Below are 55,554 nucleotides of genomic sequence, written 5' to 3' on the forward strand. Positions count from 1 at the left end.
GGGGGACGGATTCGAAGGTGGGGGGCGGCGCGGGCTCGGTGGGCCAGAGCAGGGTGGCGGCCACGCCGGCATGCAGCAGCACGGCCAGCACCGCGGCCGCCGGGCGCAGCCAGGCCTCCGGCCCGCGCGGCGCCGGCGGCGTCACAGCACCAGCACGCCCTGGTGCTTGGCCTTCACCTCGGGCTCCACATGGATGGTGATGATGGCGCTGCCGAGTTCGGCCTTCAGCGCGGCCTCGATCCGGTCGCAGATCTCGTGCGCCTCGCTCACCGTCATGCCGCCGGGCACGACCAGGTGGAACTCGACGAAGGTGGTGCGGCCGGAATGGCGGGTGCGGAGGTCGTGCATCTCCAGCGCGCCCTCCCCTTCCTGCGACATCAGACTGCGGATGCGGGCGAGGAGGGAGGGTTCCACCGCCTCGTCCATCAGTCCGCCGACGCTTTCGCGCAGCAGCTGCCAGCCGGAGAACAGGATGTTCACCGCGGTCAGCGCCGCCAGCAGCGGGTCGAACCACAGCAGGCCGGTGAGGGCGACGATGGAGACGCCGGCGACGACGCCGATGGAGGTGACGACATCGGCCATCAGGTGGCGGGAATCGGCCAGCAGGGCCGGGGAGCGCAGGCGTCGGCCTTCCCGCCGCAGCATCACCGCCCAGGCGGCGTTGACGGTGGTGGCGCCGACGGAGATGGCGAGGCCGACCCAGGGCAGGTCCGGCACGTGGGGGTTGGCGAAGGCGCCCCAGGCCTCGCTGAGGATCAGCAGCGCGGCGACGATGATCAGCGCGCCTTCCAGCACCGCCGAGAAATACTCGGCCTTGGCGTGGCCGTAGGGGTGGTTGGCATCCGGCGGCGCGGCGGAGAGCGAGATGGCCACCAGCGCGGCCAGGGCGGCGGCGACGTTGACCACGGATTCCAGCGCATCGGCCATCAGGGCGACGCTGCCGGTGAGCCACCAGGCAGCCGCCTTCAGGCCCAGCACCGTCACCGCGATGCCGACGCTGCCCGCTGCCAATCGTGTCGCCCGGTCCGTCACCCAGAAGCTGCCCTGTGTTGTGCCGGGGCCTTCCTAGAGCGTGATCCACGCCGATAGAAGCGGGGATCGCGCTGCCCTGCCCCGTTTGAGGGTGACGGGGTTGGGGTGAAGGCCGGGGAAAGAATTCCCCGGACCCCTTCTTTTTTCTGTGAGTTGGGTGGCTGGTGGAGCGGGTGGTCTCTTGGGGGCGCGCCGGGGGCCTGCGACTGACGCCCCAGCCCGTGCGGCCAATTTGATTCAAACAGGCTTCGCCATCTGGCGCATGCCTCCGGCCCCGAGCCCGATCTTGAACAGAACAAAAAGAAGATGGGGGCCTGGGGGAATTCCTTCCCCCAGCCTTCCCCTCCCCCCGCCTCAGACCGAGAAGTACTTGGCGCGCGGGTGGTGCAGGACGATGGCGCTGGTGGATTGTTCCGGGTGCAGCTGCCATTCGTCGCTGATGGAGACGCCGATGCGGTCCGAGTTCAGCAGCTTCAGCAGCGGTTCCTGGTCTTCCAGCCGCGGGCAGGCGGGGTAGCCGAAGGAGTAGCGGCCGCCGCGGTAGCTCTGGGCCAGCATCTTCTCCATGTCCCGGTCGTCGTCGCCGGCGTAGCCCAGCTCGGCGCGGATGCGCTTGTGGACGTATTCGGCCATGGCTTCGGCCATCTCGACCGAGAGGCCGTGCAGGTAGAGGTAGTCCTGGTAGCGGTTGGCTTCGAACCACTCGCGCGCCAGGTCGCTGGCCTTCTGGCCGACGGTGACAACCTGCAGGCCGATGACGTCGCGCTTCTCCGGCCCGTCATCGATGTCGCGGATGAAGTCGGCGATGCAGTCGCCGTCTTCCTTGGGCTGGCGCGGCAGGGTGAAGCGGCAGGCTTCGGTGATGCCGTCTTCCTCGAACAGGATGACGTCGTTGCCCTGGCCGGCGCATTTCCAGTAGCCGTAGATGGCCTGCGGGCTGAGGATCTTTTGCTCCTCCGACAGCGTCAGCATGCGGCGGAGGACGGGGCGGAGTTCCTGCTTGGCCCAGCCGATGAAGTCTTCCAGGCTGCGGCCTTGTTTCCGGAAGCCCCACTGGAACTGGTAGAGCGAGCGCTCGTTGACGAAGGGCACCACGGCCTTCGGGTCGCTGTGCAGGACGCGGCTGCCCCAGAAGGGCGGGGTCGGCACGGGCTCGTCGGCGGTCAGGCGGCGGCGGCGTTCCTGCGCGTAGTTCAGGTCCACGGGCGCGAAGCCGCGCGGGTCGGCGGTGCCGAGGACGCGGGTGGTGTTGCGGGACTTGCCGGCGCGCTTCTGCTGCAGCGTGCCGAGATAGCCGTCGAAATCGCTGCCCATGACGCGGTCCATCAGGTGCAGGCCGTCGAAGGCATCGCGCGCATAGGCGACGCGGCCGGAGGCGTATGCGTTGACGCAATCGTCCTCGACGAAGTTACGGGTCAGCGCGGCGCCGCCGAGCAGGACCGGGACCTCCAGCCCCTGGCGGGACATTTCCTCGAGGTTTTCCTTCATCACCACGGTGGATTTCACCAGCAGGCCGGACATGCCGATGGCGTGCGCCTTGTGCTCGCGCACCGCGACCATCATGTCGGCCAGCGGCACCTTGATGCCGAGGTTGATGACCTTGTAGCCGTTGTTGGTGAGGATGATGTCGACGAGGTTCTTGCCGATGTCGTGCACGTCCCCGCGCACGGTGGCGAGGACGATGGTGCCCTTCTCCTGCCCCTCGATCTTCTCCATGTGCGGTTCGAGATAGGCGACGGCGGCCTTCATCGTCTCGGCGGACTGGAGCACGAAGGGGAGCTGCATCTTGCCGGCGCCGAACAGCTCGCCCACGACCTTCATGCCTTCGAGCAGGATGCCATTGATGATGTCCAGCGGCTTGATGCCCTTGGCCATGGCGTCGGCCAGCTCGTCGTCCAGGCCCTTGCGGTCACCGTCGACGATGCGGTCCTTCAGGCGGCCCTCGACCGTCTCGGCCTTCACCTTCTTGGCGGAATCGGCGGCTTTGCGGCCGGCGAACATTTCCAGCAGCTTCTGCAGCGGGTCGTAGCCCTCGCTGCGGCGGTCGAAAATCAGGTCTTCGGCGACCTTCACTTCCTCGGCCGGGATGGAGTGCAGCGGCTTGATTTTGGAGACGTGGACGATGGCGCCGGTCATGCCTGCCTTCACCGCGTGGTCCAGGAACACGCTGTTCAGCACGTGGCGGGAGGCCGGGTTGAGGCCGAAGGAGATGTTGGACAGGCCGAGGATGATCTGGATGTCCGGGAACTTGTCCCGGATCATGCGGATGCCTTCCAGCGTCCACTGGCCGAGCTTGCGGTCGTCCTCGTTGCCCGTGGCGATGGTGAAGGTCAGCGGGTCGATCATCAAATCGCTCTGCGGCAAGCCGTGCTTGTTGCAGGCGAAATCGACCAGCCGCTCGGCGATGCGGAGCTTGTCCTCCGGCGTCTTCGCCATGCCGACCTCGTCGATGGTCAGGGCGATGACGGCGGTGCCGAACTTCTTGGCGAGCTTCATGCGTTCGGTCGCATGGCCCTCGCCGTCCTCGAAGTTGATCGAGTTGATGATGGGCTTGCCGCCATGCAGCTTCAGGGCGGATTCGAGGACGGGGGTCTCGGTGCTGTCGATCACCAGGGGCGCGTTGACGCTGCCGGTGAAGCGGCGGACGACCTCGTTCATCTCCAGCGTCTCGTCGCGGCCGACGAAGGCGGTGCAGATGTCGAGCGAGTTGGAGCCCTCCCCCACCTGCTCGCGGCCGATGGAGACGCAGGCATCCCAGTCATGCTCGGCCTGGCGTTCGCGCCACAGCTTGGAGCCGTTGGCGTTGCAGCGCTCGCCGATGGAGAAGTAGCTGTTCTCCTGCCGCAGGGAGACCTGGCCATAGAGGCTGGCGACGGAAGGGACCCAGTGGAACTGCCGCTGCGCCGGCGCCGGGCGGTACTTGTTGCCGGCGATCTTGCGCAGCATGGCATCCAGGCCCTGGATGTGCGGGATGGATGTGCCGCAGCAGCCGCCGATGAGGTTCAGCCCGTCTTCCTCGACGAAGCGCTGCATCCAGCTGGCCATTTCCTCGGCGCCGAGCGGGTAGTGGGTCTTGCCGTCCACCAGCTCCGGCAGGCCGGCATTGGGCTGGCAGGAGAGCAGGCCGGGCCAGTTCTTGGAGAGCCAGCGGACATGCTCGGCCATCTCCTGCGGGCCGGTGGCGCAGTTCAGGCCGATCAGCGGCACGTCCAGCGCGTGGATGGCGGTGGCGGCGGCGGCGATGTCGCTGCCCACCAGCAGCGTGCCGGTGGTCTCCACCGTCACCTGCACGAAGATCGGGATATCGCTGTTGGCGCGCGCCTTGGCGATCTTGGCGGCGTTGACGGCCGCCTTGATGAACAGCGTGTCCTGGTTGGTCTCGGTCAGCAGCGCATCGGCGCCGCCGGCGATCAGCCCCTCGCACTGCAGGACGAGCGCGGCTTCCAGCGTGTCGTAGTCGATATGGCCGAGCGTCGGCAGCTTGGTGCCGGGGCCGATATCGCCGATGACCCAGCGGTCGCGGCCATCGGCGAAGCTCTCCGCCGCCTCGCGGGCCAGTTCGACGGAGAGCTTGTTGATTTCAAAAGCGCGGCTGCCCAGCTCGAACTCTTCCAGCGTGATGGGCGAGCCGCCGAAGGAGTTGGTCAGCACCATGTCCGACCCGGCTTCGTAGTAGCCGCGGTGGATTTCCCGCACGAGCTCGGGGCGGGAGAGGTTGAGGACCTCGGTGCAGTTCTCCTTACCCCAGAAATCCTTCTCGATTTCCAGGGTCAGCGCCTGAACGCGGCTGCCCATGCCGCCATCGCACAGCAGAACGCGGTCGCGCAGGGCATCGAGCAGGTGGGGACGGGCCATGCGGCAGGGCCTTCCTTCAGAAATTCAGGGAGTGTTCGGGGAGGGCGGCAACCGGCGTGACCAGCCGGCGGGCCGGCCAGAGCCGCACGGCCAGCGGCCCCGCGATCTCCACCGGCGGCAGCGGCGCGCAGCCGGCGGCACCGAGCCAGCCGGCGAGCGCCGCGTCGTCGAAGCCCGGCCAGCGATGCGCCAGGCCGGTCAGCAATTCGCCGCGCTCATGCGGGGCGAGGTCGATGACCACCAGCAGGCCCTCGGGCTTCAGCACGCGGGCGGCTTCCGCCAGCGCGGCCTGGGGGTCCTCGGCGTAGTGCAGCACCATCTGCAGGGTGGCGAGGTCGAAGGCGCCATCCGGCAGCGGCAGGCGGTACATGTCGGCCAGGCGGACGCTGGCATTGGCCATGCCGCGCTCGGCCAGGCGGGCGCGGGCCAGGGCCAGCATCTCCCGGCTGGCATCGAGGCCCAGCGCGGCCTCGGCCCGGGGGGCCAGCACGTCCAGCAGCTTGCCGGTGCCGGTGCCGATATCGACGGCGCGGCCGAGGCGCTTCGGCAGGAATTTCACCAACGCGGCCTCGATGGCGGGGGCCGGCAGGCCGAGGGCGCGCATCTCGTCCCAATCGGCGCCGTCCCGGCGGAAGCTCTCGCTGGCGACGCGGGCGCGTTCGGCGGCGATGCGGGCGCTGGCGCGGCGGTCGGCGGCGATGGTGGCATCGTCCTCCGGCAGGCGGGCCAGGATCTGCCGCGTCATCTCCGCATCATGGGCCAGCTGGAAGTAGACGTTGGCGCCTTCCGGCAGTCGTTCCAGCAGCCCGGCTTCCACCAGCAGCTTCAGGTGGCGGGACAAGCGCGGCTGGGACTGGCCGAGGATGGCGCAGAGCTCGCTCACGCAGAAGGCGCCCCGCCCGCACAAAGCGAGCAGGCGCAGGCGGGTGGGCTCGGCCGCGGCGCGCAATTGGTTGAGCAGGGGCTCCATGGGCTTGCGGATGACATAAAGAGTTCTTTATGTCTAGCATCATGACGTGGTCCCTGGATGCCCGCACCCCTGTCCGCCTGCTGGACGACGCCGCCGAAGCCCCGCCGGGCGCGGTGGTGCTGGCCGAGGATGGCGCCCCCCTGCCCGCCGGACATGCCAGGGTGGAACGCTACGCGACGCCCGTGGCGACGGCGCACCCGATCGGCTGCGCCTGTTGCCAGCCGCGCAACCCGGTGGCCATCGCGCTCGACCGGCTGTTCCTGGCGCGGATGCGCGGCGACGCGCCGTGGTTCAAGGAAGTGGTGGCGCTGACCCGGAGCGAGGCCGGGCGCGCCGCGATCGGCGTGGCGCTGGAAGAGGACAGCGTGACGGTGGCGCGGTTTCGGGTGGGGTGACGGGGGGGGGCGGGAGAGAAGGAAGGCTGGGGAAAGAATTCCCCAGGCCCCATCTTTTTTTCTGCGAGTCTGGCGTGACGCTTCAGGGCTGAAAGTGGACGCTTCTGATGATTTTAATAATGGCCACGCGGGCTGAACCGTCAGTCGCCGGAGGTCCTAGACCTCCGGCGCGAACCGGCCGGGTCTCAGATCAGACCAACCGTTCCACAAGCCCCCCGAAAACTCGAAAAAAGAAGATGGGGATCCGGGGGAATTCTTTCCCCCGGCCTTCCTCGCCTTCAGGCACCGAAGCCGCTACCCGGCATGCCACGCACGAAGGCGCGCCAGTCGTGCTTGCGGGCGGCGGCGCGTTCGGTACCGTCCGGCAGCTTGGCGTAGAGGGTCAGGGCATCCTTGGCCCAGAGCGCGTCGAAGTTCAGCTCGCTCTCCAGCGCCAGGGCGGCGCTGCGTTCGAAGACGCCGGCCTTGATGCGGGGCTGCACCTTGATCATCCAGGCGATGGTGCCTGCCATCAGGATGGCCGCGCCGACATAGAAATGGATCAGCCAGATGCCCAGCAGGCTGGCGATCAGCAGGCCGGTCAGCGGCAGCACGTTCTCCATCTGCCGGTAGACCGGGGAGCCGGGGCTGTTCATCTTGCGGATGTGCACGCCGAGCTGCACCTCCCCCCGGTCGATCATGCCACGCAGCGCTTCCAGCTCCGTCATGCGTCGAACGCCGCGCGCATCAGCGCCTGGGTATAAGCCTCGCGCGGGGCGCGCAGCACCGTTTCGGCATCGCCACTTTCAACCACTTTTCCACCCTTCAGCACCATGATCCGGTGCGCCATGGCGCGCACCACCCGCAGGTCATGGCTGATGAACAGATAGGCCAGCCGGTGCCGCGCCTGCAAACCGCGCAGCAGCTCCACCACCTGGGCCTGGACCGAGACATCCAGCGCGCTGGTCGGCTCATCCAGCACCAGCAGGCGGGGGTTCAGCACCAGGGCGCGGGCGATGGCGACGCGCTGGCGCTGGCCGCCGCTGAATTCGTGCGGGTAGCGCTCGGCCGTCGCGGGGTCGAGGCCTACTTCCTCCAGCGCCGCGCGCACCTTGGCGTCGCGCTGCGCCCGGGTCAGTTCCGCCGCATGGACGGCGAGGCCCTCCCCCACGATCTCCGCCACACTCATGCGCGGGGAGAGCGAGCCGTAGGGGTCCTGGAACACCACCTGCATGCGGGAGCGCAGCGGGCGCAGGGCGGTGCGGGAGAGGCCCTGGATCGGCTGCCCTTCGAAGCGCACGAGGCCTTCGCAGCGTTCGAGTTGCAGCAGGGAGAGGCCGAGGGTGGTCTTGCCGGAGCCGCTCTCCCCCACCAGGCCCAGCGTCTCGCCTTCCCGCAGATCCAGGGAGACGCCATCGACGGCGCGGACCTCGCCCACCTGGCGGCGGAACAAGCCGCGGCGGATGGGGAAGTGGACTTTGATCTGCTCGGCTTCCAGCACCACCGGAGCGTCCGGTGGCACCGGCTCCGGCCGCCCGCGCGGCTCGGTCGCCAGCAGCATCTTCGTGTATTCGTGCTGGGGGTTGCCCAGGATTTCCGCAGCCGGACCTTGTTCCACCACGGTGCCGTGGCGCATGACCACGACATGGTCGGCATGGCGGCGCACGATCGACAGATCGTGGGTGATCAACAGCATCGCCATGTTCAACTGGCGCTTCAGCTGGTCCAGCAACTCCAGGATCTGCGCCTGGATGGTGACGTCCAGCGCCGTGGTCGGCTCATCGGCGATCAGCAGCTTCGGATCGTTGGCCAGGGCGGCGGCGATCATCACCCGCTGCCGCTGGCCACCGGAGAGCTGGTGCGGGAAGGCATCCAGCCGCTTTGCCGGGTCCGGCAGCCCGGCGCGTTCCAGCAGCGCGATCACCCGCGCGCGCAGGGCGGTGCCGCGCAGCTTCTGGTGCAGTTGCACCGCCTCCCCCACCTGGCGCCCGATGCTGTGCAGGGGGTTGAGCGAGGTCATCGGCTCCTGGAACACCATGCCGGCGGTGCCGCCGCGCAGGCGCTGCAATTCGGCCGGTGTGGCCTGCAGCACCTCCACCCCATCCAGGGTGATGCTGCCGGCCGGGTTGGCGCCGCCGGGGCCGAGCAGCCGCAGGCAGGACAGGGCGGTGACGGATTTGCCGGAGCCGGATTCCCCCACCAGCGCCACGGTCTGGCCGGGCTGCACGGCGAAGGAGACATCCCGCACCACGGACTGGCCACGGAAGGCGACGGTGAGGTTCTGGACGTCGAGGAGGGCACTCATGGGATGGCGAGCCCTGGGGTAGGAAGGAGAAGGCCGGGGGGAATGAATTCCCCCCAGACCCCCCATCTTTCTTTTGCGAGCTTGGGGATGGCCCCGAGGTGGTGCGGGGCGGTGCCGGGTGGTGGAGCTGATTGAATCAATAAGGCCACGCGGGCTGCACCGTCAGTCGCCGAGGGACTAAGTCCCTCGGCGCACCCAGGCGTCGGAACTGGGGCGAGGTGTTCCCGGGAAGCACCCACGGAAAACTCGCAGAAAAAAGAAGGGGGCTTGGGGGAATTCATTCCCCCAACCTTGCCTGGATTCTTCACCGGCTCCCCCCCGGAAGTTTGCGCGGGTCGAAGGCGTCGCGGACGGCTTCGCCGACGAAGATCAGCAGGGTGAGGACGCCGCCGAGGACGACGAAGGCGGTGAGGCCGAGCCAGGGGGCCTGGAGGTTGTTCTTGCCCTGGTTCACCAGTTCGCCGAGCGAGGGCGAGCCGGGGGGCAGGCCGAAGCCAAGGAAATCCAGCGAGGCGAGGATGGTGACGGAGCCGGAGAGCAGGAAGGGCAGGAAGGTGAGCGTGGCCACCATGGCGTTGGGCAGGATGTGGCGCAGCATCAGGCGGGAATCGGCGACGCCGAGGGCCTTGGCGGCGCGCACGTAATCCAGGTTGCGGCCGCGCAGGAATTCGGCGCGGACGACGCCGGTGAGCGACATCCAGGAGAAGAGGAGGAGGAAGACGAGGAGCGTCCAGAAGCCGGGCTCGATGATGGAGGAGAGGATGATGAGCAGGAAGAGCTGCGGCATCCCCGACCAGATCTCGATGAAGCGCTGGAAGCCGAGATCGACCCAGCCGCCGTAATAGCCCTGCACCGCACCGGCGAGGATGCCGATGACGGAGCTGACGAGGGTGAGCGCGAAGCCGAACAGGACGGAGATGCGGAAGCCCCAGATGATGCGGGCCAGGACATCCCGCGACTGGTCATCGGTGCCGAGCGGGTTGCGCCAGGAGGGGGGCGAGGGCGCGGGCTGGCCGAGGTCGCGGATGATGGTATCGAACCGGTAGGGGACGGCGGGCCAGATGGCCCAGCCACGTTCCTCGACCTCCTTGCGCAGTTCGGCATCGCGCCAGACGGCTTCGGTGGGGAAGCCGTCGGGGATGATGTCGCTTTCGGCGTAGTCGGTGAGGACGGGGAAGAACCAGCGGCCATCGACCTTGGCGACGATCGGGCGGTCATTGGCGACGAGCTCGGCGCCGAGGGTGAGCACGAACAGCAGCGCGAAGACCCAGAGGGAGATCCAGCCCCGGCGGTTGGCGCGGAAGTTCTGCAGGCGGCGGCGCAGGATGGGCGACATCAGCGGCGCGCCTCGAAATCGATGCGCGGGTCGATGAGAGTGTAGGTGACGTCGCCGACGATCTGCATGACGAGGCCGAGGAGGGTGAAGATGTAGAGGGTGCCGAACATCACCGGGTAGTCCCGCCGGATGGCGCTTTCGAAGCCGAGCAGGCCGAGCCCGTCCAGCGAGAAGACGATCTCCACCAGCAGCGCGCCGGTGAAGAGGATGCCGATGAAGGCGGCGGGGAAGCCGGCGATGATGAGCAGCATGGCGTTGCGGAAGACATGGCCGTAGAGCACGCGGCTTTCGCTGGCGCCCTTGGCGCGGGCGGAGAGCACGTATTGCTTGCCGATCTCGTCCATGAAGCTGTTCTTCGTCAGCATGGTCAGGCTGGCGAAGCCGCCGATGACCAGTGCCGTGGTCGGCAGCACCATGTGCCAGGCGTAGTCCAGCGCCCGTTGCCAGAAGGGCCAGTCGGCGGCGCCGGAACTGGCGAGGCCGCGCAGCGGGAAGATTTGCAGGAAGGAGCCGCCGGCGAACAGCACCACCAGCAAGATGGCGAAGAGGAAGCCCGGCACCGCGTAGCCGACCAGCACGACGGCGGAGGACCAGAAGTCGAAGCGCGAGCCGTCCCGAACCGCCTTGGCGATGCCGAGGGGGATGGAGATGAAGTAGATCAGCAGCGTCGACCACAGGCCGAGGCTGATAGAGACAGGCATCTTCTCCAGCAGCAGGTCCAGCACCGGGCGGCCCTGGAACAGGCTGCGGCCGAAATCGAAGGTCAGGTAGCCCTTCAGCATCTCGAAGAAGCGGACATGGGCGGGTTTGTCGAAGCCGAAGGTGCGCTCGATCTCCGCCACCACCGCCGGGTCCAGGCCACGGGCGCCGCGGTAGTTGCCGGCGGGGCCGCTGGAATCGCCGCCGGAAGGGGTGCGGACTTCGCCGCCGCCATCATTGGCGATGCGGCCGATGGCGCTGCCGCCCTGGCCGCGCAGTTCCGCCAGCATCTGTTCCACCGGGCCACCGGGGGCGAATTGCACGATGGCGAAGTTGATCAGGATGATGCCGAACAGGGTCGGCACCAGCAGGGCCAGGCGACGGAGAAGATAGGCTCCCACGCGGGTGCTACGGCGCCACGCTACGGTCGGCCGGCAGGGCGCGGGCCCGGTCCGGCTCCACCCACCAGCTGGCGAGGTCCAGCCCGTAGCGCGGGTTGCGCTCCGGCTTGCCGAACTTGTCCCACCAGGCGACGCGGAAGGTGCGGCTGTGCCAGTGCGGCACCATGTAGAAGCCCCACAGCAGCACACGGTCCAGCGCCCGGCAGCGGTCGATCAGCGCCTGGCGGTCCGGCGCCGCGACCACCAGCTCCACCAGCGCGTCCACCACGGGGTCGGAGACGCCGATCAGGTTGCGGCTGCCGGGTTCCTTGGCCTTCTCGCTGCTGAAGAAATCCCGCTGCTCGTTGCCGGGGGAGAGGCTCTGCGGGATCAGGTCCACCGTCATGTCGAAATCGTATTCGTCGGTGCGCTTCTGGTACTGGGCGGCATCGACGGTGCGGGTGCGGGCCTCGATGCCCAGGCGTTGCAGGGCCTGGGCGTAGGGCAGCGCCACACGCTCGAAGGTCGGGCTGTTCAGCAGGATCTCGAAGCTGAAGGGCTGGTTCTGGGCGTTGACCAGCTTGCGCTCCTTCACTGTCCAGCCCGCCGCCTGCAGCAGCGCCAGCGCCTTGCGCGCATTCTCCCGCCCCGCATTCGTGCCGTCCGAGACGGGGACGCGGTATTCGGTGGTGAACAGCTCGTCCGGCACGCGGCCACGGAAGGCGGAGAGGATCAGCAGTTCTCCCTCCGACGGCAGGCCGGAGGAGGCGAGCTCGGAATTGGAGAAGTAGGACGTTGTGCGGGTGTAGCTGCCGTAGAAGAGGTTGGCGTTCATCCACTCGAAGTCGAACATCAGGCCCAGGGCCTCGCGCACCCGGCGGTCCTGGAACAGCGGGCGGCGGGCGTTCATGGCGAAGCCCTGCATGCCGGTCGGCAGCTCGTGCGGGATTTCCTCCCGCTTCACCAGGCCGCGGCGGAAGGCGGGGAAGTCGTAGGCGGTGGCCCAGTCCTTCGCCACGTTCTCCTGCCGGAAATCCACCTGGCCGGCCTTGAAGGCTTCCAGCGCCACGGTACCGTCGCGGAAATACTCGTAGCGCAGCGTATCGACGTTGTTGGTGCCCTTCATGGTGGGCAGGTCCCGCCCCCAGTAATCGGCCACGCGGCGGTAGGTGATGCTGCGCCCCGGCTCGAACCGCTCCACCTTGTAGGGGCCGGAGCCGAGCGGCACGTCCAGGCTGGGCTGGGCGAAGTCCTTGCCCTCCCAGAAATGCTTCGGCAGCACCGGCATCTGGCCGAGGATCAGCCCCAGCTCCCGGTTGCCGTCGGTGGAGAAGCGGAACACCAGGCGGTGCGGGCCCTCGGCCACCACCTCCGCCACATCGCCCCAATAGGCGCGGAAGAACGGCCGGCCCTTTTCCCGCAGGGTGTTGAAGGTCCAGACCGCGTCCTCGGCCGTGACGGGCTTGCCGTCGTGCCAGCGGGCCTTCTCATTCAGCTCGAACACGATGCCTTTGCGGTCGGCGGGGATCTCCATCGCCTTGGCCAGGTGGGCATATTCGGTGCTGGCCTCGTCCGGGCTGGGGGCGAGCAGCGTGTCGTAGATGCGCGCCGTGCCCACTGCCGGCGAACCGCGCAGAATGAAGGCGTTCAGGCTGTCGAAGCTGCCGATGGCGGCCTGGGCCATCTCTCCCCCCTTCGGCGCGGCCGGGTTCACCCAGGGCCAGTTGGGGAAGTCCGCCGGCAAAGACGGCTCGCCCAGCAGGGACAGCGCATGCGTGCGCCGCGGCGGCACCACGGCCGGCGCAGCATCGGCCACCGGCGGGGCGGCGGCAGGCGGTGGCGCGGCCGGCACCTGTGCCCGGGCCAGGCCCGTGGCACCGCTGGCGAGAAGGAAACCGGAGGTGATCAAATGGCGACGACGCATGGCCCTAGGATGTGGTTTTGGTCGGCGCAGGACAACCGCTCATCTTGGTGAAAGGTGTCCCAAGGGCGTGCGGAGACATTTTGTTGCCGGGGGCGGCGCTGGAGGGGGGTGGCAGGGAGAAGGCCGGGGAAGGAATTCCCCGGGCCCCTTCTTTTCTTTTTTCGAGTTTCTTGGGTGCGGCTGTTGGGGGCGTTGGGCGTGGGAGACGGCTGGGTGCGCCGGAGGTCTAGGACCTCCGGCGACTGACGGTTCAGCCCTTGTGGCCCATAGTTAAAATCATCAAGAAGCGTCCGCTTTCACTTTGAGGCGCTCGACCAAACTCGCAGAAAAAAAGAAGGGGTCCGGGAAATTCTTTCCCCGGCCTTGCCTTGCCTAACCTCCAGAGAACGGCTTGCCACCCCTGCCCCCGTCCCGCATCGTTATGTCTTCCGGCAGCCACCACTCTGTTTTTATTCGCGATTGGCTGCCAGCTTCGAGGGGCCGGGCGTGCGTCCCGGTGGGGGACCAGCATGACATTGCGGATCGCGGCCGGTGGCTTCCAGCATGAGACTCATTCCTTCGCGCCACGGCCCACCGTCTACGGCGACTTCCTGAAGCCTGGCGGTTTTCCGCCGCTGTCACGCGGGGCGGCGTTGTTTCCGGCGATCGAGGGGTCTTCGACCGCATTGGCGGGGGCTTTGCCGCCGTTGCGGCAGGCGGGGGCCACGCTGGTGCCGTTGCTGTGGTGCCTGGGCATGCCGGCCGGGCCGATCCAGGACGAGGCGTTCGAGCGGATTGCCGCCATGCTGTGTGCCGACCTGTCCGTGGCGCTGGAGGATGGGGCGCTGGATGGCGTGTATCTGGACCTTCACGGTGCGGCGCTGACCGACACTTTCCCGGATGCGGAGGGGGAGTTGCTGCGGCGGGTGCGCGCCATTCTGGGCCCGGATGTGCCGGTGGTGATCAGCCTGGACCCGCATGCCAATTTGACCGCCGCCATGGTGGATCTGACGGATGGCGTGGTGCCGTACCTGACCTACCCGCATATCGACAAAAGAGAGACCGGGGCGCGGGCGGCGGCGCTGCTGCTGCAAAGGGTGGCGCGCGGCGCGCCCTTCGCCACCGCGTTCCGGCAGTTGGACTATTGGTTCACCCTGAGCGCCCAGTGCACCATGGCCGGGCCGATGCAGGCGGCCATGGCGGCGCGGGAGGCGATGGCCGCCCGGCACGGCGTGGCCGAGTTGGGCTTCTGTTTCGGCTTTCCCTATGCAGATTTCGCCGATTGCGGGGCCGCCGTGTCGTGCCACGCGGACAGCGCCGCGCAGGCGGAGGCGGCGGTGGACGCGTTCATCACCTGGCTGCAGGCGCATGAGGACGATTTCCGCCCCGATGCCATCCCGGCCGCCGAGGCGGTGGCGGCGGCGCTGCGGGCGGCCGAGGGTGCCAGCCGCCCCGTGATCCTGGCCGATACGCAGGACAACCCGGGCGGCGGCGGCCATGCTGACACCACCGGCCTGCTGGCCGAGCTGGTGGCGCAGGGGGCCAGCGGCGCCGTGCTCTGCCTGATCAACGATGCCGAATCCGCCGCCGCCTGCCACGCGGCGGGGCTGGGTGGCAGCCTGGCGCTTTCGCTTGGCGGCAAGTCCGACGGCGTGCCGTTCGACGCCACGGCCCGGGTGGTGGCGCTGGGCGATGGCCACTTCCCGCTGACCGGGCCGATGGGCCAGGGCAACACCGCCAATCTGGGCTCCTGCGCGCTGGTGGAGTTCGAGCCTGGCATCCGCGTCATGGTCGCCAGCCGCAAGACCCAGGCCTACGACCAGGCCATCCTGCGCCACCTGGGAGTGGAGCCGGCCGATTGCCGCATCGTGGCGTTGAAATCCTCGGTCCATTTCCGGGCGGATTACGCGCCGATCGCGGAGTGCATCATCATCGCGGCGGCACCGGGGCCGGTGATCGCGGACCCGTCGGTGTTACCGTTCCGGCATGTGCGGGGGACGGTGCGGAAGCGGGCGGGGGTGGGGTAAGGCGCCCTGCCCTCTTCCGGGTTCTGGCAGTCCGGATGTCGGGGGTAGTGGTGGGCTACGGGGGAGAAAGGGGTTCTCGCCAGAGTCCAGGTTTGAAGGCCGGGGAAAGAATTCCCCGGACGCCTTCTTTTCTTTTTTCGAGTTTTCGCCGGGTGGCTGTTGAGGGGATAGGCTGGTTTGGGACCAAGGCCGGAGTGCGCCAGAGGTCTATGACCTCCGGCGACTGTGGGTTCAGCTCGCGTGGCCCATTTTAGATATCAATGTGGCATCCGCTCCCAGTCCTGAGGCGTGCCGCCAAACTCGAAAAAAGAAGTTAGGGGTCCGGGAAATTCTTTCCCGGCCTTGCTTCCGCCGCCGCCGCCCTGGCCCTGCCCCCGCCCGCATGGGGCCTGACAGCATCCCCCGCTTCGCGCATAAGGCAGAACGATTATTCTTTCTGCGGGGTGTCCATGTCTCACAACAGCTTCGGCCATCTGTTCCGCGTCACCAGCTGGGGCGAGAGCCATGGGCCGGCGATTGGCGGTGTGGTCGATGGCTGCCCGGCCGGGTTGTCGCTCGGCGAGGCCGATATCCAGCCGTTCCTGGACCGCCGCCGGCCGGGCCAGTCCAAGTACGTGACGCAGCGGCAGGAGCCGGACCAGGTCCGCATCCTCTCCGGCGTGTTCGAGGGGCTGACGACCGGCACGCCGATCGCCTTCATGATCGAGAACCAGGACCAGCGCAGCAAGGATTACGGCGACATCGCCAACACCTTCCGCCCCGGCCATGCGGACCTGGCGTACCACCTGAAATATGGCGTGCGGGATTATCGCGGCGGCGGGCGTTCCAGCGCGCGGGAGACGGCGATCCGCGTGGCCGCCGGGGCCATTGCCCGCAAGGTGCTGGGGGATGGCGTGCGGGTGCGCGGCGCCATGGTGCAGATGGGGGCCGACCGGATCGACCGTGCGCGGTTCGACTTTGCCCAGTTGGAGCAGAATCCGTTCTTCTGCCCCGACCCGAGCTCGGTCGACCGGTGGGAGGAGTTGCTGGCCGCCACCCGCAAATCCGGCAGCAGCCTGGGCGCCATCATCGAGGTGGTGGCGGAGGGCGTGCCGGTGGGGCTGGGTGCGCCGCTCTATGCCAAGCTGGATGCCGATATCGCCGGCGCGCTGATGAGCATCAACGCGGTGAAGGCGGTCGAGATCGGCGAGGGTTTCGCCAGCGCCGCGCTGACCGGCGAACAGAATGCCGACGAGATGCGGATGGGGCCGGATGGGGAGGTCGAGTTCCTCTCCAACCACGCCGGCGGCATCCTGGGCGGGATTTCCACCGGGCAGCCGGTGGTGGCGCGGTTCGTGGTGAAGCCGACCTCCTCCATCCTGACGCCGCGCCAGTCGGTGGACCGGTTCGGGCATGAGGTGGACGTGCTGACCAAGGGCCGCCACGACCCCTGCGTCGGCCTGCGGGCGGTGCCGGTGGGCGAGGCGATGCTGGCCTGCGTGCTGGCGGACCACCTGCTGCGCCACCGGGCGCAGAACCCGGATGCACCGACGCGGCCCCGGCTGCCGCGGAACTGAGGCGGGGGCGGAAGCTCCGCCTTGGCGTGCGATGGAGTGACGGGGCGCGTTCCGAGCGCCAACCGGCATTCGGGACAACGAAGGCCAGGGGAAAGAATTCCCCTGTACCCCCTTCTTTTTTTCTGCGGTTTGAGGTTCTTGCTGAACTGGCACTCTGCCTGATGTGCCCGACATCGTCCAAGGCCATGGACCTTCGGAACACTCCGGCTGGGCTGGAGAAACCGAGGGGTGCCCGTTATCCGCGAACATCGCGAGAGGGCCTGGAATGCATGCCTCAGCCTTCTGCCGCCGTTCAAGTCGGTGCCGATGAGGCCTAGAGCATGCCGCGTTCACATCCGTTCACACAGCATGCTCTATGCCTTTGTTTGGTCGCGTGATTCAGGCTTTCGGTGGTTCTACCTCACGCTATCACGTTCTAGTCGATCGCCTGAGCGTTCAGGAACAGCGCCTGCTCCAGCGCCTCGAAGAAATGGCGGAAGGGTTCGGCATCCGCCATTTCCTCCATATTATACTGGCCGCTGACGCGTACGACGGTCTGCCGCGCGCCGCGCGGACGGACCGTCACGGTCAGGCGCAGGACATAGCCTTGCAGCTTGGTGGCACTGATGGTGCCCAGCGTGTCATCCGCCCGGTCGATGACGAAGCCCAGATCCTGTAAGGCGGCGAGGGAAGCGCGGAGGACGCGCAGCCTGTCCGGCGTATCGAACGCACGGGTGGAGATCGACCGCATCTCCACCTGGCTGCGGCTGGTGGCCAGGATCTGCTGGCGCGAATCCGTCTGGCAGCCGGCCAGGGCCAGGAGGACCAGCAGGGCGCAGGGTCGCGGGCTCATATTTCGTTGGCTTCCAGGAAGACCGATTGGGAAAGAGCGTCGAAGAAGGCGCGGTAGATCTGCGGGTCCTCGATGGTCTCCACGCGGGAGACCTGGTTGTTGGTGTTCGTCACCACCCGCTGGAAGGTAATCCGGGCCAGGGTACTGGCCGCGTCCCCGCCCGCGGTGACGACGATGGCGGCGCGGATGCGCTGGTCCCGCTCCCACACCGCCTGGTGCTGCGTGCGGGCCAGGGCCGCCAGCAGGACCAGCAGCATCTGGCCGGCCACTTGCTGTGCCTCCACCGCATCGCGCTCCTTCGACGCAACGATCAGGCCAGCGCCGGCGCGGGCGTCATCGATGGTGAAGCCCAGATCCTGCATGACGCCGGCGGCCGCCTGGAGGACCAGCGGTTCGTCCCGCGTCTCGAAGCGGCGCGACTGCAGCTTGCGCAGGGCGAGTGCGCCGCTGGATGCCGCCATGGCGCCCCCGTGCAGGGCAGCACGATCCTGCTGGCAGGCGCCCAGCAGGATCAGCGGAAAGGCCAGCAGGGCGCGGCGGGGCGCCTGATGCCGCATCAGAAGCTGCTGGAGCGGTAGGCGAAATCCCGCACCCTGCCTTGGGCGTCATAGCGGATGATGACGGTCAGGGTCCGCTGGCTGGTGCTGGCCGCGCTGGCACCGCCGCTGACACCGGCGAGGAACAGGGCGTTCACGCCGCCCGAGCTGCCGCTGCGCACGGTCTGGGTCGCGATCCGGTCGTAGACCCAGTTCTCGCGCCGCTGCTCGTCCGTCGTGACGACGTTGGGGGAGCCGAGGACTTCCACCACTTCGGCGTTGGTCATGCCGATGCGGATCTCGCGCTGGACGGTGCCGACGGTCAGGCGGCTGCCGGCCTCCTGGCCGCGTGCCACGTCGGCAGCGTGGTCCGCCGCCGAGGAGCAACCGGCCAGCAGGGCGCCGCCCAGCAGCAGAGCGAGGAAGCGGGAGGACATGATGGTCATGGCGCGGCAGGCTCCTGGCGTGCGGTCAGGGATTCGGCAGGGGGCACCACGGGCATCGGTGCCTCCTCCTCCCGCGCGGGCGCAGCCATGGCGTCCAGTGCGAGGGTGCGGGAGAGCGGCTCGAAGAACAGGCTGCGGTAAAAGAGGGCGTCATCCACCTGGGCGTCGCCCTTGGGGACCGGCACCAGCGCGTTGGCGCGCACCACGGTTTGGCTGTTGCCGCGCGGGTAGGCCGAGGCGGTCATGCGCAGGCGGCCCGCCTTCACCGCCGTGACGGTACCGGCTTCGGGCGAGACCCGGGTGATGGCGTAGCCGTGGTCCTGCAGGGTAGCGATCGAAGCGCGCAGGACCCGATTCTGGTCCGGTGTGTCAAAGGTCCGGGACTGGATGTCCCGCAATTCGACCGCGCTGCGGGTGCTGGCGATGACGGGCCTGTCGGCTTGCCCGACAGCGCAGGCGCCCAGCAGGGCGATCAGGGAGAGGGCAGGCAGGCGGAGGGCCCGCGCGATACGCGAGCTCATACCGCGCTCCCCTGCGCTGCGAGGCTTTGGCCCAGCTTCTCGAAGAATTCGCGCTGCAGTTCGGGCGCGTTGAGGGCCTCGTGGCGCACCATGCCGCGGTTGTCGCCGATCAGGCGCTCGAACGAGACGCGCATGGCCACGGTCCGTGGGGCGGCGCCTGGGGGCAACGGCACAGCGCTGCCTTCGGGCCAGGTCGTCACCGTCAGGCGGATCATCTGATCGGTGTCCCACCGGGCGTTGGCCGCGCCGAACAGCACCGCCATCACGATGGCACCGGCCACCTGGCCGGCCTCAGTCGCATCGCGGGACTTGGTGCCGGCGAGGACACCAGCGCCGGCGGAGGATTCGCTGACGGTGTAGCCCAGGTCCTGCATCACCTGTGTGGCCTCGGCGAGCAGAGTGGCTTCGTCACCCTGCAGGCGCCGCGTCTCGGCCTCGCGGATTTGTGCGGCCTGCTCTGGCGGCTTGCCGATCTGCATGGCGAGTTCATTGGGATTGACGCAGGCGGTGAGCATGGTAGCCGACAGGAGTGCGGCGGTGGCTCGGCGGAATGTTCGGGTCACGGGACGCTCGATGTAACGGTTTGTTACTAATATTCGCCTAACGAAATCGTGAGCGCAAGCAACCCTGACGAGAAATTCTCCAGGCTCAGTTTTTGAATCCGCAACCACTGGGTGGCCACTCGCGCTAGCTTTCGCGAGTGAAACGAAGCTCACCGCTTTGCAGAGAAACGCCATGTCCCAGTTTCAGCCTGTTTCCGACGAAGTGCGATCCGATGCCACGCTGGCCTTCCTGGCCCTGGCGGGTGAGACCGTGTGGTCGGAACGGATGGCGGATCTGGCCCGGCGGGCGCGGCCGACCTCCTGGCGCGGGCGGGCCGCGCAGCAGCGGCACGCGCTGGAGCTGATCCTCTCCCGCCTGGCGAAGCCCGAGGCGCATGGCAAGCCGCCAGGGGTGGCCGAGCGGGTGTTGCTGGGCCTGGCGCGGGATGCCGTGGCGCTTTCCGACACCCTGCCCGCCGAGCCGCGGGAGCGGTTGCGGGCCCAATTGCTGCAAGGCCTGACCGGCGAGGCCACGCTGATCCCGCTGTTCCACTTGTTGCGGGAAGCCGCGCGCCAGCGTGCCCGCGGCTTCGAGGTGCGCTTCACCGGCCTGACCGACGGCACCCCGCACGACCTGCTGCTGCTGCGCGACGGCGTGGAGGCCGAACTGGCCTGCGAGACCGTCTCGGCCGAGGAAGGCCGCCCGGTGCTGCGGGGCGACTGGTGCGCGCTGATGGACGGCATCAACCCCGGCCTGCAAACCTGGCTGGCGGCGCATCCTGGCCGCTACCTGCTGAAGATGACCCTGCCGGAAGGCATTCAGGGGCCGGAGCAGCTGGCGGAGCTGCAGCGCCGCGTCTCCGCCCTGCTGGAGGCCGAGAAGCGGCAGGATGCCTCGGCCGCCGCCGTGCTGAAGCTGGACCCGCTGGTGCTGGCCGGCGCCCAGATGGCCGCGCGCGGCGACCTGCCGGGGCGGCTGCGCGCGCAGTTCGGCCCGGATGCGCACCTGGCGGTGACCGGCGATGCCTCGGCCGGCAGCCTGTTCGTGATGGCGGCCCAGGCCGGGCAGAGCAACGCCGTGCCCGACGCCGTGGTGCGGCGGCTGGCCATCGCCGCCGGGCAACGGCTGACCGGCAGCCGGCCCGGCATCCTCTCGGTATTCCTGGAGGATGTGGAGCGGCAGGAATGGCAGCGCCTGCGGGAATCGCTGCACATGGAAGGCGCCATCCGCCGCTTCTTCACCACCGGGGCCGGGCGGCCGCTGGCCGCCGTTTCCTGCGTCACCCGGCTGGAGATGTTCGGCGCCCAGCCGCCTGGCGCGGTGGAAGGCGGCGAGCTGCGCTTCCGCAACCCGGTGCACCCCGCCGCCGGGTGCGTGGTGCTGGCACCGGCCATCGCCTCCTGCAGCTGAAGCTTCATGTTACGGCTTGGTTGCACGAAGTCGTGATCGGGAATCGGCGGAATCGTCTCATCGTTCTGACACTTTCCAGGGTCTTATTGCGTTGCATCACAACCGCAATGCGACCCGAGGCCTTGGCACCATGTCCGAACGTGAAATGGAAGCGAAGCTGATCGAGCTGGATCGGCTGTTGAATGATCCGGAGGTCCAGATGGACCCGCACCGGGTGTGGAAGCTGCTCTCCGAAATCTCCGGTGCCGCCAAGCCCGTGATGCAGACGGCCGTGGCCGCCTGAACGACTGACCTCCTCCACCCTGGCCGCCCCCTCAGCGGCCAGGGTGTTCCCGCCTCGCGGCCTGCGTGGAACGCAGGCCTGCGGTTGAGGCAAAAACCTTCCATCCCTATCCGATACGCAACGTGAGACTGCCTTGAGCGGTGTCGCGCTTTTTGCGCTTTTTTGATGGGCGAAGCGGATCGTGGAAGCGGAAGGCCGGGGAAAGAATTCCCCGGACCCCTTCTTTTTTCTGCGAGTTTGGCGTGGCGCCTCAGGACTGAGAGCGGGCGCTGCTTGGTGATTTCAATAATGGGCCACGAGGGCTGAACCCGCAGTCGCCGGAGGTCCAACCCAGCAGTCTCTCAAGCGCACCGCTTCAACAGCCACGCCGGCAAACTCGAAAAAAGGAAAGAAGGGGTCCGGGGAATTCTTTCCCCGGCCTTCCCGCTTCCCTTCAGCCCGGCGCCCCGGCCTTCCGCGCTGCGATGAGGAATTCGCGGTTGCCTTCCGGCCCCAGGATGGGGCTGGCCTCGATGCCGAGCACGGTCCAGTCCGGCAGGGTTTTCCACCACGCTTCGATGGTGTCGCAGACGGCCTGGTGGACGGCCGGGTCACGGACGACGCCGCCTTTGCCGACCTTGTCCGGGCCGGCCTCGAATTGTGGCTTGATCAGTGCCACGGCCCAGGCACCGGGGGCGGCCAGGGCCAGGGCGGCGGGCAGCACGGTGGCCAGGCCGATGAAGCTGGCGTCGCAGACGACGATGCCCGGGGCTTCGGGGATGTGGGTGGCGTCCAGGCGGCGGGCATTGGTTTTTTCCAGCACCACCACGCGGTCGTCGCTGCGCAGTTTCCAGGCGAGTTGGCCGTGGCCGACATCCACCGCGTAGACCTTGGTGGCGCCATGGTGCAGCAGCACGTCGGTGAAGCCGCCGGTGGAGGCCCCGACATCGACGGCGATGCGGCCTGCGGGGGAGAGGGCGAAGTGCTCCAGCGCGTGGGAGAGCTTCATACCGCCGCGGGAGACCCAGGGGTGTTCCTGGCCCTTCACTTCCAGCGGCATGTCCTCGGCCACCGGCTGGCCGGGCTTGTCCACCCGCCTGGTGTTGGAGAAGACCTTGCCGGCCATGATGAGGGCCTGGGCGCGGGTGCGGGTTTCCACCAGCCCGCGCTCCACCAGCGCCTGGTCGGCGCGCAGCTTGGCCATGTCAGTGCAGCTTCGGGCGGGTGGCGGGGTCGGGGGTGCCTTCCCAGCCGGGGAAGCCGTCCTCGAAGCCGGCTTCGTCCAGCTCGCAATCCCAGATGCGCCAGCCATCCGGCCAGTCGATGAAGCCTTCCTTGTCCCGCCGGGCATCGAGCGCGGCCTGAGCCAGCTCCTGGGTAGAGAACAGGCCGATGCGCAGGCCGTTCACCTCGTCCCAGTCGATCTCGTCATCATCGACGCCGGGGCCGAGCTGGTAGTGCCACAGCTCGAAGACGATCATGCTCATGCGCGCCTCCCCTTCACGCCCGGGCCGGGGCGATGGCGGCGCCGCGGCCATCGCCCAGCGCGGCCAGGGCATTGGCGACGATGGAGCGGGCGGAGAGGCCTGCGGCGTCGTACTGCGCCTTGGGCGTCTCGTGGTCGATGAAGGTGTCGGGCAGGCACATCGGGCGGAACTTGAGCCCGGAATCGAACGCGCCCTTCCAGGCGAGGTGCTGCATGACCAGGCCGCCGAAGCCGCAGACGGAGCCTTCCTCCAGCGTGATTAGCACCTCGTGCTCCCGCGCCAGGCGCTCGACCAGCGCGGTATCCAGCGGCTTGGCGAAGCGGGCATCGGCGACGGTGCAGGAGAGGCCGCGCGCCGCCAGTTCCTCCGCCGCGCGCAGGCATTCCTCAAGCCGGGTGCCGTAGGAGAGCAGGGCGACGGTGGTGCCTTCGCGCAGCACGCGGCCGCGGCCGATCTCGATGGGCGTGCCGCGGGCGGGCACCTCGGCATGGCCGAAGCCCTCCCCGCGCGGGAAGCGGAAGGCGATGGGGCCGTCGTCGAAGGCGGCGGAGGTGGCGACCATGTGGGCCAGCTCCACCTCATCCGACGGCGCCATCAGCACCATCTGCGGGATACAGCCGAGATAGGCGATGTCGTAGGCGCCGGCATGGGTGGCGCCGTCCGCGCCCACCAGCCCGGCGCGGTCCAGCGCGAAGCGCACCGGCAGGTTCTGCAGCGCGACGTCGTGCACCACCTGGTCGTAGGCGCGCTGCAGGAAGGTCGAATAGATCGCCACGAAGGGCTTGATGCCTTCGGTCGCCAGGCCGGCGGCGAAGGTGACGGCGTGCTGCTCGGCGATGCCGACATCGAAGGTGCGCTTCGGGAAGCGTTTTGCGAAAGCGTCCAGCCCGGTGCCGGAGGGCATGGCGGCGGTGACGGCGACGATGCGGTCATCGCGCTCGGCCTCGGCGATCAGGGCCTTGGCGAACACATTCGTGTAAGTCGGCGGGCCGGGGGGCGCCTTGTTCTGCGCGCCGGTGACGACGTTGAACTTGGCGACGGCGTGGTACTTGTCGCTGGCGGCCTCGGCCGGGGCGTAGCCCTTGCCCTTCTGGGTGACGACGTGCAGCAGCACCGGCGGCCCGGCCTCGGCATCGCGCAGGTTGCGCAGCAGCGGCAGCAGGTGGTCCATGTTGTGGCCGTCGATCGGGCCCACGTAGTAGAAGCCCAGTTCCTCGAACAGCGTGCCGCCGGTCAGCATGCCGCGGGCGAATTCGTCGGCGCGGCGGGCGGCGCGTTCCAGCGGCGCGGGGAAGCGGCGGGCCACCTTGGCCATCACTTCGCGCAGCGACAGGAAGGGGCGCGAGGAGATCAGGCGCGAGAGGTAGGAGGACATGGCGCCGACGGGCGGCGCGATGGACATGTCGTTGTCGTTCAGCACGACGATGAGGCGGGAGCGCATGGCGCCGGCGTTGTTCATCGCCTCATAGGCCATGCCGGCGCTCATCGCGCCGTCGCCGATCACGGCGATGACGTTCTGGTCGCCGCGCTTCTCGCCCGGCTTGCGCAGCAGGTCCCGCGCCACCGCCATGCCGAGGCCGGCGGAGATGGAGGTGGAGGAGTGCGCGGCGCCGAAGGGGTCGTACTCGCTCTCGGACCGCCGGGTGAAGCCGGAGAGGCCGCCGCCCTGGCGCAGGGTGCGGATGCGGTCCCGCCGCCCGGTGAGGATCTTGTGGGGGTAGGCCTGGTGGCCGACATCCCAGATCAGCTTGTCCTTCGGCGTGTCGAACACCGCGTGGATGGCCACTGTGAGTTCCACCACGCCCAGGCTGGCGCCCAGGTGGCCACCGGTCTGGCTGACGGCGTGCACCGTCTCCGCCCGCAATTCCGCCGCCACCTGCTTCAGCTGCTCGGCGGAAAAGTTCTTCAGGTCCGCCGGCACGCGCACGCGGTCCAGCATCGGCGTGGCCGGGGCGGGGTTTACGGGCGGGGTACTGGCGGCCGCAGGACTGGAGGTCGGAGGACTGGCGGCCGGGGGATTGGGCGTCGGACGATTGGAGGTCGGAGACTGGGTCATCAGGACCTCCGGGCGATGGTGTAATCGGCGAGCATGCGTAACAGATCGGCACGCTCCCCCAGGCTGTCGAGGTGGTCGCGCGCCTGTTCGGCCAGTCTTTCGGCCTGGGCACGGGCGCGTTCCAGCCCCAGCAGGCCGACCAGGGTGGCCTTGCCGGCGTCCTCGTCCTTGCCAGTGCGCTTGCCGGTTTCCTCGGCCGTGGCGGTCGCGTCCAGCACGTCGTCAGCGATCTGGAAGGCGGCGCCGAGGTCGCGCCCATAGGCGCAGAGCGCGTGGCGCTGGCGATCGGGCGCCTTGCCCAGGATGGCGCCGGCCTCGGCCGCGAACTCGATCAGCTTGCCGGTCTTGAGCAGTTGCAGGCGGCCGATGGAGGCCTCAGTGGGCGGGGTCTCCCCGTGCTCGGCCAGCATGTCCAGCATCTGGCCGCCGCACATGCCGCGCGGGCCGGCGGCGATGGCCAGGCGGCGCACCAGCTCGATCCGCACGGCGGCGTCGGAATGGGTGTCCTCGTCCGCCAGCACGGCGAAGGCGTGGGCCTGCAGCGCATCGCCGGCCAGGATGGCGGTGGCCTCGCCGAAGGCTTTGTGGGTGGTGGGCTTGCCGCGGCGGATGTCGTCGTCATCCATCGCCGGCAGGTCGTCATGCACCAGGGAGTAGGCGTGCAGCATCTCGATCGCGGCGGCGACGCGGAGCGCGCTGGCGCGGGCGACGCCGAAGGGGCGGGCGGATTCCAGCACCAGGAAGCCCCGGATGCGCTTGCCGCCGCCCAGCGTGGCGTAGCGCATGGCGGTGGCCAGCGGCGCTTCCGGCCCTTCCTCGGGCGGCAGCATGGTGTCCAGCGTCTCCTCGATCTCCGCCGCCGCGTCGCGCAGCGCGGCGACGAGGGGGGAGAGGCTGCCGAGGCTGGGGGTGGCGGCGGCGGGGCTCACGTCAGGTCCCGCAGCGTGCCGCCGGCGACGATGGCCTGCACCTTCTGCTCGGCCTCGGCCAGCTTGGCCTCGCAATGGCGGCGCAGCGCGGCGCCGCGCTCATAGTCGGCGATGGCTTCTTCCAGCTTGGCCTGGCCGCCTTCCAGCTTCTTCACGATGCCGTCCAGCTCCGCCAGCGCTGCCTCGAAGGAGAGGGCGGCGACGTCGTTGGGGTCGGCTTTCGCCGCGCGGGCCGCAACGGGTGCCTTGGGCTGGGACGGCGTGTCGGACATGAAGAACCTCAAACTCAGCAGGGCACGGGAATGGCCGGTGGGGCAGACCCCTCAGGCCATCAACGCGCGGACATGGGCGGCGGTCGATGTCGCCAGCGCATCCAGATCATAGCCGCCTTCCAGCAGGGAGACGACTCGCCCGCCGCAAAGGCGGTCGGCGATCCGGCAGATTTCATGGGTCAGCCATCCGAAATCGGCCTCCCGCACCCGCAATTGGGCCAGCGGGTCCCGCGCATGGGCATCGAAGCCGGCGGAGAGCACCAGCAGGTCGGGCGCGAAGGCCTCCACCGCCGGCAGCAGGCGGTCCGCCCAGGCGGCGCGGAAGGCGGCGCCGTCCGCGCCCGGCGGCAGAGGCGCGTTGACGATATTGCCCACCCCCGTCTCCGACACGTCCCCGGTGCCGGGATAGCAGGGCGACTGGTGGCTGGAGGCGAACAGGATGGAAGGGTCGTCCCACACCGCCGCCTGGGTGCCGTTGCCGTGATGCACGTCGAAATCCAGGATGGCGACACGGGCCAGGCCGTGCGCCCGCTGCGCGTGCCGGGCGGCGATGACGGCGTTGCCGAAGAAGCAGAAGCCCATGGCGCGGGATGGCTCGGCATGGTGGCCGGGCGGGCGGGTGGCGCAGAAGGCGCGGCGGATGCTGGCATCCGTGCAGACCGCATCCACCGCCGCCACCGCCGCGCCGGCGGCATGCAGGGCGGCCTCCGCGCTGGCGTGGTTCATGGCGGTGTCGCTATCCAGCGGCACGTAGCGGCCGGGCTGGGGGCGGATGGCCAGGATCTGCGCCACATAGTCCGGCGGGTGGGCCAGGCAGAGCTGCGCCTCGGTGGCGGGGGGCGCGACCTCCCGCAACAGATGGGCGAAATCCTCGGCCTCCAGCGCCGAGAGCACGGCGCGCAGGCGGTCCGGGCTTTCCGGGTGGTCCTCGCTGTTCTGGTGGGCGAGGCAACTGTGGTGGGTCAGCAGCAGGACGCTCATGCCGGGGGCCGGGCGACGTCCTCGCGCTTGCGCAGGGTGAAGCGGAACAGGCCGGCGGCTTCGCTGAAGCTGACCAGGGCGTGGCCGGTCTCCCGGCAATAGGCCTGGAAATCGGCGACGCTGGCGGGATCGGTGGCCAGCACGGTCAGGCGCGCGCCGCCGGGCAGGCCGCGCAGCACCTTGTTGGCCTTGAGGACGGGGAGTGGGCAGGTGAGGCCCTGGACGTCGAGCGTGGTTTCACTCATGGCCGGACAATGGATCATCCGGGCGGGGCGGATGCAAGGGGGCGGGGCTGCGCTGGGACGGGGGTAAGGCCGGGGGAAGGAATTCCCCCGGGCCCCCATCTTTTTCCTGCGAGTCTGGGGTGGGGCTTGGATGGGGGGTGAAGAGTGTTGGGGCTGCGAGCAGCCGGACCACAGGGGACTGTCTCGGAAGTCTGCTGAGTGAAGGCGAGGTCGGACTGTTTCGTGCCGGCACGGAGGCGCGCCTGGCCCAATGCGGGGGCATTGGGCAGGCTGCCGACAAGGCTGGTACGGAAAGGCCCGCCGCCACTCGGCAGGCTTTTGAAGCAGTCGCTCAGGCCTGCGGCGCTGTGCCGGCGGGCCAGGCAGTCGTTTGGATCAGCGTCGGGCTTCTTCGCTTTCGGCCCTTGGCGGGGGTGCGGTTGGATCGGGGGTGCGGTGGCCGAGCAGCGGTTCCGGCGCCTCATGCAGCGCCAGCCCTTCCCGCTGGTAGCGGATTCGGCGCACCCGTTCCCGCCGGTGCTCCAGCCATCGACCAATTCCGGCGAAAGCCAGCGGGCCGCAGCCGGTCGCCAGGCTGGCGTGGGTCTTGGCATCCAGAGGCAGCGGCAGCATCCAGGTGCCGAATGCAGCCGCCAGCCCCGCGGCCGCCGCCCATCCCCAGCCCCGGTAGTCCGTACCCGCGCCCGATCTCAAGCCGCCCTCCCCACTCCGCACCGCGCCAGACTATCGCCCCGCTGGGCCGAGCGCGACCTTGGGCATTCCGGGCGAAGAACTCGCGGACAAAAGATGGGGGCCTGGGGGAATTCTTTCCCCCAGCCTTGCTTCCTCCACCCCCCCGCCCCCGCCTATCCTCCCCGCCATGGATCTACGCATCGGCATCGACCTCGGCGGCACCAAGACGGAGATCGTGGCGCTGGCCCCTGACGGCGAGGTGCGGCTGCGCCGCCGCGCCCGCACCCCGGGTGATTATGATGGCATCCTTGGCCTGCTGACCGGCCTGGTGGTGGAGGCGGAGGCGGAGTTGGGCGCCGCCGCGCCCGCCCCGGTGGGAATCGGCATCCCCGGCAGCCTGAGCCCGGCGACGGGGCTGGTGCGCAACGCCAACACCCAGTGCCTGAACGGCCGGGCGCTGGATGCGGACCTCGCGGCACGGCTGGGGCGGAAGGTGCGGGTTTCCAACGACGCCAATTGCCTGGCGCTGAGCGAGGCCGCGGATGGCGCCGGGGCCGGGCATGGCGTGGTGTTCAGCGTGATCCTGGGTACCGGGTGCGGCGGTGGCATCGTCGTCGGCGGGCGGTTGATCGAGGGCTACAACAAGGTGGGCGGCGAGTGGGGGCATACCCCCCTGCCCTGGATGACGCCGGGCGAGTTCCCCGGCCCACGCTGCTGGTGCGGGTTGCAGGGCTGCCTGGAGACCTTCCTGTGCGGCCCGGCCCTGGCGGCGGACTGGAAGGGCGCGGGCGAGCGGGATGCCGGCGGCATCGCCGAGGCCGCCGCCAGTGGCGATGCGGCGGCGCGCGGGGCGCTGGAGCGGCATGCCAGCCGGCTGGCGCGCGCGCTGGCCGCCATCACCAACCTGATCGATCCCGATGCGATCGTGCTGGGGGGCGGGCTATCCAACCTGGCGCATCTGTATGAGGAGGTGCCGCGGCTGATGGAGCCATGGATCTTCGGCGATGTCGGCCGCACCCGGCTGCTGCGGGCGCGGCACGGCGATTCCTCCGGCGTGTTCGGCGCCGCACGGCTGTGGGACGAGGGATGACGCGCATGCAGGGCGAGCAAAAGGTCATCGGGCTGCTGGGCGGCATGAGCTGGGAAAGCTCGGCCGAGTATTACCGCATCATCAACGAGGCGGTGCGGGAGCGGCTGGGCGGGCTGCATTCGGCGCGCTGCCTGATGTGGTCCTTCGACTTCGCCACGGTCGAGGCGTTGCAGCATGCCGGGCGGTGGGACGACGCGACCGCGCTGATGATCGACGCCGCCCGGCGGCTGGAACGCGGCGGGGCCGACTTCATCCTGATCTGCACCAATACCATGCACCGCATGGCGGACGCCGTGCAGGCGGCGATCGGCATCCCCATCCTGCACATCGCCGACCCGACGGCGGAGCGCATCAAGGCCGCCGGGCTGCGCCGCATCGGCCTGCTGGGCACCGCCTTCACCATGGAGCAGGATTTCTACAAGGGCCGCCTGGCCCGGCAGCACGGGCTGGAGGTGCTGGTGCCGGAGGAGGCGGACCGCGCCACGGTCCATCGCATCATCTACGACGAACTGGTGCAGGGGCGGGTCGAGCCCGCCTCCCGCGCCGCGTACCGGGAGATCATCGCCCGGCTGGTGGACCGGGGGGCGGAGGCGGTGATCCTGGGCTGCACCGAGATCATGCTGCTGGTGAAGCCGGAAGACAGCAGCGTGCCGCAATTCGACACCACGGCGATCCACGCGGAGGTGGCGGTGGAACGGGCCCTGGCTGGGGTGGGGCTGGCATCGGAGGGATGAAGGCGAAGAGTTAAGGCCGGGGAAGGAATTCCCCAGGCCCCTTCTTTCTTTTTTTCGAGTTTTCGCGCGGGGCTTTTGAAGCCGTGCGCTTGAGAGACGGCTGGGTGCGCCGGAGGTCCAGCACCTCCGGCGACTGAAGGTTCAGCCCCGCGTGGCCTATTGTTAAAATCATCAAGCAGCGCCCGCTCCCAGTCCTGAAGCGCTTCGCTAAACTCGCAGAAAAAAAGAAGGGGTCCGGGGAATTCCTTCCCCGGCCTTCTCCCACCCCCGTCTCGCCCATCTTTGAAGGGAGCGCGCGCGTGATTCGCTGGCGCGGGCGGGTGTGATTGGCCCAGGCTGAGGGCATGGAACGCTATATTCTTTATGGGAACCGGCGCTCCGGTTCCGCGACGGTCGAGATGGCGCTGGCGGAGATTGGCGCGCCGGTGGAGTTGCGGGATGTGCCGTTGGAGGGCGACCACCAGTTGGCCCCCGGGTATCTCAAGATCAACCCGATGGGGCGCCTTCCCGCGCTGGTGCTGCCGGACGGCACGGTGCTGACGGAGAGCCTGGCGATTCTGCTGACCCTGGTGGACCGGCACCCGGAGGCCGGGTTGTTGCCGCCGCCGGGGGAGACGGGCCGGGCGATCGCGCTGCGGTGGATGACGCTGGCGGCGGCCGAGTTCTACCCGCATGTCACCCGCTACGATTATCCCGAGCGCTTTACCCCCGAGGCGGGCTGCGCCCCGGCGCTGCGGACCCGCGCGATGGAAATGGGGCGGGAGATCTGGACGATGGTGGAGCGGGAGGCGGCGCCGGCGCCGTTTATCCTGGGGGAGCGGTTCTCGCTGGCGGACATCTACCTCTCGGTCCTGACGCGCTGGATGAAGGGGGATGACTGGCTTCCGGCGCACTGCCCGCGGCTGGATGCGCTGGCGCGGGCGGTGGCGGCGCGGCCGGCGGCGGGGCCGGTCTGGCAGCGGCATTTTGGCCGGGAGACGGGCTGAGCCTTTCCGTGCTGGAGCATGGTCCGTTCGCACAGGCGCACTTTGGGTGTTCTGGCTGTTTGGGGGCGAATCTTGACCCCATCCGGTGATTCCAGCTGATGGCGATCGGCTCCAGGCGGCGTGTGGACCTGGGGCGACGACTGGGCGTGTGGCTTGGCACGATGCGCTTCGCGTGACGGGGCAAGGCGGGCGATCGCGGCCTGATTCATGAAACCACGTCCATGAAGGCTGGCGCTTTCGGGCGGTTGGCCCCACCTCGGCCGGGAATGCGCTTGCTGCACCGCAGCAACCCTGGCTGAGGCTTTTCCCGATGTCCATCTCCGCCACCGCCGCGCCCCTGCCACGGGCCATGCCCGCATGGCTGGTGCTGCTCATGGCCGCCGCCTGCGGCATCCTGGTCGCCAATCTGTATTACGCGCAGCCGCTGATCGGGCCGATCAGCCAGTCGCTTGGCCTGAGCCCGGCGGCTGCCGGGCTGATCGTCACGCTGGCCCAGGTGGGATACGGGCTGGGGCTGTTGCTGCTGGTGCCGTTGGGCGACCTGGTGGAGAACCGCCTTCTGGTGGTCGGCGTGGTGGCCGCCTGTGCCGTTTCCCTGGCTGGGGCGGCGGTATCCAGCACGGCGCTGCCGTTCCTGCTCTCCGCCCTCGCCATCGGAATCTGCACCGTGGCGGCGCAGATCCTGGTGCCGTTCGCGGCGCATCTCTCGCCGGAGCCGATCCGTGGCCGCGTGGTCGGCCAGGTGATGAGCGGGCTGCTGCTGGGCATCATGCTGGCGCGGCCGCTGGCCAGCCTCATCGCCAGCGTTTCCGGCTGGCATACCGTATTCGTGCTCTCCGCCGTGGTGACGGCGGTGCTGGCCGTGGCGCTGTGGCGGCTGCTGCCGCAGCGCGTGCCGGCGCATGCGGGGGTCAGCTATGGCGGGCTGTTGCGCTCCATGGCGAAGCTATGGGGTACGCAGCCGGTGCTGCGGCGGCGGGCGCTGTGCCATGCGGGACTGTTTTCCGCCTTCAGCCTGTTCTGGACCGCGGTGCCGCTGCACCTGACGGAGCAGTTCGGCATGACCCAGCGCGGCATCGCGCTGTTTGCCCTGGTGGGCGTGGCGGGGGCGCTGGTGGCGCCGCTGGCCGGGCGGCTGGCCGATGCCGGACAGATGCGGCCGGCCCTGGCGCGCAACGGCATCCGGCTGGCCCTGGCCATGGGGGCGGTGGCCTTCCCCGTCTCGCTGCTGGGCAGTGGCGGGGTGGCGCTCGGCGCCCTGCTGGTGGGCGCCATCCTGCTCGATGCGGCGGTGACGCTGAACCTCATTCTCTCGCAGCGCGCGGTGTATGCGTTGGGGGATGCCATCCGCAGCCGGCTGAACGGGCTGTTCATGGCGGTGTTCTTCACCGGCGGCGCCATCGGCTCGGCCCTGGGCGGGTGGGCGATGGCGGAAGGCGGCTGGGGACTGACGGCCTGGGTGGGGTTCGCCCTGCCGGCGGCGGCCCTGGCCTATGCGCTGTTCGAGGGGGTGCGGGGCGAAGGGTAGGGAAGGCCGGGGAAGGAATTCCCCGGGCCCCTTCTTTTTTCTTCGGGTCTCTGGGGGTGGCAGCGACGGGGGTTGGCCGGCCCTTGGTTTGGTGCGCGACCTTTGGGGTGCGGGTTGACTTGGGAACTGCCGGGTGGCCGTGGCGCCCTTGGTCATACCGGTGTCTGGCTGACAGGGCCTGCAGTGGCGCGCGGCGGCACAGGAACATTCCGGCTGCGCCTTGGGCGCGGGCTCACCTGAGGCGGAAGCGCTGCGAATCACGCGATCAGGAACATGGAGAGAGCGCGCTTTGTGAGCGCACAGGTCATGCCCTCACTCGTCCTTCTGACGCGTTGCAGCCTGTGCTGGCGTCAGAAGCAGTTCAGGCGCGGCCGCGCGGGTCGCCGGAAGCCCGACGCACCACCCGGCCATCCAGGCCCGAACCCAACTCGAGGAAAGACGATGCGGCCTGGGGAATTCCTTCCCCAGCCTTCCGCTTGCCTCCACCTCGCCCACCGCCGGCGTGTCAGGCCTTCTTCAGGAAGCAGGCTTTCAGCACCAGGCCCTTCACCTTGTCGGCGTTGCACTCGATCTCGTCGGGGTCGTCGGTCAGGCGGATGTTCTTGATCAGGGTGCCGCGCTTCAGGGTGACGGAGGTGCCCTTCACCTTCAGGTCCTTGATGACCTGGACGGAGTCGCCGTCGCTCAGGCGGGCGCCGTTGCTGTCCTTCACCACGATCTCGTCCGACACGGCCATGCTCTCCCTCACGCGGCCGCTGGGTTGCGGCGCGGCGGGGTTATCGGCCCTGGCGGCGGTGGCGCCAAGGGGATGGGCTCAACGAGGGGGGCGGCGCGGAGATGTCTGCCGTTTGGGACAGCGGAGGCGTCGCGGCCCTGGACGCATCGATATCCGGATCTGGACAGGAAGGCCGGGGAAGGGATTCCCCGGGCCCCTTCTTTTTTCTTCGAGTCTTCGGGTGTGGCTGCCGGGGGCGTCCTGCCTTTCCGCGGCCGGACCGGGGTGACGCCGGAGACTGATGGTTCAGCCCCGGTGGCCCGTGATCTTTCACGGAAGCATCTGCCGGCTTCGAAGCCCCACGCCAACGGACAGAGAAAAGATGGCGTCGACGTATACGTTTACGCAGGGGGATTCTTTCCCCTGACCCTTTTCTCGCCCTGAGCTGGCCGACCCTGAGCTGGAGGTCGATTGGCCCTGGGGATGCGGCGCATGGCCGCGCCCTTGTGGGGTCGCGGCCATGCGCCGGCGAGGGTCAGCCCTTGCGCATCACCGCCACGTCGCGCAGCGCGCCGACGCCAACCAGCGCGGCGTCGTTGCTGACGGTGGTGAAGCGGAAGCCCATCTTGATCATCTTGAGCGCGTATTCCGGCGTGCCGTTGTGCAGGCCGACGGCGATGTTGCGCTTGGCGGCTTCCTTCAGCAGGCGCTCGTAGATGGTCATCACCTCCGGTTCCTCCCGGTCCAGCCGCGGCGGCAGGCCGAGGGTGATGCCGAGGTCGGACGGGCCGATATAGATCGCGTCGATGCCGGGGACATCCAGGATGGCTTCCAGGTTATCCAGCGCCTGCTTCGTCTCGATCATGGCGATGACGGCGATGTCGTCATTCGCCGTGTCGAAATAGGCACCGCCCTGGCCGTAGATCGCCGCGCGGACGGGGCCGAAGGAGCGGGTGCCGACCGGTGCGTAGCGGCAGGCGGAGACCAGGGCCTTCGCCTCGGCCGGGGTGTTGATCATGGGGCAGATGACGCCCATGGCGCCGGCATCGAGCACCTTGCCGATGATGCCCTGCTCCAGCCACGGCACGCGCACCAGCGGCGTGACCGGATGCGCCTGGATGGCCTGCATGCAGGCGACGGTGGACATGTAGTCCTGGATGCCGTGCTGCATATCCACGGTCAGGCTGTCGAAGCCCGCCTTCGCCATCAGCTCCGCGCTGAAGGCCGACGGAATGCCAAGCCAACCATTGACCACCGCGCGGCCCTGTTTCCACGCATCCTTCACCGGGTTCGACATGCTTGGGACGTCCTCATGTTATCTGCTGACCTGCCATTCGTGGCGGGTGAGGAAACGCTAGGCTCCGATCCCCGAAGCGTCAACGCGACCTGGGCGGGGTTGGGGCGCGATGTTCGCCGTGGGGGAACATATCGCGGGGGATTCGCCCGGCCCCGCTTCTGGGTTTCGCGCTGTGGAACCGGCAGGCGGGGGCGGGGGTTTTTGGAATAGCGCGGAGCCTGCCGAGGGCGCGCCTCGAGAAGGGCGCTGCCCCTCTCACACTCTCCCCGCCAAAGGCCTGAGGCCTTTGGAAACCCGGTTGGGGTTTGGGCCCGATCGGGGTGGCGTGTTCCGGTTGTGGGTGGCGCCGGCAAAAAACCGCCCAAGGGTTTCGCTGCTTGCAGAGCGTTCGCGTGCGCGGTTGGCGGAGGCGGGGCGCGCCGAAGGGACGCGCTGCCAAGACGTTATCCATCCGCTGACCAGCACAGCCGAAATCCCCACAGCCACCCCGCAATGACTCGAAAAAAGAAGATGGGGTCCGGGGAATTCCTTCCCCGGCCTTCCCTCCCGCCGCACGACATTTGCGGCGTGCCCCCCTGGCCGGGCGTGCGGGACGGGCGTAGCCTTGCTGTCCATGTCGACACATTGGCGCGTCGCCTCGGAAACGGGGCTGCTCAGAGAGGTTCTGGTCTGCCCGCCGGACCATTACCATTGGCTGCCCACCAACAGCATTGCCCGCCATACCCTGGCGGAGAACCGGCAGGGCCCGGCGCCCGCGCATCTGGCGGCCCAGCATGCGGAGCTGGTGGCGGCGATGGAGCAGGCCGGCGTCACCGTGCACCGGCTGAAGCCGGAGCCGCACCTGCCCTACATGGTCTATACGCGGGACAGCGTGGTGGTGACGCACCAGGGCCCGGTGCTGTGCCAGCTGGAGCGGCCGCAGCGGCGGGGCGAATATGCCGGGCTGGTGGATTTCCATGCAGAGCGGGGCAGCAGTTTCTGGAAGAAGTCCAGCGCCGGGACGCTGGAGGGCGGCGACATCCACATCCTGCGCCCGGGCCTGGCGGTGATCGGCCATTCGGGTGGCCGCACGGACGAGGCAGGCGCCGAGCAGTTGGCGGGCTGGCTGCGGGCGGAAGGCTGGGAGGTGCGGCTGGAGCCGTTCGACGAGCACTTCCTGCACCTGGACGTGTTGTTCTGCCTGGCGGCACCGGACCTGGCCGTGGCGTGCACGGATGTGCTGGACCCGGCCTTCATCGACTGGCTGAAGGGGCATGGCATACGGTGCATCCCGGTCAGCTACCGCGATGTCATGGCGCTGGGCTGCAACATCCTGGCTTTGGGCGAAGGCCGCGTGGTCTCCGCGCGTGGCAGCACGGCGCTGAATGCCGCGCTGCGGGCCGAGGGGCTGGAGGTGCTGGACCCGGAGCTGTCCCTGTTCACGCTGGGCGGCGGCGGGCCGCATTGCCTGACCTGCCCGCTGTCGCGCGAGGGGTAACGGGGCGAGCGTGGCCGGCGCGGCGACGATGGCCGCGCTGGTGCCCGGGGGGCCTGCCAGGATGCAGGGGCTGACGGGGAATGGCTGGCCCGGTGGAAGCCGGCGAGAAAGCACTGCCCGATGGCTGGCTGGACAGGCGGCCCGGGCAGAATGCGCCTGGCGAAGGGCGTAGGGCCGGGACGGCGCAGGAAGCCCAGCCTGATAGCGGGGTCAGCGGACGGCCCAGGCGGCGGCATGGACGGCATGAGCGATCACGGGATGGACGGCTGCCCGTTGCCGCGTAAAGAACCACAGGCCCGCCGCGGCGGGATGCATGACCCACCTCTCGAAGGGGACAACGCCCATGAATATCGAAACCAACCCCGTCGAGACGGTCATCGCCGCCGCGCGTGAGTTCCTTGGCGTCCGGATGAGCACCAATGCTTCCATCCGCGAGCAGCATTCCAAGGGCGAGGACGCCAACCCGCCGGTGCTGCCGGATGCGGTGGCCTTCGTGGAGAGCACCGAGGAGGTCTCCCGCCTGCTGGCGTTGTGCAACCTGCATGGCGTGCCGGTCACGCCCTTCGGTGCCGGCACTAGCCTGGAAGGGCATGTCGTGCCGGTGCGCAAGGGCATCAGCCTCGACCTCTCCCGCATGACCGCCATCCTGGAGGTGAATGCGGAGGACATGGACTGCCTGGTGGAGGCCGGCGTCAGCCGCCACCAGCTGAACGACTACCTGCGGGACCAGGGGCTGTTCTTTCCGGTGGACCCGGGCAGCCATTGCAGCCTGGGCGGCATGGTGGCCACGCGCGCCAGCGGCACCAACGCCGTGCGCTACGGCACGATGCGGGAGGCGACGATGGGCCTGGAGGTGGTGCTGGCCGATGGCCGCGTCATCCAGACCGGCGGCCGCACGCGCAAGGCCTCCAACGGCTACGACCTGACGCGGCTGTTCGTGGGGTCGGAGGGCACGCTGGGCGTGGTGACGAAAATCCGCCTGCGGCTGCAGGGCATCCCGGAAGCCACCACCGCCGCCGTCTGCCAGTTCGACAGCCTGCAGGCGGCGGTGGAGACCGTGATCATGACCATGCAGGCCGGCATCCCCATCGCACGAATCGAACTGGCGGATGCGGACCAGATGCGGGCCTCGATCGCCTATTCCAAGCTGGACTTCCAGCCGCTGCCGACGCTGTTCCTGGAATTCCACGGCAGCCCCGCCAGCGTGCGGGAGCAGGCCGAGGCGGTGGAGGCACTGGCGACCGAGATGGGCGGGCTGGGCTTCGCCTGGGCCGAGGATGCCGATGCGCGCAACAAGCTGTGGAAGGCGCGGCATGACGCCTGGTGGGCGGCCAACGCGCTGTACCCGGGCTGCCGCGGCATCACCACCGATGTGTGCGTGCCGATCTCCCGCCTCGCCGAGGCCATCGTCAGCGCCAAGGAGGAGGCGGTGGCTTCCGGGCAGAACACCTGCATCGTCGGCCATGTGGGGGACGGCAACTACCACGTCGTCATCCTGTTCCCCGAAGGCGACCCGCAGGGGCTGGAGAAGGCGTGGGAGCTGGACCGCAAGATCGTCGCCAAGGGGCTGGCGCTGGGTGGCACCTGCTCCGGCGAGCACGGCATCGGGCTGGGGAAGCGCGAGTTCCTGGCGCAGGAGCACGGCGTGGACGTGCTGGACGTCATGCGCTCCCTGAAGGCGACGCTGGACCCCAAGGGGATCATGAACCCGGGGAAGATGTTTCCGGGCAACTGAAGCTGGTGTGTCGGGTGAGAGGGGTGCTGCGCCTCTCACACTCTCCCCGCCAAAGGCCTGAGGCCTTTGGAAACCCCTTTTATGAGGGGCTCCCGGTGAGAGATGTCGAACGCCTAACCGACTGATCTCAAGAATATTTATTGGTCAAGGCCGCCCTGCTGTCGGGAGCGGCACCATCCTGACGCATACGCGGTGCAGGGGATCGTATCCCCTGCCGGGGGAGCTTGAGGGGCAGCGCCCCCTCGATCCGACCTGGAAGCTCCAGCGCCGGACAGCCACTCAGCCCTGCAAGACATCGCCGCCGTGGCAACTTGGCCAAGCCGCCCCCTCAGTGGAATGCGTTCAAGGCCGTGTTCCCGCTTCCCCAGACCATGCCGGATATGCAACGGTCATCACGGCGCACCGCCATGCAGGTGCTGTGGGCAGCGTGGAAGAAGGCGCCCAGGCATAGCCAAGACGCGCGCGGATACGACTGGCCCGGCACTGTCCGGGCGGATCTGCAGCCACCCCATCGTCTCCGCCCGTGCAGAGCGCTGCGGGGCAGGCGCGGGTGGGCTGGCTGCCTCGTCATCGCGCGCGCTGGCGAGGCGGGCACAGGTTGGGCCGTCGACCTTCATGGGAGCCACCGCACATGCCACGTTTGATCGCCTTGATGCTCGCCCTGCTGGGCGTTGTCAGTCCCGCCGCCGCGCAGACCCTGTCCTTTCCCGCCGCTTTCGTGGCGCGGGAGATCGAGACCAACGGCACCACCCTCCATGTCCGCGTCGGCGGCCAGGGGCCCGCCGTGCTGTTGCTGCACGGCTATGGCGAGACCGGCGACATGTGGGCGGCGATGGCCACCGACCTGGCGCGGGACCACACGGTGGTGGTGCCGGATTTGCGCGGCATGGGTCTCTCGGCCAAGCCGGCGGGAGGTTACGACAAGAAGAACCAGGCGGCCGACATCGCCGGCGTGCTCGATACGCTGCGGATCACGCAAGCGGATGTGGTGGCGCATGACATCGGCAACATGGTGGCCTTCGCCTTCGCCATCGAGCATCCGGGGCAAGTGACGCGGCTGGTGCTGATCGATGCGCCCGTACCCGGCATCGGCCCGTGGGACGAAGTGCTGAAGAACCCGCTGCTGTGGCATTTCCGCTTCGGTGGCCCGGATATGGAGCGGCTGGTGGCGGGGCGGGAGCGCATCTACCTGGACCGTTTCTGGAACGAGTTCTCCGCCGACCCTGCCAGCTTCGCCGAGGCCGACCGTGCCCATTACGCCCAGCTCTACGCACAGCCGGGCGCGATGCGGGCTGGCTTCGCCCAGTTCGCCGCCTTCGACCAGGATGCGGTGGACAACCGGGCATCCCTGGCCGCGCGTGGCATGCTGGCCATGCCGGTGCTGGCCCTCGGCGGGGAGAAATCCTTCGGCCCGATGATGGCCACCGTGATGCGCGCGGCGGCCACCAACGTCACGGAAGGCATCGTTCCGAACTCCGGCCACTGGATCATGGAGGAGAACCCGGCGGCCACCATCCAGCTGGTCCGTGCCTTCCTGAGCGCCCGATAAAGACTGGTAGGTAGGTCCAGCGGGCGCCGCCCCTGGACCCCCGCCAGGGTGGAAAATCCACCCCGGACCCCGCTGTCAGTTTTCAGGCAGGGAGGCGAGCAGGGCCACAAGGGTCTCCTCAACGGTCGCGGTGCCAGTGTCGATCGTCGCATCGGCGAAGGGGCGTTCGGCATAACCCTCGGCGATCATCTGCCGGATGCGCGCATGCTCCGCCGCATCGAATTCACGCAAGCGGCCCGGGGCGACGATCTGGGGGTAGGACGCCCGCAGGTTCACGAACACTGGCCGGGCGCCCACCGCCTCGATATGCCGCCGGTAGAACATCCAGGTGGCGCAGCCGAGGGGATAGGCGATCACGGCATGGTCGCTGACCGCGAAGGCATCCTGGGTGGCCCGGACCACCGCCCGGCTGGTGCGCAGGATGGAGCAGTACCAAGGCCGGCCGGGGTCCGAATAATCGTCCCCATCGATGAAGACACCACCGATCCGCCGCGCCAGCGCACGCCCCAGCGTCGTCTTGCCCGAGCCGATCGGGCCATTCAGGAAAACAGCCGTCTTGCCCATCACGCGGCCCCATTGATGGCGGGGGCGGGGTGACACCGCCACCCCACCGGAATGCAGGGGCGGCGCCCCTGCCCTTCCCCCGACTCGGCCAAAGCATCCGGAACGAATCCGGCACCCTCTTGGGGTGCCGAATCGGGGACGCCCACAACATCTTGCGTGTGGAGAACAGCGTACATCCGTTCTCCCGACTCGGGGCAGGTGATTGATTCACCTGGGCGACTCGGGCGCCCCGATTCATGCTTCGTTCTGGCCCGGGGATCAGCCGCCGCGGGCACTGTCGGCGGAGACGGCGCGAAGGACGTATTCGTCCGCCAGCGGGGCGTAGTCCCGCCAGATGCCGGCCAGGGTGGCGATGGGCGTGGCGTCCCGGTCCACGCGCAGGTCGGCGTAGGGGAAGCTTTCCTTGTCCACCACCAGGAGGGCGGCGGAGACCAGGGGACGGCCTTCGCCACCGGCATCCTCGCCAGCCTGCAGGGCGGCCAGCAGGCGGTCAGCCAGCGGGGCGTCGGAGTTGGCCAGGAAAGTCTCGATCATCACGCGCGGCACGTCGGCGCTGGCCATGATGTTGCCGATGGCGACGCAGCCGGGGCCGTGCGCGTCGGCATGGGCAGGCTTCATGCGGGCGCCGTGGAAATGCGCGGTGCGACCCTGGGCGTCGATGGCGGCCAGCTGGCGCCAGCCGTGGTCCGGCGTGCTGGCGACCAGGGCGGCAATGGTCTCCGCCGCCGAGCAGCCGCTGCGCAGCAGGTCGACGCCGCGCGGGCCGAGGCGGGGGTCGGTGCGGTGCTGGGTGAGCACGCCGCCGGTCTGCGCGGCCAGGTAGGGCACGCGGCCCCCGATGCCGATGGAGGAGGTGGTGCAGGCGGCACCGAACTGGCCGGTGCGGGCGCAGCGGCCCAGGAGCGAGAAGGTCATGACGGCGCATTCAACGCGGGGGGACGGGTGCTGTCCATGGGGGTGGGGTTCGTGACGCCGCGCAGGTTTGTGAGAGGGGCGCTGCCCCTCTCACACTCTCCCTGCCAAAGGCCTGGGCCTTTGGAAACCCGTTCGTGGGTCGATTCCGCCTACGGCCAATCCCTTTAAATAATTGATTAATAATAGTATTATTTAGAAACGCTCGAGGTAACGGCGCGATTCACTCATCGCGGGTGCAGGGGATCGCATCCCCTGCCGGGGGAGTTCGAGGGGGCGGAGCCCCTTCGATCCACCGGGGCATCCGGTACCGAGCCGACACAGCCCGGCCTCTCGGCAAAGCCAGTGACGAAGTTCGGACTCGCCTTGAGTTTGCACTTAGGGCAAATATCACGGATTCGTGAACTCGGTGTCTGATCAGCCTTCGCCATGCGCCCCTTTCTTCGACTGACGCTGGCGGTGTTGTCCCTCTCTGCCGCCTTCACGCCTGCGGCGGCGGAGGAAATTCCGGCCACCGGGGGCAATTTCGGCGGCGTCGGGTTGATCGAGACGCGCAATGCCCGCTTCCGCGACGATGGCACGCTGGAGACCGGGGCGGCGGTGCGGCACCAGCGGCGCTTCTGGTTCGTCAATTTCCAGGCCCTGCCCTTTTTGGAGACGACCTTCCGCCTGACCGAGCGGCTGGACGCCACCGCCGGGCGGGGCATGACCACCGACCGCTCCTTCGACCTCAAGCTGCGGCTGTTGCGGGAGGGGGACTACACGCCCGCCGTGGCGGTGGGGCTGCAGGATTTCATCGGCACCGGGCTGTATAGCGGCGAGTACATCGTCGCTTCCAAGCGCTGGTGGGGGCTGGATGTCTCGGCCGGGCTGGGCTGGGGGCGGCTGGGCACGGGCGGGGAATGGAACAACCCGCTGGCCTATGCCTCCGGCGCCTTCAACAGCCGGCCGCGCAGCGTCGGCCGTGGTGGCACGGTGCAGACCAACTGGTTCCGCGGCGAGGACGTGGCGCCGTTCGGCGGTGTCGAGTGGAGCGTGCCGGAGTTCGATACGCCCTGGGGCAGCGTCGGCGGGCTGCGCGCCAAGGTGGAATGGTCCGGCGACGCGTTGCGGGACGAGCGCGGCGGCTATCCCGCCCGGCGCGCCGGTGGGCGGGGCGAGGCGGAGTCGCGCTTCAACTTCGGCCTGCAATGGTCGAACGAATGGCTGGATGCCGGGGTCTTCGCCACGCATGGGACGGATGTGCTGTTCCGCGTTTCCCTGCGGCTGAACCCGGACGATCCGCCCAGCATCTCGCCGCCCGCGCCACCGCCGTTGCGCGCCCGGCCGGCCGCCAGCGTGGCGCCGGTCGACGAAGCGGCATTGGCAGAGCAGATGTTCGCGGCATTGGCGCAGGCCGGGTTCACCCCCCTCGCCTTCCGGCTGGATGGCACGGTGGCCGAAATCGCGGTGGAGGGTGGCCGCTTCGCCGGGCAGCCGCAGGTGGCGGCGCGGGTGCTGCGCGCCACCCAGGGGCTGCTGCCGGGGCAGGTCGACATGCTGCGCCTGCGCTGGTGGCAGGCGGGGGCGGAGATCGCGGTGCTGGAGGTGCCGCGGGCCGTGCTGGAAGGCAGCATGACCGGCCGCGTCAGCCCGGAGGAAGCCTGGGCCACCAGCTTCCCGCTTCCCGCCACTGGCGAGATCGCCCCCGGCAGCCTGGTGCCATCCGGCATCGCCTGGGACTGGGCGGTGGAGCCGCGCCTCTCCCTCCAGCTCGGCGACCCGACGCGCACGCTGCGCTGGCAGACCGGGGTGGCGGCGGGCGGGCGGGTCTCGCTCGGCTCGGGCTTCAGCCTGGCGGGCAGCGTGCAGCAGACGCTGCTGGGCAACCTGGCGGACGGCCCGGCCTCGGACAGTCTGTTGCCACATGTGCGCACCGATTACGGCCGCTACGCCGCCGAGGGGAAGACCTCGATCCCCGGCCTGTATGGCGAACGGATCTGGAACCTGGCGCCGGACGTCTTCGCCCGCGCCACGGTGGGGTGGCTGGAGCCGATGTTCGGCGGTGCGTCCTCCGAAGTGCTGTGGCGGCCGCATGACCGTGGCTTCGCGGTGGGGCTGGACCTGAACTGGGTGAAGCAGCGCGACTTCGATGGCGGACTTGGCTTCCGCAACTACAGCGCCGCCACCGGGCATCTTTCCCTCTACGCCGACCTGCCGGTGTGGGGACTGTACGGCGTGCTGCGCGCCGGGCGCTATCTGGCGGGGGATTGGGGCGGCACGGTGGAGATCGGCCGCCGCTTCGCTTCCGGCATCGAGGTGGGCGGCTTCGCCACGCTGACCAATGTCTCCGCCGCGCAGTTCGGAGAAGGGTCGTTCGACAAGGGGCTGTATGTGCGCATCCCGCTCTCGCTGTTCGGCGCCGATAGCCGCGGGCGCGGCGGCGTGCTGATCCGGCCGATCCAGCGCGATGGCGGGCAACGCCTCTCGGTAGACAACCCGCTGTGGGAAGTGACGCGGGACGGGCGGACGGAGATGCTGCGGGAAGGGATTGCGGGATTCGCGCGGTGACGGTCGGGGGGAGGAAGGCCGGGGAAGGAATTCCCCGGGCCCCTTCTTTTCTTTTTTCGAGTTTTCGCGGGCGTGGCTGTTGAGAGGTTTGTTCTGGTTTGAGGCCCGGCCAGTTCGCGCCGGAGGTCTATGACCTCCGGCGACTGAGGGTTCAGCCCGTGTGGCCCATTTTAAATATCATCCAGAGCGTCCGCTCTCAGTCCTGAAGCGCTTCGCTAAACTCGCAGAAAAAAGAAGGGGGTCCGGGGGAATTCATTCCCCCGGCCTTTTCCACGCCGTCACCCTCAGGCCGCTTCCAGCGCGGCCATATCCAGCTTCGTCATGCCCATCATGACCTGCATGACGCGGGCGGCGCGCGCTCTGTCCGCTCCCATCAGCAGCTCCGGCAGGACGCGCGGAAACACCTGCCAGGAGAGGCCGAAACGGTCCGTCAGCCAGCCGCACTGGCTGGGCTGCCCGCCGACCAGCAGCGCATTCCAGAAATGATCCAGTTCCTGCTGCGTGTGGCAGGGGATACTGAGCGAAGTGGCCGGGCTGAAGTGGAAATCCGGCCCGCCATTCAGTCCCTGCAGGGCGTGGCCGTCGAGGGTGAAGGTCTGCAGCAGGATGCGGCCTTCCGCCCCTGGCCCGCCGGCCGGGTTGCGCATGGCGGGGCCGAGGGAGGCCTCCCGCCCCGCCGCGCGGAAGGTATCGACGTAGAAGGCGGCGGCTTCTTCGGCCTGGCCGTCGAACCACAGGCAGGTGGCGACACCTTGCATGGCTCAGCCCTCCACGGGTGCCTTGGTGGCGGCGGCCTGGGCGGCGGCCATGTCCATCCACATCAATTCCCAGATATGGCCGTCCGGGTCCTCGAAGCTGCGGCCGTACATGAAGCCGTAATCCTGCTTCGGGCCGGGATCGGCCTGCCCGCCGGCGGCGGCGGCCTTGCCGACTACGGCGTCCACCTCCGCCCGGCTCTCGGCGGAGAGGCAGACCAGCACTTCGGTCGCCGCCCGCGCGTCGGCGATCGGGCGCGGGGTGAACTGGGCGAATTTGGGATGGGTCAGCAGCATGACGCTGATGGTCTCGGAGAAGACCATGCAGGCGGCGGTGTCGTCGCTGAATTGCGGGTTCCGGGTGGCGCCAACCGCTTCGTAGAAGGCCACGGCGCGCGGCAGGTCCTGGACCGGCAGGTTGACGAAAATCAGCTTCGGCATGGGAGGTTTCCTTCGGCTTGTTCTGGGGCCGGCGCTGTTGGCCAGCCGGTGTTTGACCGTGATGCCATGGTTGAGTTATTAAAAGCAACCATGAAGTCAGAAAAAGTAACCAGAGCTGCGCCCGCCAGGCGACGCCAATGGTACGAGGATGCCTGCGCCGCCGCCCACGCGCTGGACCTGCTGGGCGAACGCTGGGCCCTGCTGGTGATGCGGGAGCTGATGTTCGGCCCCCGCCGCTTCAACGAATTGCGCGCCCGCCTGCCCGGCCTCAGCGCCAATGTGCTGACCCAGCGGCTGGACGGGCTGGAAGCCGCCGGCGTGCTGGTGCGCCGCCGCCTGCCGCCCCCGGCCTCTGCCCAGGTCTACGAACTCACCGCCTGGGGGCTGGAGAGCGAGCCGATCTTCCAGGCGCTTGGCCGCTGGGCCGCACGCTCCCCCGCCCACGACCCTAGCCTGCCATTCAGCGCCGCCTCCCTGCTGCTATCCCTGCGCACCATGCTGGATGCGGAGCGCGCCGCCGGGCTGGAGGCGCGGATCGGCCTGCTGCTGGACGGCGAGTCCTACCTGGCCCGGCTCTCCCACGGCACCATCGCCATCGAACCAGGGCCGGTGGAGGGTGTGCAACTGATACTGGACGGCGCACCGCGCAGCATCGCCGCCGTCCTCTATGGCGGGCAGTCCCTGGCAGCACTGGAACAGGACGGGGCCCTGCGCCTCTCGGGCGACCGCGCCCTCGCGGAACGGCTGGTGACGCTGTTCCCGCTGCCCCCGAAGGCAGAGGTCTGAACATGCTGGGACTGCCGGGTTAGCCGGGGGGGAAGCGGGTGGGAAGGAAGGCCGGGGAAAGAATTCCCCGGGCCCCTTCTTTTATTTTTTTCGAGTTTTCACGCGGAAGCTGTTGGACGGTCGAGCTTGAGAGACGGCTGGGTGCGCCGGAGGTCCAGAACCTCCGGCGACTGAGGGTTCAGCCCAGTTGGCCCATTATAAATATCATCAAGCAGCGCCCGCTCTCAGTCCCGGAGCGCTTAGCCAAACTCGCAGAAAGAAAAGAAGGGGTCCGGGGAATTCCTTCCCCGGCCTTCCCTTCGCTTCAAAGCGCGAAGCTTCGTCAGGTCGCCGGGATATCCACGCTCAGCACGGTGCCGCTGTCACTTTCGGTGATCAGCAGGGTGGTGCCGTCGGGTGCCATGCAGACATTGGTGGGCATGCGGCCGTAGCCGCGGCAGTCGATGGCGAAGAGGGGTGCGCCGTAGGGGTCGACGCCCCAGACCATGCCGTGGCCGGGGTTGGCGATGAACAGGCGGTCCCGCGCATCGACGGCCAGGCCATCGGGGCCGGAGATGCCGGCGGGGGTGCGGAAGAACACGCCGGCCTTGCCCACCCAGGCGTCGTCCCGCAGGGCGAAGCGCCAGACTTCGCAGGCGCGGGTCATGGCGACGTAGGCGTGGGTGCCGGCGCGGTTCAGCACGATGCCGTTGGGGCTGGCGCCGTTGCCGATGAGCTTGTCCACCCGCCCGTCCGGCCACAGGCGCCAGACGCGGCCGGTGGGGTCCTGCATTCCGGTCTGGCCCTGGTCCGTCATCAGCACCTGGCCGTGCGGGCCGGTGGTGACGTCGTTCAGGCCTTTGAAGCCTTCGCTGGCCACGGTTTCCAGCAGTGGCGCGATGGCGCCGGTGGAGGGGTCCAGCGACAGCAGGCCGTGGCGGTAGTCGGCCACCAGCAGGCTGTCCGCGGTGCCGACGGCGAGGCCGTTGGGCCAACCCTCGTATTCAGCCACCACCGGCCACTGGGTGGGGGTGACGCGGAAGATGCGGCCGTAGGGGATATCCACCACGTGCAGGTTGCCGGCGGCGTCGAAGCACGGGCCTTCGAGGAAGCTGTCGATTTCCTGGCCGCTCCTGTTGGCGTCGGCCCAGGTGGTGCGGCGGGGATTGCGATGGCGCTCCGGCAGGCGGGAGAGCACGCGGGGGGTCAGGTCGCGGGGGGCAGGGAACCACATGGAAGCGGAAGCTGCGCCCGCCGCAGGCGGGACGCAAGGCCGTGGCGGTGGCCTTTCGGGCGGTATTCCGTGCCGGCTGCGCCGGACGTGGTGACGCGGATTTTTCACCGCCCGCGTTCTCAAATAGGGGTGCGGCGTCGGTGGGCCGGGCGGAAGGCATTTGCGGCTCAGGGATGGAACGATGGCGAGGGGCGGAGACGCGGGCACCCGAGGTAGGAGCCTCAGGCCACGGCCACGACACGGGCGAATGTGGCCTTGGGCAAGAAGGCCGGGGAAGGAATTCCCCGGACCCCATCTTTCTTCTGCGAGTCTTTCGGGCGTGGCTGTGGCGGCGTCAGCTTTTCAGAGCGCAGGCTGGGGTTACGCTGGAGGTCCAGGACCGCCGGAGGCTGATGGTTGGGCCCCCGGAGTCCACGATATTCTCATGGGTGATCGGTCACCCCGAGCCCCACGCCAACTGGTAGAAAAAGATGGGGTTTCAGGGGAATTCCTGCCCCTGACCTTCCCCGCCAACCCAAGCCGAACGCTGACCAGGGCCAAGGCCAGGGGCAGCGCGCAACGGGTCAACGCCCCCGCCCGGCACCCCGATCCAACCGTCATCGCAAGGGGACTTCCCTTTTCGGGCTGGCTGGGCCGATGATGCGGCCGGGACAGAATGCGGGAAACGAACCAATGGCGAAATTCGGCCTCAGCCAGCCCATGCGGCGGATCGAGGACCCCCGGCTGTTGAAGGGCAACGGCCGCTATACCGACGACATCTCCGTACCCGGGCAGTTGCACGGCATCCTGCTGCGCAGCCCGCATGCCCATGCGCGCATCCTCTCCATCGACACCGCCGATGCCAGCGCCCTGCCCGGCGTGCACGCGGTGCTGACGGGGCAGGACTGGCTGGATGACGGGCTGGGCGAGATCCCCTGCGCCATCCCGCTGAAGAACCGCGACGGCACCCCGCGCGCCGATACACCGCGCTACGGCCTGGCGGTCGGCACCGTGCGGCATGTGGGGGACCCGGTGGCCTTCATCGTGGCCGACAGCATCCAGGCGGCGCGGGACGCGGCCGAGGCGGTGATGGTCGACTACGACGTGCTGCCCGCCACCACCGAGCTGGGCAAGGCGCGGGATGCCGGCCAGCCGCAGGTGTGGGACACCGCGCCCAACAATGTGTGCTTCGACTGGGCGGCGGGGGACCAGGCGGCGACGGATGCGCTGTTCGCCCAGGCCACGCATGTCACCAAGCTGACGGTGGTGAACAACCGCATCGTCGTGAACAGCATGGAGGGCCGCGCCGCCCTGGCCGAGTACGACGCGGCGGCACAGAAATTCACCCTGTATGCCGGCACCCAGGGCTCCTGGCTGGTGAAGGACCTGCTGGCCAAGTCCGTCTTCCACCTGCCGCCGGAGAAGTTCCGCGTCGTCACGCCAGATGTCGGCGGCGGCTTCGGCATGAAGCTGTATCTGTATGGCGAGTATGCCCTGTGCTGCTGGGCCGCCCGCAAGCTGAACCGCCCGGTGAAGTGGGCGAGCGAGCGGATGGAGGCGTTCCAGTCCGACACCCAGGGCCGCGCCAACCTGACGACGGGCGAGCTGGCGCTGGACAAGGACGGCAAGTTCCTGGCGCTGCGCACGCTGAACCTGGCGGATATGGGTGGCTACCTGTCCACTTTTGCTCCGTTCATCCCGAGCGGGGCAGGAACAAAAGTGCTGGCCAGCGTCTATGGCTTCCAGGCCATCTACGCCAACGTGCTGGGCATCCTGACCAACACGGTGCCGGTGGACGCCTATCGCGGCGCCGGGCGGCCGGAGAGCAATTACCTGGTGGAGCGGCTGATCGACGCCGCGGCGCGCGAGACGGGCATCGACCGGGTGGAGCTGCGCCGCCGCAACATGGTGCCGCCCAGCGCCATGCCGCACCGCACCCCGGTGGGCCAGACCTACGATTCGGGCGATTTCGTCCAGGTGCTGGACAAGGCGCTGGAGAAGTCCGGCTGGGCCGGCTTCGCGGCACGGCGCAGCGCGTCCGAGGCCAAGGGCAAGAAGCGCGGCATCGGCATGGCCTACTACCTGGAGGCCACCGGCGGCGACCCCAGCGAGCGGGCCGAAGTGCGCTTCGCTCAGGACGGCATGGTGGACGTGCTGGTCGGCACGCAATCGACCGGCCAGGGGCATGAGACGGCCTACGCGATGATCACCAGCCACCAGCTGGGCATCCCGATGGAGAAGATCCGCATCCTGCAGGGCGACTCGGACGAGATCCCGACCGGGGGCGGCACCGGCGGTGCCCGCAGCCTGTATTCGGAAGGCACTGCCCTGCTGGCCACCGCCACCACGGTGATCGAGAAGGGCAAGCAGGCGGCCGGCGAGGCGCTGGAAGCTTCCCCCAGCGACATCGAGTTCTCGGCCGGTGAGGGCCGCTTCGCCATCGCGGGTACCGACCGTGGCATCGGCATCCTCGAACTGGCCGCCGCCCAGCGCGCACGCGCCGCGCGCGGGGAGACCGCCACGCTGCTGGATGCCGCCGAGGTGGCCGCCGTGCCGCACGGCACCTACCCCAATGGCTGCCACATCGCCGAGGTGGAGGTGGACCCGGAGACCGGCCACACCGACATCCTGCGCTACATCGTGGTGGACGATGTCGGCCACGCGCTGAACCCGCTGATCGTGCGCGGGCAGGTGCATGGCGGCGTGGCCCAGGGCATCGGCCAGGCGGTGATGGAACGCACCGCCTACGACCCGGAGACCGGCCAGCTGATCTCGGCCAGCCTGAACGACTACGCGCTGCCGCGCGCCGTCGACCTGCCGGATATCGAGGTGGAGCTGGTGGAGATCCCCTGCGAGACCAACCCGCTGGGGGTGAAGGGGGCTGGCGAGGCCGGGGCGGTGGGCTCGCCGCCCGCCGTGATGAATGCGCTGGTGGATGCGCTGTCCTCGGACGGCGTGACCCACCTGGACATGCCGGCGACGCCGGAAGTCATCTGGCGGGCGCTGCAGGCGGCCTGACGCGACGGCCAGGGCCAGGGGGGCACTTCCCCTGGCCCTGGCAATACTAAAAACAGACCAAGTGGTTTGCAAATTGCGGGGCCAGCCGGTAGGCTCCATGCCTAGGCACCGGTTGAACCCGGCGGGCCCGGCCCCGGTTATTCCAGGGTCAGCCCACCACGAACCCCGTGTGTGGGCCCATGTGCCGAGGGCTGGCCAGGCGAGCGGCCGGCCCCGGCCCTGCAGGAAAGATCATGCGATGATTCAGCTGATGCGCCGCCGGTGGGGGCCCGCCGCGCTCCTGCTCCTCGCCACGATCGGGCTGGGCGGCTGCGGCGTGGTGGCCCTGCCCTTCCGTGCCACCAGCGCCGTGGTGAAAGTCGTGCCGGTGGCCGGCGACGTGGTCGCGGCACCCTTCGATGCGACGGCTGCAGTGATCGACTGAGGACGGCGGCTGTCGGCCGGCGAGAAAAGAGGAAGGCCGGGGAAAGAATTCCCCGGACCCCATCTTCTTTTTTCGAGTGTTCGGGGGTGGCCGTTGAGAGGTTGGGTCTGAGAGACGGCTGGGTGCGCCGGAGGTTCTGGACCTCCGGCGACTGACGGTTCAGCCCGCGTGGCCCATTTTAAATATCATCAGAAGCGCCCGCTCTCAGTCCTGCAGCGCCACGCCAAACTCGCAAAAAGAAGAAGGGGTCCGGGGAATTCATTCCCCGGCCTTCTGCCCTCAGCGCCAGGACCTTCAGTCCTGGATCAGCTTGACCTTCCGCCCATCCACGCCCAGCGCCAGCTTGCCGCTTTTCAGCGCCAGGGCGGCCTGGCCGAAGACGAGGCGGCGCCAGCCGTGCAGGGCGGGCACTTCCGGCTCGGCCTCGGCGGCAAGGCGTTCCAGCTCGTCCGAGCTGGCGATCAGCTTGGGGGCGACGTCGTGTTCCTCGGCCTTGGCGGCGAGGAGGACCTTCAGCAGCGCCACCAGGGCGGGGGAGGCCGGCGGGCCCTGGCGCGGCTCGCGCGGCGGCTCCGGCAGGTCCGATTCCGGCAGTTCCTTGGCGGCGGCCAGGGCGGCCAGCAGGCCGGCGCCGGTCTTGCCCTCGGCGAAGCCCTTGCTGATGCCGCGGGCGCGGGAAAGGTCGTTGGCGTTGGCCGGCTGGGTGGCGGCGATTTCCAGCAGCGTCTCGTCCCGCACCAGGCGCTGGCGGGGGATGTTGACGCGCTGGGCCTCCCGCTCCCGCCACGCGGCGGCGGCGCGGAGCGCGGCCAGGAAGCGGCGGTTGGTGGTGCGCGGCTTCAGGCGTTCCCAGGCGGTTTCCGGGTCCTGCCGATAGGTGGCGGGGTCGGTCAGCTCCGCCATTTCCTCGGCGACCCAGGAGAGGCGGCCGTCCTTGGTCAGCCGCTCCACCAGCGCGGTGTAGACGCGGCGGAGATGGGTGACGTCGGCCGCCGCATAGGCGATCTGCGCGGGCGAGAGCGGGCGGGCCGCCCAGTCGCTGAAGCGGTGGGCCTTGTCGATGCTGGCGCCGGCCAGGCCGCGCACCAGGCTGTCATAGCTGGCCTGGTCCCCGAAGCCGGCAACCATGGCGGCGATCTGCGTATCGAACAACGGCCGGGGCGGCGCGCCGAAGCGGATGATGCAGATCTCCACATCCTGCCGGGCGGCGTGGAACACTTTTATGACCTTGGGGTCGGCCAGCAGCTCGCCCAGCGGGGCGAGGTCCAGCCCTTCCGCCTGGGCATCGATCACGGCAACATCGTCCGCACCGCCGAGCTGCACGACGCAGAGCTCCGGCCAGTAGGTCCGTTCGCGCATGAACTCGGTATCGACGGTCACGAACGGCTCTTCCCGCAAGCGGGTGCAAAGCGCGGCCAGGGCGTCTGTGGTGGTGATCAGGACAGGGGCGGCGTCCTGGGCCTGATTGCGTCGGCTCATTGTGGATATGCTTCTAGCGAAGCACGCGCCGCTCGCAAACCCGTGGGCGGCGGAAAGCCGCGCTTGGCGGTGGGGCGGCGTTACGGTGAGGGAAGGTTTAAGGCCGGGGAAGGAATTCCCCGGGCCCCTTCTTTTCTTTTTTCGAATTTGTGGGGCGTGGCTGTTGAAGGGTCGGTTTGGTTTGAGGTCTGGCCGGCCGCGCCGGAGGTCGAGGACCTCCGGCGACTGCGGGTTCAGCCCTGGTGGCCCATTTTGAATATCATCAGGCAGCGTCCGCCCTTGGCCTGATGCGTGATGCCAAACTCGCAGAAAAAAGAAGGGGCCCGGGGAATTCCTTCCCCGGCCTTCTCTCCCCCTCAATAGGTCGCCGAGGGACGATTTCCCTTGTGCCAGTGGGGTTGCGCGTGGCTGGAGGGGCAGTGCGGGCTTGACAGGCCAGCCTCGCCCGCCCCTTCTTCGCCCGTTTTTCCGCCAGCCGGGGTTTTACTCACGATGCACGCCTACCGGACCCATAACTGTGGCGCATTGCGCGCCGATGATGCCGGCAAGACCGCGCGCCTCTCCGGCTGGGTGCACCGCAAGCGCGACCATGGTGGCCTGCTGTTCATCGACCTGCGCGACCATTACGGGCTGACCCAGTGCGTCATCCCCTCCGGCTCCGAGGTGTTCGAGGCGGCTGACGCGCTGCGCGCCGAGAGCGTCATCACGGTGACCGGCGATGTGGTGGCCCGCGAGGGCAGCACGGTGAACGACAAGCTGCCGACCGGCGCCATCGAGCTGCGGGTCAAGGCGCTGGAGGTGCAGAGCCACGCCGAGGTGCTGCCGATCCAGGTGGCCGGCGAGCAGGAATTCCCCGAGGACCTGCGCCTGCGTTACCGCTTCCTGGATCTGCGGCGTGAGAAGCAGCACCGGAACATCATGCTGCGCGCCGGCGTCATCGCCAGCATCCGCCGCCGCATGATCGACCAGGGCTTTACGGAATTCCAGACGCCGATCCTGACGGCGAGCAGCCCGGAAGGCGCGCGCGACTTCCTGGTGCCCAGCCGTAACCACCCGGGCAGCTTCTATGCGCTGCCGCAGGCGCCGCAGCAGTTCAAGCAGCTGGCGATGGTGGCGGGCTTCGACCGCTACTTCCAGATCGCCCCCTGCTTCCGGGACGAGGCGAGCCGCGCCGACCGCTCCCCGGGCGAGTTCTACCAGCTCGACTTCGAGATGAGTTTTGTGACTCAGGAAGACGTCTTCGCCGCCATCGAGCCGGTGATGGAGGGCATCTTCAACGAGTTCGGCGGGGGCCGGAAGGTGACGCAGGCGCCCTTCCCGCGCATTCCGTACGACACGGCGATGCTCGACTACGGTTCCGACAAGCCGGACCTGCGGAACCCGCTGAAGATCACCGACGTGACGGAGAGCTTCCGCGACTCCGGCTTCGGGCTGTTCAACAAGGTGGTGGCCGGTGGCGGCATTGTCCGCGCCATTCCGGCGCCGGGCGCGGCCGCCAACCCGCGCGGCTTCTTCGATAAGCTGAACGAGTGGGCGCGCGCCGAGGGCGCCGGCGGCCTGGGCTACATCCAGTTCGCCGTGGACGGGCCCAAGGGGCCGATCGCGAAGAACCTGGAGGCCGACCGCGTCGAGGCCATCCGCGTGGCCTGCAACCTGCAGCCGGGCGATGCCGTCTTCTTCGCCGCCGGCAAGAAGGACGAGACACCGAAATTCGCCGGCAAGGTGCGTACCAAGCTGGGCGAGGAGCTGAAGCTGATCGAGCAGGGCGAGTTCCGCTTCTGCTGGATCGTCGACTTCCCGATGTACGAGTTGAACGAAGAGACCGGGCAGGTGGATTTCAGCCACAACCCGTTCTCCATGCCGCAGGGTGGCCTGGAGGCCCTCAACAGCATGAACCCGTTGGACATCAAGGCCTTCCAGTACGACATCGTCTGCAACGGCATCGAGCTCTCCTCCGGCGCCATCCGCAACCACCGCCCGGACATCATGATCCGTGCCTTCGAGATCGCCGGCTACACGGCCCAGACGGTGGAAGAACGGTTCGGCGGCATGCTGAACGCCTTCCGCTACGGCGCGCCGCCGCATGGTGGCTCGGCCCCCGGCATCGACCGGATGGTGATGTTGCTGGCCGACGAGCCCAATATCCGTGAAGTGATCCTGTTCCCGCTGAACCAGCAGGGCCAGGACCTTATGATGTTCGCACCGGCCCCGGTGGACGCTGCGCGCCTTAAAGAACTGTCCATCAAGCTCGATTTGCCGCCGGCAAAGGGTGCGGCGGCGCCTAAGACTCCCTAACTGTCCGGGAGACCGGATTGACGAAGGAGCTACTGGCCATGCGGCTGCGCGACTTGCTGGGTACCACCGCTGCCGTGGCCGCCCTGGCCTTTGGATTGTCGCTGCCGGCGGGGGCGCAAAGCCCGACCTCGCCGGCCGCGCCGCCCGCCACCCCGCCGGCCCCTGCCGCCAACCAGGCGCCCGCGGCCCCGTTGGCGGGGGCGGAGGCCATGGCCTCCCACCGCGCGGCCTACCGGCTGAACCTGGCCAGCGTGCGGCCGGACGGGCAGATCGGCCAGGCCGAGGGCACCATGGCCTTCGAGGTGCGCGACGCCTGCGATGGCTGGACCACCCGCCAGCGCCTGGCGCTGACCGTGGTCGACCGCGCGGGCCAGGAAATCCAGACGGCCTCCGACTACTCCACCTGGGAGAGCAAGGACGGGCGGCGCCTGCGCTTCACCATGACGCAATCCTCCCAGGGCGCCATCAGCCAGCGCGTCTCCGGCGAGGCCGAGCTGAATGGCGAGAATGGCGGCACCGTCCGCTACGAGGAGCCCGCGGCGGCGCAGATGACGCTGCCGCCCGGCACCATCCTGCCCATGGCCCACACCATCCGCACCCTGGCGCTGGCCCGCGCCGGGCAGCAGCGGATGCTGGTGACGCCGCTGTTCGACGGCACGACGGCCGAGGGCGCGCAGGACAGCACCACCCTGCTCTCCGCCTGGACCGCCGCGCAGGCCAACCCGCGCTTCCCGCTGCTGGCCGACCAAGCGAGCGCGCGGATGAATATCGCCTTCTTCAACCGCGAGGCCTCGGCCGGGGCCGGCACGCCGGAATACCAGGTGGGGCTGCGCTACTTCGCCAACGGCATCGCGGACGACATGAAGATGGACTTTGGCGACTTCACCCTGAACGGGGTGCTGGAAAGTCTGGACCCGCTGCCGCACGATTGCTGAGGCGGGCGCGGTCGCCGTTAGGGGGGTTACCCCTCTTCGGCTTTGCTGATGGTGAGGAGGAAGGCCAGGGAAAGAATTCCCCGGGCCCCTTCTTTTGCTTTTTCGAGTTTTTCGGCTGTGGCTGTTGGGCGGTTGGCCCTGAGACCCGGCTGGGTGCGCCGGAGGTCTAGGACCTCCGGCGACTGACGGTTCAGCCCTTGTTGCCCATTATGAGAATCTTCAAGCAACGTCCGCTCTCAGCCCTCCAGCGCAACGCCAAACTCGCAGAAAAAAGAAGGGGTCCGGGGAATTCCTTCCCCGGCCTTTCTTTTCCTGCCCTTCCAGCGCGAATGAAGCGCCCCCCTCTCAATACGTCTCGAACATCCGGGAGATCTCCGCCGGGTCCTGGGTGACGGAGAGGGCGAAGGCCAGCAGGATGCGGGCTTTCTGCGGGTTCAGGTTGTCGGCGGGGATGAAGCCGTCGCGGCCCATCTTCTCGGTACGGACGACGCGGCCGCTGCCGACGCGGCTGGCTTGCACCACAACCACGCCGGCGGCCATGGCGGCGCGCAGGGCATCGGCCTCCGCCGGGGTGCCGGAGCCGGGGGCGAAGCCGGCGCTGACGATGCCCCGCGCGCCTGCGGCGACGAAGGCGTTGATGGCGGTGCCGTCCGCATCCGCATGGGCGTAGGCGATGTCGACGCGCGGCAGGACGTCCAGGCCGCGGATGTCGAATTCGGTGTCGGGCGCGGCGCGGCGCAGGGGGCGGCGGTAGAAGGCGATACGGTCCCCATCCGCGTGACCAAGCGCGCCGAAATCGGGCGTGCGGAAGGTCTGCAGCCGCCAGGTGGAGGTCTTGGTGACATCGCGGGCGGCGTGGATCTCGTCGTTCAGCAGGACCAGCACCCCGAGGCCGCGCGCCTGCGGGCTGGCCGCCACCCGCACGGCGTTCAGCAGGTTCATCCCGGCATCGGAGGACAGGGCGGAGGCCGGGCGCTGCGAGCCCACCATCACCACCGGCACCGAGACCTTGAGGCTGAGGGAAAGGGCGTAGGCGGTTTCCTCCATCGAGGAGGTGCCGTGGCCGATGACGATGCCGGCGAGGCCGGGTTCCTCCGCCTCCAGCCGGCTGCATTCGCGGGACAGGGCGCGCCAGTCGGTAAAGCCGATACGGGTGGAGATGACGGCGCCATAGGGCACGGCGAAGACATCGGCGACCTCCGCCAGCTCCGGCACCCGGGCGAGGATGGCGGGGGCATCCATGACGATGCCAGCCACGCCGTAATCCTGGATATCCAGCGGACCGCGCCCGATGGAGGCCATGGTGCCCCCCGTGCCGATGAACGCGATGCGAGGCTTGGACATGCTGGGATCTCCGGGATGGAAAGGCGGAGAACGGTCTAGAACGGCAGCGCGGCGGACAGAAGCCGCGATTGCTTGGGCCGGGTGCGGTTTGGAGTCTGGGGGTTCGGCGCGCGACAGGG

General features: G+C 68.9%; 48 protein-coding genes. 18 read left to right on the forward strand and 30 right to left on the reverse strand.

The window, feature by feature from the left end; all coding sequences use genetic code 11:
* Nucleotides 1-141: 141 nt before the first annotated feature.
* From IBL26_RS15990 to IBL26_RS16000, 3 genes are all read right to left on the reverse strand, one after another.
* Complete coding sequence (locus IBL26_RS15990) at nt 142-1,032, reverse strand: cation diffusion facilitator family transporter (protein ID WP_187785508.1); 891 nt, start codon at nt 1,030-1,032, stop codon at nt 142-144.
* Nucleotides 1,033-1,386: 354 nt separating this feature from the next.
* Nucleotides 1,387-4,887, reverse strand: coding sequence for a methionine synthase (metH, locus tag IBL26_RS15995; RefSeq protein ID WP_187785509.1), 3,501 nt, complete (start codon nt 4,885-4,887; stop codon nt 1,387-1,389).
* Between the two features lie 16 nt (nt 4,888-4,903).
* The gene (locus IBL26_RS16000; protein WP_187785510.1) at nt 4,904-5,857 is read right to left on the reverse strand and encodes an ArsR/SmtB family transcription factor; all 954 of its coding nucleotides are present in this window, start codon (nt 5,855-5,857) and stop codon (nt 4,904-4,906) included.
* A 29-nt stretch (nt 5,858-5,886) separates the two neighbouring features.
* Between IBL26_RS16000 and IBL26_RS16005 the strand changes: the two genes are divergently transcribed.
* Nucleotides 5,887-6,252 carry a hypothetical protein gene (locus IBL26_RS16005; protein WP_187785511.1) on the forward strand — a complete coding sequence of 122 codons (366 nt, stop codon included), beginning with the start codon at nt 5,887-5,889 and terminating at the stop codon, nt 6,250-6,252.
* A 278-nt stretch (nt 6,253-6,530) separates the two neighbouring features.
* Here IBL26_RS16005 and IBL26_RS16010 read toward each other — a convergent pair whose 3' ends face one another.
* From IBL26_RS16010 to IBL26_RS16030, 5 genes are all read right to left on the reverse strand, one after another.
* Nucleotides 6,531-6,959 (reverse strand): hypothetical protein, encoded by a 429-nt coding sequence (locus IBL26_RS16010; protein ID WP_187785512.1) that lies wholly within the window; start codon nt 6,957-6,959, stop codon nt 6,531-6,533.
* Entirely contained in the window at nt 6,956-8,536 is a 1,581-nt protein-coding gene (locus IBL26_RS16015; protein WP_187785513.1) for an ABC transporter ATP-binding protein, read from the reverse strand. Before IBL26_RS16015 ends, IBL26_RS16010 begins: the two co-directional genes overlap by 4 nt.
* Before the next feature lie 304 nt (nt 8,537-8,840).
* Complete coding sequence (locus tag IBL26_RS16020) at nt 8,841-9,872, reverse strand: ABC transporter permease (RefSeq protein WP_187785514.1); 1,032 nt, start codon at nt 9,870-9,872, stop codon at nt 8,841-8,843.
* Nucleotides 9,872-10,972 carry a microcin C ABC transporter permease YejB gene (locus IBL26_RS16025; RefSeq protein ID WP_187785515.1) on the reverse strand — a complete coding sequence of 367 codons (1,101 nt, stop codon included), beginning with the start codon at nt 10,970-10,972 and terminating at the stop codon, nt 9,872-9,874. Before IBL26_RS16025 ends, IBL26_RS16020 begins: the two co-directional genes overlap by 1 nt.
* A 7-nt stretch (nt 10,973-10,979) precedes the next feature.
* Nucleotides 10,980-12,875 (reverse strand): extracellular solute-binding protein, encoded by a 1,896-nt coding sequence (locus IBL26_RS16030; protein ID WP_187785516.1) that lies wholly within the window; start codon nt 12,873-12,875, stop codon nt 10,980-10,982.
* A 509-nt stretch (nt 12,876-13,384) separates the two neighbouring features.
* Between IBL26_RS16030 and IBL26_RS16035 the strand changes: the two genes are divergently transcribed.
* Entirely contained in the window at nt 13,385-14,881 is a 1,497-nt protein-coding gene (locus tag IBL26_RS16035; protein ID WP_187785517.1) for a M81 family metallopeptidase, read from the forward strand.
* Nucleotides 14,882-15,330: 449 nt separating this feature from the next.
* Nucleotides 15,331-16,437, forward strand: a complete 1,107-nt coding sequence (aroC, locus tag IBL26_RS16040) for a chorismate synthase (protein WP_187785518.1) — start codon at nt 15,331-15,333, stop codon at nt 16,435-16,437.
* Between the two features lie 415 nt (nt 16,438-16,852).
* On the opposite strand, the gene IBL26_RS16045 is transcribed toward aroC, so the two are convergent.
* The 5 genes from IBL26_RS16045 to IBL26_RS16065 are packed head-to-tail and all read right to left on the reverse strand — an operon-like array spanning nt 16,853 to nt 19,251.
* The gene (locus tag IBL26_RS16045) at nt 16,853-17,269 is read right to left on the reverse strand and encodes a hypothetical protein (protein WP_187785519.1); all 417 of its coding nucleotides are present in this window, start codon (nt 17,267-17,269) and stop codon (nt 16,853-16,855) included.
* Complete coding sequence (locus IBL26_RS16050) at nt 17,266-17,826, reverse strand: hypothetical protein (RefSeq protein ID WP_187785520.1); 561 nt, start codon at nt 17,824-17,826, stop codon at nt 17,266-17,268. Before IBL26_RS16050 ends, IBL26_RS16045 begins: the two co-directional genes overlap by 4 nt.
* Complete coding sequence (locus IBL26_RS16055) at nt 17,826-18,251, reverse strand: hypothetical protein (protein WP_241749448.1); 426 nt, start codon at nt 18,249-18,251, stop codon at nt 17,826-17,828. Before IBL26_RS16055 ends, IBL26_RS16050 begins: the two co-directional genes overlap by 1 nt.
* Nucleotides 18,248-18,772 (reverse strand): hypothetical protein, encoded by a 525-nt coding sequence (locus IBL26_RS16060; RefSeq protein WP_187785521.1) that lies wholly within the window; start codon nt 18,770-18,772, stop codon nt 18,248-18,250. The genes IBL26_RS16055 and IBL26_RS16060 overlap by 4 nt, the downstream gene beginning before the upstream one ends.
* Nucleotides 18,769-19,251 (reverse strand): hypothetical protein, encoded by a 483-nt coding sequence (locus IBL26_RS16065; protein WP_187785522.1) that lies wholly within the window; start codon nt 19,249-19,251, stop codon nt 18,769-18,771. The genes IBL26_RS16060 and IBL26_RS16065 overlap by 4 nt, the downstream gene beginning before the upstream one ends.
* Nucleotides 19,252-19,507: 256 nt before the next feature.
* Between IBL26_RS16065 and IBL26_RS16070 the strand changes: the two genes are divergently transcribed.
* Both IBL26_RS16070 and IBL26_RS16075 read left to right on the forward strand, forming a co-directional pair.
* Nucleotides 19,508-20,725: a hypothetical protein gene (locus IBL26_RS16070; protein WP_187785523.1), complete on the forward strand. Its 1,218-nt coding sequence runs from the start codon at nt 19,508-19,510 to the stop codon at nt 20,723-20,725.
* Between the two features lie 130 nt (nt 20,726-20,855).
* A complete protein-coding gene (locus tag IBL26_RS16075; protein WP_187785524.1) occupies nt 20,856-21,008 on the forward strand; it encodes a peptide chain release factor 1 in 153 nt (50 codons plus the stop codon).
* A gap of 433 nt (nt 21,009-21,441) precedes the next feature.
* Here the strand turns inward: IBL26_RS16075 and IBL26_RS16080 are convergent, their stop codons facing one another.
* The 8 genes from IBL26_RS16080 to IBL26_RS16115 form a co-directional block, all read right to left on the reverse strand.
* Nucleotides 21,442-22,191: a TlyA family RNA methyltransferase gene (locus IBL26_RS16080; protein WP_187785525.1), complete on the reverse strand. Its 750-nt coding sequence runs from the start codon at nt 22,189-22,191 to the stop codon at nt 21,442-21,444.
* A 1-nt stretch (nt 22,192) separates the two neighbouring features.
* Entirely contained in the window at nt 22,193-22,474 is a 282-nt protein-coding gene (locus tag IBL26_RS16085; protein ID WP_187785526.1) for a hypothetical protein, read from the reverse strand.
* A gap of 13 nt (nt 22,475-22,487) precedes the next feature.
* On the reverse strand, nt 22,488-24,413 hold the full coding sequence (gene dxs / locus IBL26_RS16090) for a 1-deoxy-D-xylulose-5-phosphate synthase (RefSeq protein WP_187785527.1): 1,926 nt from the start codon (nt 24,411-24,413) through the stop codon (nt 22,488-22,490).
* 116 nt (nt 24,414-24,529) lie between these two features.
* Entirely contained in the window at nt 24,530-25,459 is a 930-nt protein-coding gene (locus tag IBL26_RS16095; protein ID WP_408901939.1) for a polyprenyl synthetase family protein, read from the reverse strand.
* Nucleotides 25,456-25,731, reverse strand: a complete 276-nt coding sequence (locus IBL26_RS16100; RefSeq protein ID WP_187785528.1) for an exodeoxyribonuclease VII small subunit — start codon at nt 25,729-25,731, stop codon at nt 25,456-25,458. The genes IBL26_RS16095 and IBL26_RS16100 overlap by 4 nt, the downstream gene beginning before the upstream one ends.
* Nucleotides 25,732-25,782: 51 nt before the next feature.
* Nucleotides 25,783-26,712: a histone deacetylase family protein gene (locus IBL26_RS16105; RefSeq protein ID WP_187785529.1), complete on the reverse strand. Its 930-nt coding sequence runs from the start codon at nt 26,710-26,712 to the stop codon at nt 25,783-25,785.
* Nucleotides 26,709-26,957, reverse strand: coding sequence for a sulfurtransferase TusA family protein (locus IBL26_RS16110; RefSeq protein WP_187785530.1), 249 nt, complete (start codon nt 26,955-26,957; stop codon nt 26,709-26,711). Before IBL26_RS16110 ends, IBL26_RS16105 begins: the two co-directional genes overlap by 4 nt.
* A 375-nt stretch (nt 26,958-27,332) precedes the next feature.
* Nucleotides 27,333-27,569, reverse strand: coding sequence for a hypothetical protein (locus IBL26_RS16115; protein WP_187785531.1), 237 nt, complete (start codon nt 27,567-27,569; stop codon nt 27,333-27,335).
* 247 nt (nt 27,570-27,816) lie between these two features.
* On the opposite strand from IBL26_RS16115, the gene IBL26_RS16120 reads away from it, so the two are divergent.
* From IBL26_RS16120 to IBL26_RS16135, 4 genes are all read left to right on the forward strand, one after another.
* Complete coding sequence (locus IBL26_RS16120) at nt 27,817-28,719, forward strand: ROK family protein (RefSeq protein WP_187785532.1); 903 nt, start codon at nt 27,817-27,819, stop codon at nt 28,717-28,719.
* Between the two features lie 5 nt (nt 28,720-28,724).
* Nucleotides 28,725-29,453 (forward strand): aspartate/glutamate racemase family protein, encoded by a 729-nt coding sequence (locus tag IBL26_RS16125; protein ID WP_187785533.1) that lies wholly within the window; start codon nt 28,725-28,727, stop codon nt 29,451-29,453.
* A 344-nt stretch (nt 29,454-29,797) separates the two neighbouring features.
* Nucleotides 29,798-30,439 carry a glutathione S-transferase family protein gene (locus IBL26_RS16130; RefSeq protein WP_187785534.1) on the forward strand — a complete coding sequence of 214 codons (642 nt, stop codon included), beginning with the start codon at nt 29,798-29,800 and terminating at the stop codon, nt 30,437-30,439.
* Between the two features lie 310 nt (nt 30,440-30,749).
* A complete protein-coding gene (locus tag IBL26_RS16135) occupies nt 30,750-31,967 on the forward strand; it encodes an MFS transporter (protein WP_187785535.1) in 1,218 nt (405 codons plus the stop codon).
* A 505-nt stretch (nt 31,968-32,472) separates the two neighbouring features.
* On the opposite strand, the gene IBL26_RS16140 is transcribed toward IBL26_RS16135, so the two are convergent.
* Together IBL26_RS16140 and IBL26_RS16145 are read right to left on the reverse strand one after the other, a co-directional pair.
* Nucleotides 32,473-32,697, reverse strand: a complete 225-nt coding sequence (locus IBL26_RS16140) for an alkylphosphonate utilization protein (protein ID WP_367615446.1) — start codon at nt 32,695-32,697, stop codon at nt 32,473-32,475.
* 520 nt (nt 32,698-33,217) lie between these two features.
* Nucleotides 33,218-33,979, reverse strand: coding sequence for an HpcH/HpaI aldolase family protein (locus tag IBL26_RS16145; protein ID WP_187785537.1), 762 nt, complete (start codon nt 33,977-33,979; stop codon nt 33,218-33,220).
* 613 nt (nt 33,980-34,592) lie between these two features.
* Here IBL26_RS16145 and IBL26_RS16150 point away from each other — a divergent pair.
* From IBL26_RS16150 to IBL26_RS16160, 3 genes are all read left to right on the forward strand, one after another.
* Nucleotides 34,593-35,456: a dimethylarginine dimethylaminohydrolase family protein gene (locus IBL26_RS16150; protein ID WP_187785538.1), complete on the forward strand. Its 864-nt coding sequence runs from the start codon at nt 34,593-34,595 to the stop codon at nt 35,454-35,456.
* Between the two features lie 343 nt (nt 35,457-35,799).
* Entirely contained in the window at nt 35,800-37,191 is a 1,392-nt protein-coding gene (locus tag IBL26_RS16155) for an FAD-binding oxidoreductase (protein WP_187785539.1), read from the forward strand.
* A gap of 631 nt (nt 37,192-37,822) precedes the next feature.
* The gene (locus IBL26_RS16160) at nt 37,823-38,740 is read left to right on the forward strand and encodes an alpha/beta fold hydrolase (RefSeq protein ID WP_187785540.1); all 918 of its coding nucleotides are present in this window, start codon (nt 37,823-37,825) and stop codon (nt 38,738-38,740) included.
* 75 nt (nt 38,741-38,815) lie between these two features.
* Here IBL26_RS16160 and IBL26_RS16165 read toward each other — a convergent pair whose 3' ends face one another.
* Both IBL26_RS16165 and IBL26_RS16170 read right to left on the reverse strand, forming a co-directional pair.
* Nucleotides 38,816-39,304 carry a shikimate kinase gene (locus IBL26_RS16165; protein ID WP_187785541.1) on the reverse strand — a complete coding sequence of 163 codons (489 nt, stop codon included), beginning with the start codon at nt 39,302-39,304 and terminating at the stop codon, nt 38,816-38,818.
* A gap of 258 nt (nt 39,305-39,562) precedes the next feature.
* A complete protein-coding gene (locus tag IBL26_RS16170) occupies nt 39,563-40,219 on the reverse strand; it encodes a DUF1028 domain-containing protein (protein WP_187785542.1) in 657 nt (218 codons plus the stop codon).
* 426 nt (nt 40,220-40,645) lie between these two features.
* Here IBL26_RS16170 and IBL26_RS16175 point away from each other — a divergent pair, with 426 nt between their 5' ends.
* Nucleotides 40,646-42,766, forward strand: coding sequence for a YjbH domain-containing protein (locus IBL26_RS16175; RefSeq protein WP_187785543.1), 2,121 nt, complete (start codon nt 40,646-40,648; stop codon nt 42,764-42,766).
* 284 nt (nt 42,767-43,050) lie between these two features.
* Here IBL26_RS16175 and IBL26_RS16180 read toward each other — a convergent pair whose 3' ends face one another.
* Both IBL26_RS16180 and IBL26_RS16185 read right to left on the reverse strand, forming a co-directional pair.
* Entirely contained in the window at nt 43,051-43,524 is a 474-nt protein-coding gene (locus IBL26_RS16180; RefSeq protein ID WP_187785544.1) for a VOC family protein, read from the reverse strand.
* 3 nt (nt 43,525-43,527) lie between these two features.
* Nucleotides 43,528-43,962 (reverse strand): VOC family protein, encoded by a 435-nt coding sequence (locus IBL26_RS16185; protein ID WP_187785545.1) that lies wholly within the window; start codon nt 43,960-43,962, stop codon nt 43,528-43,530.
* 90 nt (nt 43,963-44,052) lie between these two features.
* On the opposite strand from IBL26_RS16185, the gene IBL26_RS16190 reads away from it, so the two are divergent.
* A complete protein-coding gene (locus IBL26_RS16190) occupies nt 44,053-44,748 on the forward strand; it encodes a winged helix-turn-helix transcriptional regulator (RefSeq protein WP_187785546.1) in 696 nt (231 codons plus the stop codon).
* A gap of 322 nt (nt 44,749-45,070) precedes the next feature.
* On the opposite strand, the gene IBL26_RS16195 is transcribed toward IBL26_RS16190, so the two are convergent.
* Nucleotides 45,071-45,961: an SMP-30/gluconolactonase/LRE family protein gene (locus IBL26_RS16195; RefSeq protein ID WP_187785547.1), complete on the reverse strand. Its 891-nt coding sequence runs from the start codon at nt 45,959-45,961 to the stop codon at nt 45,071-45,073.
* Between the two features lie 672 nt (nt 45,962-46,633).
* Between IBL26_RS16195 and IBL26_RS16200 the strand changes: the two genes are divergently transcribed.
* A complete protein-coding gene (locus tag IBL26_RS16200; RefSeq protein ID WP_187785548.1) occupies nt 46,634-48,958 on the forward strand; it encodes a xanthine dehydrogenase family protein molybdopterin-binding subunit in 2,325 nt (774 codons plus the stop codon).
* A gap of 238 nt (nt 48,959-49,196) precedes the next feature.
* On the forward strand, nt 49,197-49,382 hold the full coding sequence (locus IBL26_RS16205; protein WP_241749449.1) for a DUF6726 family protein: 186 nt from the start codon (nt 49,197-49,199) through the stop codon (nt 49,380-49,382).
* A 294-nt stretch (nt 49,383-49,676) separates the two neighbouring features.
* Here the strand turns inward: IBL26_RS16205 and rnd are convergent, their stop codons facing one another.
* Entirely contained in the window at nt 49,677-50,861 is a 1,185-nt protein-coding gene (gene rnd, locus IBL26_RS16210) for a ribonuclease D (RefSeq protein ID WP_187785549.1), read from the reverse strand.
* A gap of 492 nt (nt 50,862-51,353) precedes the next feature.
* Here rnd and aspS point away from each other — a divergent pair, with 492 nt between their 5' ends.
* Together aspS and IBL26_RS16220 are read left to right on the forward strand one after the other, a co-directional pair.
* A complete protein-coding gene (gene aspS, locus IBL26_RS16215) occupies nt 51,354-53,156 on the forward strand; it encodes an aspartate--tRNA ligase (RefSeq protein ID WP_187785550.1) in 1,803 nt (600 codons plus the stop codon).
* Between the two features lie 17 nt (nt 53,157-53,173).
* Nucleotides 53,174-54,091, forward strand: coding sequence for an EipB family protein (locus IBL26_RS16220; RefSeq protein WP_241749450.1), 918 nt, complete (start codon nt 53,174-53,176; stop codon nt 54,089-54,091).
* A gap of 345 nt (nt 54,092-54,436) precedes the next feature.
* Here the strand turns inward: IBL26_RS16220 and IBL26_RS16225 are convergent, their stop codons facing one another.
* Entirely contained in the window at nt 54,437-55,435 is a 999-nt protein-coding gene (locus IBL26_RS16225; RefSeq protein WP_187785551.1) for an asparaginase, read from the reverse strand.
* Between the last annotated feature and the right edge of the window lie 119 nt (nt 55,436-55,554).

The sequence above is a fragment of the Teichococcus aerophilus genome, assembly GCF_014490485.1.
Taxonomy (GTDB): Bacteria; Pseudomonadota; Alphaproteobacteria; order Acetobacterales; family Acetobacteraceae; genus Pseudoroseomonas; species Pseudoroseomonas aerophila.

What these genes read in the sequence shown, in the direction of transcription:
- IBL26_RS16030 (WP_187785516.1), bottom strand. Translation starts at nt 12,875, where the DNA reads ATGCGTCGTCGCCATTTGATCACCTCCGGTTTCCTTCTCGCCAGCGGT.
- IBL26_RS16110 (WP_187785530.1), bottom strand. Translation starts at nt 26,957, where the DNA reads ATGAGTGAAACCACGCTCGACGTCCAGGGCCTCACCTGCCCACTCCCC.
- IBL26_RS16145 (WP_187785537.1), bottom strand. Translation starts at nt 33,979, where the DNA reads ATGTCGAACCCGGTGAAGGATGCGTGGAAACAGGGCCGCGCGGTGGTC.
- IBL26_RS16005 (WP_187785511.1), top strand. Translation starts at nt 5,887, where the DNA reads ATGTCTAGCATCATGACGTGGTCCCTGGATGCCCGCACCCCTGTCCGC.
- IBL26_RS16000 (WP_187785510.1), bottom strand. Translation starts at nt 5,857, where the DNA reads ATGGAGCCCCTGCTCAACCAATTGCGCGCCGCGGCCGAGCCCACCCGC.
- IBL26_RS16035 (WP_187785517.1), top strand. Translation starts at nt 13,385, where the DNA reads ATGACATTGCGGATCGCGGCCGGTGGCTTCCAGCATGAGACTCATTCC.
- IBL26_RS16135 (WP_187785535.1), top strand. Translation starts at nt 30,750, where the DNA reads ATGTCCATCTCCGCCACCGCCGCGCCCCTGCCACGGGCCATGCCCGCA.
- IBL26_RS16105 (WP_187785529.1), bottom strand. Translation starts at nt 26,712, where the DNA reads ATGAGCGTCCTGCTGCTGACCCACCACAGTTGCCTCGCCCACCAGAAC.
- IBL26_RS16155 (WP_187785539.1), top strand. Translation starts at nt 35,800, where the DNA reads ATGAATATCGAAACCAACCCCGTCGAGACGGTCATCGCCGCCGCGCGT.
- aspS (WP_187785550.1), top strand. Translation starts at nt 51,354, where the DNA reads ATGCACGCCTACCGGACCCATAACTGTGGCGCATTGCGCGCCGATGAT.
- IBL26_RS16080 (WP_187785525.1), bottom strand. Translation starts at nt 22,191, where the DNA reads ATGGCCAAGCTGCGCGCCGACCAGGCGCTGGTGGAGCGCGGGCTGGTG.
- IBL26_RS16175 (WP_187785543.1), top strand. Translation starts at nt 40,646, where the DNA reads ATGCGCCCCTTTCTTCGACTGACGCTGGCGGTGTTGTCCCTCTCTGCC.
- aroC (WP_187785518.1), top strand. Translation starts at nt 15,331, where the DNA reads ATGTCTCACAACAGCTTCGGCCATCTGTTCCGCGTCACCAGCTGGGGC.
- IBL26_RS16185 (WP_187785545.1), bottom strand. Translation starts at nt 43,962, where the DNA reads ATGCCGAAGCTGATTTTCGTCAACCTGCCGGTCCAGGACCTGCCGCGC.
- IBL26_RS16050 (WP_187785520.1), bottom strand. Translation starts at nt 17,826, where the DNA reads ATGCGGCATCAGGCGCCCCGCCGCGCCCTGCTGGCCTTTCCGCTGATC.
- IBL26_RS16170 (WP_187785542.1), bottom strand. Translation starts at nt 40,219, where the DNA reads ATGACCTTCTCGCTCCTGGGCCGCTGCGCCCGCACCGGCCAGTTCGGT.
- IBL26_RS16060 (WP_187785521.1), bottom strand. Translation starts at nt 18,772, where the DNA reads ATGAGCTCGCGTATCGCGCGGGCCCTCCGCCTGCCTGCCCTCTCCCTG.
- IBL26_RS16165 (WP_187785541.1), bottom strand. Translation starts at nt 39,304, where the DNA reads ATGGGCAAGACGGCTGTTTTCCTGAATGGCCCGATCGGCTCGGGCAAG.
- IBL26_RS16190 (WP_187785546.1), top strand. Translation starts at nt 44,053, where the DNA reads ATGAAGTCAGAAAAAGTAACCAGAGCTGCGCCCGCCAGGCGACGCCAA.
- IBL26_RS16015 (WP_187785513.1), bottom strand. Translation starts at nt 8,536, where the DNA reads ATGAGTGCCCTCCTCGACGTCCAGAACCTCACCGTCGCCTTCCGTGGC.
- IBL26_RS16065 (WP_187785522.1), bottom strand. Translation starts at nt 19,251, where the DNA reads ATGCAGATCGGCAAGCCGCCAGAGCAGGCCGCACAAATCCGCGAGGCC.
- IBL26_RS16180 (WP_187785544.1), bottom strand. Translation starts at nt 43,524, where the DNA reads ATGCAAGGTGTCGCCACCTGCCTGTGGTTCGACGGCCAGGCCGAAGAA.
- IBL26_RS16130 (WP_187785534.1), top strand. Translation starts at nt 29,798, where the DNA reads ATGGAACGCTATATTCTTTATGGGAACCGGCGCTCCGGTTCCGCGACG.
- IBL26_RS16195 (WP_187785547.1), bottom strand. Translation starts at nt 45,961, where the DNA reads ATGTGGTTCCCTGCCCCCCGCGACCTGACCCCCCGCGTGCTCTCCCGC.
- IBL26_RS16055 (WP_241749448.1), bottom strand. Translation starts at nt 18,251, where the DNA reads ATGACCATCATGTCCTCCCGCTTCCTCGCTCTGCTGCTGGGCGGCGCC.
- IBL26_RS16045 (WP_187785519.1), bottom strand. Translation starts at nt 17,269, where the DNA reads ATGAGCCCGCGACCCTGCGCCCTGCTGGTCCTCCTGGCCCTGGCCGGC.
- IBL26_RS16010 (WP_187785512.1), bottom strand. Translation starts at nt 6,959, where the DNA reads ATGACGGAGCTGGAAGCGCTGCGTGGCATGATCGACCGGGGGGAGGTG.
- IBL26_RS16115 (WP_187785531.1), bottom strand. Translation starts at nt 27,569, where the DNA reads ATGCTGCCGCTGCCTCTGGATGCCAAGACCCACGCCAGCCTGGCGACC.
- IBL26_RS16085 (WP_187785526.1), bottom strand. Translation starts at nt 22,474, where the DNA reads ATGAGCATGATCGTCTTCGAGCTGTGGCACTACCAGCTCGGCCCCGGC.
- IBL26_RS16075 (WP_187785524.1), top strand. Translation starts at nt 20,856, where the DNA reads ATGTCCGAACGTGAAATGGAAGCGAAGCTGATCGAGCTGGATCGGCTG.
- IBL26_RS16125 (WP_187785533.1), top strand. Translation starts at nt 28,725, where the DNA reads ATGCAGGGCGAGCAAAAGGTCATCGGGCTGCTGGGCGGCATGAGCTGG.
- IBL26_RS16020 (WP_187785514.1), bottom strand. Translation starts at nt 9,872, where the DNA reads ATGTCGCCCATCCTGCGCCGCCGCCTGCAGAACTTCCGCGCCAACCGC.
- IBL26_RS16070 (WP_187785523.1), top strand. Translation starts at nt 19,508, where the DNA reads ATGTCCCAGTTTCAGCCTGTTTCCGACGAAGTGCGATCCGATGCCACG.
- IBL26_RS16205 (WP_241749449.1), top strand. Translation starts at nt 49,197, where the DNA reads ATGATTCAGCTGATGCGCCGCCGGTGGGGGCCCGCCGCGCTCCTGCTC.
- IBL26_RS16150 (WP_187785538.1), top strand. Translation starts at nt 34,593, where the DNA reads ATGTCGACACATTGGCGCGTCGCCTCGGAAACGGGGCTGCTCAGAGAG.
- IBL26_RS16100 (WP_187785528.1), bottom strand. Translation starts at nt 25,731, where the DNA reads ATGTCCGACACGCCGTCCCAGCCCAAGGCACCCGTTGCGGCCCGCGCG.
- rnd (WP_187785549.1), bottom strand. Translation starts at nt 50,861, where the DNA reads ATGAGCCGACGCAATCAGGCCCAGGACGCCGCCCCTGTCCTGATCACC.
- metH (WP_187785509.1), bottom strand. Translation starts at nt 4,887, where the DNA reads ATGGCCCGTCCCCACCTGCTCGATGCCCTGCGCGACCGCGTTCTGCTG.
- IBL26_RS16120 (WP_187785532.1), top strand. Translation starts at nt 27,817, where the DNA reads ATGGATCTACGCATCGGCATCGACCTCGGCGGCACCAAGACGGAGATC.
- IBL26_RS16200 (WP_187785548.1), top strand. Translation starts at nt 46,634, where the DNA reads ATGGCGAAATTCGGCCTCAGCCAGCCCATGCGGCGGATCGAGGACCCC.
- IBL26_RS16160 (WP_187785540.1), top strand. Translation starts at nt 37,823, where the DNA reads ATGCCACGTTTGATCGCCTTGATGCTCGCCCTGCTGGGCGTTGTCAGT.
- IBL26_RS16225 (WP_187785551.1), bottom strand. Translation starts at nt 55,435, where the DNA reads ATGTCCAAGCCTCGCATCGCGTTCATCGGCACGGGGGGCACCATGGCC.
- dxs (WP_187785527.1), bottom strand. Translation starts at nt 24,413, where the DNA reads ATGCTGGACCGCGTGCGCGTGCCGGCGGACCTGAAGAACTTTTCCGCC.